This window comes from Pseudomonas sp. HMSC063H08, assembly GCF_001813645.1.
GTDB lineage: Bacteria > Pseudomonadota > Gammaproteobacteria > Pseudomonadales > Pseudomonadaceae > Pseudomonas > Pseudomonas aeruginosa.
Genome location: NZ_KV813372.1, coordinates 71,363 through 127,323, shown reverse-complemented (window position 1 = coordinate 127,323; position 55,961 = coordinate 71,363). Strand labels below are relative to the sequence as shown.

Below are 55,961 nucleotides of genomic sequence, written 5' to 3'. Positions count from 1 at the left end.
GGCTGCCGTCGCCGACGTTGCGGGCGAAGATCTCGCCATAGTTGCCGACCTGGCGCACCATCTGCACCACCCAGTCGCGCGGCAGTTGCAAGTCCTTGCCAGCGTCGCCCTCGCTGCCGAGCAGGCGGGCGACGTCCGGGTTGCGGCTGTCCCTGGCCTGGCGCTCGACGTTGCTCGAGGTGACCCCCAGCTCTTCCGCGTTGAGCAGGCCGTACAGGGTCCAGCGGACGATGTTGAACCAGGCTTCGTCGCCCTGCCGCACGGCCGGGCCGAGCGGCTCCTTGGAGATCACTTCCGGCAGCACCACGTACTGCTCCGGCTTGGCCAGCTTCAGGCGCTGGGCGTAGAGCTGCGACTGGTCGGAGCTGAGCACGTCGCACTGCCCCGCCTCCAGGGCACGGGCGCTCTTCTCGTAGCTGTCGTCGAGCACCGCCTTGTAGCGGATGCCGTGGGCCCGGAAGTAGTCCGCCACGTTCAGCTCGTTGGTGGTGCCGGACTGGATGCACACCGTCGTGTCCTTCAGTTCGCGGGCGCTGGACACGCCGAGCTTGCGATTGACCAGGAAGCCCTGGCCGTCGAAATAGGTGACGCCGGTGAAGTGGATGCCCAGCGCGGTATCCCGCGAGCTGGTCCATGAGGTGTTGCGCGACAGCAGGTCGACCGTGCCGGACTGCAACGCCGAAAACCGCTCGGTGGCGGACAGCGGGGTGAAGCGCACCTTCTCGGCGTCGCCGAACAGCGCGGCGGCCAGCGCCCGGCAGATGTCGACGTCGAGCCCCTTGAAACGGCCCTTGGCGTCGGCGTAGGAGAACCCCGGCAGGCCGTCGCTGACGCCGCACTGCACGTAGCCCTTGCGCTTCACCGCATCCAGCGTCGCACCGGCCTCGGCCGTGGCGCTGGCGCCGAGGCAGACGGCGGCCAGCAGCAGCCAGGTACCTTTCATTATTGTCATCTGTTCGCCACTCCCTTCGCCGCCCCTGGGTGAACCGCCGGCCCCGCGCCGGTCGCTTCCCGGGCCGGTCGCCGCACTGTAACCGCAAGCGCCGCGGCACCGGCAGGGGCAGCCGGCGGTGCGACGGCGGCGGGCGACGAACGGCGTGCCCGGCGCACTTCCCTTAGCAAAGCGCATCCGCGGGAAATTGGCGAATGCATGATCTGCGACAATCTGGCCGACTTGCGAGCGGGAAAGCGCCTGTTGTCGAATGGTCCTCCCATTCCGAACGCATATGCCCCCTGCCTGGAGCCGTTATGAGCGAACCCCTGATCCTCGATGCCCCGAATGCCGACGCCTGCATCATCTGGCTGCACGGCCTGGGCGCCGACCGTACCGACTTCAAGCCGGTGGCCGAAGCCCTGCAGGTGGTCCTGCCGAGCACCCGCTTCATCCTCCCCCAGGCGCCGAGCCAGGCGGTGACGGTCAATGGCGGCTGGGTCATGCCGAGCTGGTACGACATCCTTGCCTTCAGTCCGGCGCGGGCCATCGACGAAGACCAGTTGAACGCCTCCGCCGACCAGGTCATCGCCCTCATCGATGAACAGCGCGCCAAGGGCATCGCCGCCGAGCGGATCATCCTCGCCGGTTTCTCCCAGGGCGGCGCGGTGGTCCTGCATACCGCCTTCCGCCGCTACGCCCAGCCGCTCGGCGGGGTGCTGGCGCTATCCACCTACGCGCCGACCTTCGACGACCTGGCGCTGGACGAGCGCCACAAGCGGATTCCGGTCCTGCACCTGCATGGCAGCCAGGACGACGTGGTCGACCCGGCGCTCGGCCGCGCGGCCCATGACGCCTTGCAGGCGCAGGGTGTGGAGGTGGGCTGGCACGACTACCCGATGGGCCACGAGGTGTCCCTGGAGGAAATCCACGACATCGGCGCCTGGCTGCGCAAGCGCCTCTGACGCCCGGAGCTTCTCTCAGACAGCGTGCAGCCGGTAGTTCAGCGCGTAGCCGCCGAGCAGCTCTTCCAGCGCCGCCCGGCGTCTTTCGTCGAGCGCGGGAACGTGCAGGTGGGCGAGCTGGCCGTGGCGCTCGTCGGCGACCACCTCCACGCGGATATCCTCGGCGATCCTCCGGCTTTCCTCCTCCAGCACCCGGCGGATCGCGTCCAGGCGCAGCGCCGGCTTGAAGGTCTTGCCCACCGCGGTGACCGGCATGCTCTCGATCAGCCAGACATCCTTGGGCACCGCCGCGCGCTCCGGTACGTGGCGGCTGGCGTGTTCCAGCAGCTCTTCCTCGCTGGCGCTGGCGCCGGGCTTGAGCTGGATATACGCCACCGGCAGCTCGCCGGCCTTGGCGTCCGGCTTGCCCACCGCCGCCGCCAGGGCCACGGCCGGATGCCGGTGCAGCGCTTCTTCGATCATCTGTGGGTCGATGTTGTGGCCACCGCGAATGATCAGGTCCTTGCTGCGCCCGGTGAGCCAGATGTAGCCGTCCTCGTCGATACGACCGAGGTCGCCGGTATTGAACCAGCCATCGCCGATCCAGATATCGCGGTTCCGGTCCTGTTGCAGGTAGCCCTTGAACACCGTCGGGCCCTTCAGGCAGAGGTTGCCCACCTCGTTCGGCGCGGCATCGCGCAGGTAATTGCCCTCGCCGTCGAGCACCGCGACCTTCACCTGGCAGTACGGCAGGCGCAGGCCGATCGAACCGGGCCGGCGCTCGCCGCCACGCGGGTTGCAACTGGTGCCGCAGGTACCTTCGGTGAGGCCGTAGCCTTCGATCACCTTGAGCCCGGTACGCGCCTCGAACTGGCGGATCAGCTCCACCGGCATCGGCGCCGCGCCGCACAGGGCGAAACGCAGGCTGGACAGGTCGCGGCCATCGCTGGGGACCTGCAGCAACGCCGCGTAGATGGTCGGCACGCCACTGAAGCTGGTGACCCGGTAGCGCTCCACCAGCTTCCAGAAGTCCTGGATCAGGGTCGGATTGCGGTAGCCCTGGGGCCCGGCCAGGAGCACCTGGGCGCCGCGATGGAAGGGCGCCAGGCCGGTAACCATCACGCCGTTGACGTGGAACAGCGGCAGGCCACAGAGCAGCACGTCGTCCACCCCGTAGTCGGCGTTCAGGCCCATGATCTCGGCCATCGCCACCTCGTTGAAGTGGCTGTGCGGCGCCAGCTTCGGCGTGCCGGTGGTGCCGCCGGTGTGGAAATAGGAAGCGACGTCGTCCGGATGGATCGCCCGTCCGCTCTCCAGGCGGTCTGCCGGGCAGTCGGCGATCAGCGTATCGAAGTCCAGCACGCCCTCCGGCAGCGGCCCGCGCTGGGCCTTGAGCGCCTCGCGCTGCGGCGCCGGCAACAGGTTGGCCGGATCGACCACGACGATCGCGTACAGCTCCGGCAACTGGGCGCGCAGGCCGGCGACCTTCTGCCACAGGTCGGTGCCGGGGAACGGCGCCAGGGTCACCAGCACCCGGGTGTTGGAGGCGCGGATCAGCTCGGCGATGTGCTCCGGCTCCAGCAGCGGGTTGATCGCATTGACGATCCCGGCGGCCTCGCCGCCCCAGATCACGTAGTGGGTCTGCGGCAGGTTGGGCAGCAGGAAGGACACCGCCTGGTGGCTTTCCAGGCCCAGCCGGTGCAAGGCGTTGGCGGTCTGGGTGACGCGGGCGAACAGCTCGGCATAGCTGATCCGCAACGGTTCTTCGGCGGCGCTGCCATGCAGCAGGCAGCTCAGGGCGATACGCTGGCCGTGGCGCTGGGCCGAGCGTTGCAACAGTTCGTAGGTGCTGGACGGCAGGTCGCGCTGTTCCAGCGGCACGCGTTCCAGGGCTTCGATATCGCTCAGCCCGGCGATCGATGGGGACGGATTCATGGTTTTCTTGTTCTTCCGTTGGTGAGTGGGCGGACACTCGCCGGATCGCTCCGGCACCGTCCCGAAGATGCCACCCCCGTCGCCGCCCTACCGTTGTCTTTTTGTAGCGCGCCGCCGGTCGCGCGCACGAGCCCTCCCGGAGGCTGCCCCGGGAGCTTCGCGCAGCCCCCTCCAGGCCCCGTCCGGCCAGGCCTGGAAGGCGCCGGCCAAGCATGGATTTCTCCCCGCTGGCAACATGCTTTACACTGGCGCCCGTTCATTCCTTAACCACTACGAGATCGCCGTGCTCAAAGCACTCAAGAAAATCTTCGGCAAGGCCGACGGAACCCAGCCGCAGAGCGGTTCCTCCCCGGTCCCGCAAGGCCCTGCCGGCGCTACCGCGAAAGGTTCCGCCCCCACCGGCGAAAAGCCGACCGAGAAACGCCCACGCAAACCGCGCGCCCCGCGCGCCGACAACGAGTCCGGCGCCCCGCGCGCCGTTGAAAAGACCGAGAAAGGCGAAAAGCCCGCCAAACCCGCCGCCAAAGAAGGCCGGGACGCCAAGCCGCGCAGCGACAAGCCGCGCCGCGAACGCAAGCCGAAGCCGGTGGACAACTGGAAGCTGGAAGACTTCGTGGTCGAACCGCAGGAAGGCAAGACCCGCTTCCACGACTTCAACCTCGCCCCGAGCCTGATGCACGCCATCCATGACCTCGGCTTCCCCTACTGCACGCCGATCCAGGCGCAGGTACTGGGCTTCACCCTGCGCGGCCAGGACGCCATCGGCCGCGCCCAGACCGGTACCGGCAAGACCGCCGCGTTCCTCATCTCGATCATCACCCAGTTGCTGCAGACCCCGCCGCCGAAAGAGCGCTACATGGGCGAGCCGCGCGCGCTGATCATCGCCCCGACCCGCGAACTGGTGGTACAGATCGCCAAGGACGCCGCGGCGCTGACCAAGTACACCGGGCTGAACGTGATGACCTTCGTCGGCGGCATGGACTTCGACAAGCAACTCAAGCAGCTGGAAGCGCGCTTCTGCGACATCCTGGTAGCCACCCCCGGCCGTCTGCTGGACTTCAACCAGCGCGGCGAGGTGCACCTGGACATGGTCGAGGTGATGGTCCTCGACGAAGCCGACCGCATGCTCGACATGGGCTTCATCCCGCAGGTCCGGCAGATCATCCGGCAGACCCCGCACAAGGGCGAACGCCAGACCCTGCTGTTCTCGGCGACCTTCACCGACGACGTGATGAACCTCGCCAAGCAGTGGACCGTCGATCCGGCGATCGTCGAGATCGAGCCGGAGAACGTCGCCAGCGATACCGTCGAGCAGCATGTCTACGCCGTGGCCGGCAGCGACAAGTACAAGCTGCTGTACAACCTGGTGGCACAGAACAACTGGGAACGGGTGATGGTCTTCGCCAACCGCAAGGACGAAGTCCGCCGCATCGAGGAACGCCTGACCAAGGACGGCATCAGCGCCGCCCAGATGTCCGGCGACGTACCGCAGCACAAGCGCATCCGCACCCTGGAAGGCTTCCGCGAAGGCAAGATCCGCGTCCTGGTGGCAACCGACGTGGCCGGCCGCGGCATCCACATCGACGGCATCAGCCATGTGATCAACTTCACCCTGCCGGAGGACCCGGACGACTACGTGCACCGTATCGGTCGTACCGGCCGCGCCGGCGCCTCGGGCACCTCGATCAGCTTCGCCGGCGAGGACGATGCCTTCGCCCTGCCGCCGATCGAAGAACTGCTGGGCCGCAAGATCACCTGCGAGATGCCGCCGGCCGAACTGCTCAAGCCGGTACCGCGCAAGCACTGAACGCAGGCGTGGAGAAAAAAGGCGAAGCCATCCGGCTTCGCCTTTTTCGTTTCTGCGACACGCAGGTGCCGCCGTCGGTCATCGAGGCGGGTCGGCGCTTGCCCGGCAATACCTTAAAGTCCAGAATGGACAAATTGTTTACATCCATTCCGGAGATCGCATGAGCGCCGCCACTCCCCTGATCGTCCAGCAGGCCGAAGCCGAGCAACTGCTCGCCCGTATCGACGTCCTCCAGGCCATGCGCCAGCTGTTCCTCGACCTGGCCGCCGGCCAGGCGCTCCAGCCGGCCCAGCAACTGGTGGAGTTCCCCGCCGGTCGCGGCGACTTCATCAACTACCTCGGCGTGCTCGCCCAGGAACAGGTCTACGGAGTCAAGACTTCACCCTACATCGTTCGCGAACAGGGCCCGTTGGTCACCGCCTGGACCCTGCTGATGTCGATGCAGACCGGCCAGCCCTTGCTGCTCTGCGATGCCGCCCGGCTGACCACCGCGCGCACCGCCGCCACCACCGCCGTGGCGGTGGATGCCCTGGCTCCGGCCGAGGCCGGCCGCCTGGCGCTGATCGGCAGCGGACCGGTAGCCCATGCCCACCTGCAATACGTGAAGGGCCTGCGTGACTGGCAGGGCGTGCGAGTCCATTCGCCGTGCCTGGACGAGCGCCGCCTGCAAAGCCTGCGCGCCATCGACCCGCGCGCCGAAGCCGCCGGCAGCCTGGAGGAAGCGCTGGACGAAGCCGATGTGATCCTGCTCTGCACCTCCTCGGCCCGAGCAGTGATCGACCCGCGCCAACTCAAGCGCCCGGCGCTGGTCACCTCGATCAGCACCAACGCGCCCCGCGCCCATGAGGTACCGGCGGAAAGCCTGGCGGCCATGGACGTCTATTGCGACTACCGGCACACCACCCCAGGCTCCGCCGGCGAGATGCTGATCGCCGCCGAACAGCATGGCTGGAGCCCCGAGGCGATCCGCGGCGACCTCGCCGAACTGCTCAGCGGCCAGGCGCCACGTCCGGAATACCGGCGCCCGGCGTTCTTCCGCTCGATCGGCCTGGGCCTGGAAGACGTAGCCCTGGCCAACGCCCTCTACCGCCTGCGCCAGGCAGGCTGATCGCGCGATGCAGGAGAGCAGCATGATCGAAGCGGATTACCTCGTCATCGGTGCCGGCATCGCCGGCGCATCCACCGGCTACTGGCTGTCGGCCCACGGCCGGGTCGTGGTGCTGGAGCGCGAGGCGCAGCCCGGCTACCACTCCACCGGCCGCTCCGCCGCGCACTACACGGTGGCCTACGGCACACCCCAGGTGCGCGCGCTCACCGCCGCCAGCCGGGCCTTCTTCGACAACCCGCCGGCCGGCTTCTGCGAGCATCCGCTGCTCAGCCCGCGTCCGGAAATGGTGGTCGACTTCAGCGACGATCCGGAAGAACTCCGCCGTCAATACGAAAGCGGCAAGGCGCTGGTGCCGCAGATGCGCCTGCTGGACGCGGAACAGGCCTGCTCGATCGTGCCGGTGCTGCGTCGCGACAAGGTCTTCGGCGCCACCTACGACCCCACCGGCGCCGACATCGATACCGACGCCCTGCACCAGGGCTACCTGCGCGGCATCCGCCGCAACCAGGGGCAGGTCCTGTGCAACCACGAAGCGCTGGAGATCCGCCGGGTCGACGGCGCCTGGGAAGTCCGCTGCGACGCCGGCAGCTACCGCGCGGCGGTGCTGGTCAACGCCGCAGGCGCCTGGTGCGACGCCATCGCCGGGCTGGCCGGCGTCCGCCCGCTGGGCCTGCAGCCCAAGCGCCGCTCGGCCTTCATCTTCGCCCCGCCGCCGGGCATCGACTGCCACGACTGGCCGATGCTGGTCAGCCTCGACGAATCCTTCTACCTGAAGCCGGACGCCGGCATGTTGCTCGGCTCGCCGGCCAACGCCGATCCGGTCGAGGCCCACGACGTGCAGCCCGAGCAACTGGACATCGCCACCGGCATGTACCTGATCGAAGAAGCCACCACCCTCACCATTCGCCGTCCGGAACACACCTGGGCAGGGCTGCGCTCGTTCGTCGCCGACGGCGACCTGGTGGCCGGCTACGCCGCCGATGCGGAAGGCTTCTTCTGGGTCGCCGCCCAGGGCGGCTACGGTATCCAGACCTCGGCGGCGATGGGCGAGGCCAGCGCCGCGCTGATCCGCCACCAGCCGCTGCCGGCGCACCTGCGCGAGCACGGCCTGGACGAGGCGATGCTGTCGCCGCGCCGCCTGTCCCCCTGATGACCCGGCGGCGGGTTTGCGGCACACTCGCCTCGCCCGCCGTCCCACGAGAGTTCCTGCGCATGAGCCCGAGCCAAGACCCCAGCCTGGAGAACTACCGGGCGATCGCCGACGGCATCGCCACCCTGTTCTTCCCCCACGCCGAAGTGGTCCTGCACGACCTGCGCAGCCAGCGGGTCGACTACATCGCCAACAACCTGTCCAAGCGCGAGGTCGGCGACGACTCGGCGCTGGAAGACATGCTCGAAGGCGATAGCGACGAGCGCAACATCGGTCCCTACGAGAAGCTCAACTGGGACGGGCAGAAGATCCGCTCGGTCAGCACCGTGCTGCGCGACTCCGCCGGCCAGCCGCTGGCGGTGCTGTGCATCAACCTGAACATCAGCCTGTTCGAGAGCGCCAAGGCGGCACTCGACCTGTTCCTCTCGCCGAGCAAGCTGATCCCGCAACCGGACGCGCTGTTCCGCGACGACTGGCAGGAGCGCATCAACACCTTCCTGCACGGCTGGCTGCGGCAGCGCCAGCTCGGCTTGAACCTGCTGACCCGCGAGCACAAGCGCGAACTGGTCCTGGCCCTGCACGCCGAGGGCGCGTTCAAGGGCAAGAGCGCGGCCAACTATGTGGCCAACGTGCTGAACATGGGCCGGGCGACGGTCTACAAGCACCTCAAGGAGCTGAAGGAAGGCGGCGACTGACGGCAGCCGCCGCCGGCGAGCGGTCAGTCGCCGTAGATGTCACTCTTGAAGTACTTGCCCTCGATGCGCTTGTAGGTCCCGTCGGCACGAATCGCGTCGATCGCCGCGTTGAGCTTGCCGACCAGCTCGGCGTCCCCCTTGCGCACCGCGATCCCGGCGCCCTCGCCGAAGTATTTCGGGTCCTTGAACTCCGGCCCGACGAAAGCGTAGCCCTTGCCGCGCGGGGTATCGAGGAAGCCGGTCTGCAGCGGGATGGAGTCGGCGAAGGTGGCGTCGAGGCGGCCGGCCACCAGGTCCAGGTAGATCTCGTCCTGGCTGGTGTAGCGCACCACTTCGGCACCGGCCTTGGCCAGCACCGCGCTGGCGAAGCGGTCGGCGGTAGCGCCGCGCTGCACGCCGATGCGCTTGCCGGCCAACTGGCTGAAGCTGTCGTCGAGCTGGGCGCCTTCCTTCATCACCAGGCGGCCCGGCGTGAAGTAGTACTTGTGGGTGAAGTCCACCGAGCGCCGGCGCTCCTCGGTGATGGTGATGGAGGACAGCGCGGCGTCTATCTTGCGAACTTTCAGCGAGGGAATCAGGCCGTCGTACTCCTGCTCGATCCACTGGCACTTCACCTGCATCTGCGCGCACAGCGCGTTGCCGATGTCGTAGTCGAAGCCGGCCAGTTCGCCTTCGGCGGTCTTGAAGGAAAACGGCGGGTAGGCGGCCTCGATGCCGATCCGCAGGTTGCCATCGGCGGCGACGGCGGATCCGCTGGCGAGCACGCCGAGCAGCAGGCCTCCCAGCAGGTTCTTGGTGTTCAGCGACTTGATCATGGACGACTCCAGGGGTGACGAAGGTGCGCCCGCGGCCCGGGCAGGAAACAGACGGTGATCCGCCTTTATACTTTTCGTCCAATCTGGACCAAAAAGTATACATCGTCAATCGCCGTCCCTCCTCCGCTACCCCTCCTTACCTCCTTCGAGGAATAGGCCCGCCGGCCCGCGGGACTTAGTCTTGAGCCATACACAGCCACCCGCGAGGTGTTCCGCTACGCAGACATCACCCCCTTGCTCCATTTCAGCTATCACGGTTAAGGCTCTATTTACGCCTGGATCCCCGCGTCACGCTCATGCCGCGGGGATTTTTTCGTCCCGCCGCCGCCCTTCTGAATTCGCTATATAGATAAATAATTCCGAATTGCTCTTAATGGGTATTTACCCTGATGAATATTTCATAGATCGTTATGTAAAAAAATACATAACGAGATCGCCGCTACCATGCAAAACCTTCTTTCCAACCGGCTGGTCCCCAGCCTGGCACTGTCCCTGCTGGGCGCTGCCACTGCCCAGGCGGAGACGCCGATCGCGCTTCCCGACATGGAAGTCAGCACCTGGGGCAATTCCCTCAGCCCGCCGGACAGCGTCGCCCGCGAAGACTTCCAGCGCTTCGACCGCCGCGACGTCGGCGAGGCGCTGAACACCCTCCCCGGCGTCTACCTGCAAGGCGGCGGCAACCGCAACGAACGCCAGGTCAGCGTACGCGGCTTCGACTCGCGCCAGGTGCCGCTGTTCATCGACGGCGTGCCGGTCTACGTGCCCTACGACGGCAACATCGACCTCGGCCGCTTCCTCACCTCGGACCTGGCCGGCATCGAAGTGTCCAAGGGCTACGCCTCGCTGTTGCAGGGGCCGAACATGCTCGGCGGGGCGATCAACCTGGCGACCCGTCGCCCGACCCGCCCCTTCGAGGCCGGCTTCGGCCTCAGCCAGGGCTGGGCGCGCGACGCAGGGCGGGTCGGCCGGGCGGCGGATTTCTCCCTCGGCGGCAAGGGCCGCCAGGGCTTCTTCCAGGCCAGCGGCGCCTGGCTCGACCGCGACGCCCGCGCCCTCCCCGGCGGCCTGCGCGACAGCGACGACCTGGGTAGCCACGGCGAACGCGCCAACTCGGCCAGCCGCGACGCCCGCGGCACCCTGAAGCTGGGCCTGACGCCCAATGCCAGCGACGAATACGTGCTGACCTACTTCAAGCAGGACGGCGACAAGCAGTCGCCACCCTACGCCGGCAGCGATCCGTCGTTCCAGAGCCGCTACTGGCGCTGGCCGGACTGGAACAAGGAAGGCCTGTACTTCAACTCCAGCACCCAGCTCGGCGAACGCACGCGCCTGCGTACGCGCCTCTACCGCGACACCTTCCAGAACACCCTGGAGCAGTACAACAGTCGCGCCGACCTGGAGGCCCGCAAGGGCAGTCGCAGCCAGTACGACGACTGGTCCGACGGCGCCGGGGTGGAACTCAGCCAGGGCCTGCGCGAGGACGACAGCCTGGCCTTCGCCCTGCACTGGAAGCAGGACGTCCACCGCGAACGCCAGGACCGCGGGCCCTGGGGGCGCTTCGAAGACCGCACCTGGTCGCTCTCCAGCGAATACCAGTGGGCCCTCGACGCGGCCACGCGGATGATCTTCGGGGTCAGCTACGACTGGCGGGAAAGCCTGGAGGCACGGGAGTACAAGACCGACCGCCAGGGCCGGACCAGCGAGAAGGAATACCCGGACAACGACGCCGAGGCGTTCAACTGGCAATGGAGCCTGGTGCATCCGCTCGACGAAGCCAGCGAAGTCCAGCTGAACCTGGCCGACCGTAGCCGCTTCGCCACCCTCAAGGACCGCTACACCACCTTCCGCCCCGCCGTCGGCCAGACCGTGCTGGTCAACCCCGACCTCGACCCGGAGCGCGCGCGCCTGGTCGAACTGCGCTACCGCCGCGCCTTCGGCCAGGACACCACGCTGGACCTCGCGCTGTTCCACAACCGGGTGCGCGATGCCATCCAGGCCACCGACCTCGGGCCGAACCTGGCGCAGAACCGCAATGTCGGCGAGATCGTCTACCAGGGCCTCGACCTGGGCCTGCGCGGCAGGCCTGCGCAGCGCCTGGAGCTGGGCGCCAACTACAGCTGGATCGACAGCGACTGGCGCAGCAGCGAGGCCGGCGTGGTCACCGGCCTGCCGCGCCACAAACTGTTCGCCTGGGCCGACTGGCAAGCCCTGGAGCCGCTGCACCTGGTGCTCAGCGGCGAAGCCCGTTCCCGGACCTACAGCGATACCGGCGGCAGCCGGCGCGCCGCCGGCTTCGCGCTGCTCAACCTGCATGGCGAATACCAGGCCAGCCGCGAACTGGCCCTGAGCCTGGCGCTGAACAACCTGGCGGATCGCCGATACGCCTACAACGAAGGATTCATCGAAGAAGGACGCACCCTATGGCTCGGCATGAAATACCGCTATTGAAACGCCTCGCACTGGCCGCCCTGTGCACGGCCCTGCCCGCCCTCGGCGTCGCCGCGGACGCCTCGCTGCACGTGTACGGCGCGGTGCAGCGCGAGCTGCGCCTCGACCTCACCGCGCTACGCCAGCTACCGGCGCAAGACAGCGGCAAGCTGGCGATGGTCTGCCAGTCTGGCGCCCAGGTCGGCGCCGAGCGCGAGTACCGGGGGGTGCGCCTGAGCGACGTGCTGGACCAGGCCGGGCTGGACATGCCCGGCCACCAGGACGCGCGGCGCAGCTATGTGGTCGCGCGCAGTTCCAGGGACGGTTATGCCGTGGTGTTTTCCTGGGGCGAGCTGTACAACAGCGAGGCCGGCGACGAGATCCTGGTGGCCTACCAGAAGAACGGCCTCGCCCTGGATCCTGGCGAAGGCCCGCTGGCGCTGGTCTCGACAGGCGATCTGCGCAGCGGCCCGCGCCACGTCAAGTGGCTCGACGGCCTCGAGGTGGTGCGCCTGCCACGAGGCCCGCTGGCTACGCCCTGAGTCGCCTCAGCCGCCGCTCATGTTCATGAAGCGCAGCACCTGCACCTCGCCGGCGGCGCTGAATTCATGGCGCGCCGGCTTGCGCTGGAGCGCCTCGCCGATCGCTTCCAGCAACGGCCCGTCGTGCAGCGGGTGGCGGCGCAGCAGCGCGCGCAGGTCGAGCGAATGCTCGTGGCCGAGGCACAGCAGCAGGCGGCCCTCGACGGTCAGGCGCAGGCGGTTGCAGGTGGCGCAGAAGTTGTGCGAGTGCGGCGAGATGAAGCCGATGCGTGTCTGCGGATGCTCGACCAGGCGCACGTAGCGCGCCGGCCCGCCGCTCTGCTCGGCGCTGTCGAGCAAGGCGTGGCGCTGGGCGATCAGCGCGCGTACTTCGTCGCTGGAGCAGAAGCTCTCGCCACGTTCGCGGCCGACCTGGCCAAGCGGCATCTCCTCGATGAAGCTGATATCCAGGCCGCGGGCGATGGCGAAGTCCACCAGCGCCGGCACCTCATCGGCGTTGCGCCCCTTCATCACCACCGCGTTCAGCTTGATCCGGCGGAAACCGGCGGCCTGGGCGGCGTCGATGCCGGCCAGCACCTTGTCCAGCTCGCCGTTGCGGGTGATCGCCCGGAAGCGCAGCGGATCGAGGGTGTCGAGGCTGATGTTGAGACGCGACAGGCCGGCGTCGTACAACGGCCGGGCGTAGCGCACCAGTTGCGAGCCATTGCTGGTCATGCACAGTTCGCGCAGCCCCGGCAGTGCCGCCAGGCGCTCGCACAGGCCGACGATGCCGGGCCGCACCAGCGGCTCGCCGCCGGTCAGGCGCAGCTTGCGCACGCCGCCGGCGACGAACAGCCGGGCGACCCGCTCGATCTCCTCCAGGGTCAGCACCTGCTGGCGCGGCAGGAAGCGCATGTCCTCGGCCATGCAGTAGACACAGCGGAAGTCGCAACGGTCGGTGACCGACAGGCGCAGGTAGTCGATCTGTCGGCCTTGGCCATCGATCCAGTCGGTCATGTCCTGGGTACTCCGATTGATGTGCGGGAGGAAGAGGGAAACAACGGCGCCGAAACCTATTGCACCAGCGCCCCATCCGCGCCCTCGAAGGCGAAGCCCTCGATGCAGGCGTCTCCCGCCAGCACGCCGATGTACTGCCCCACGGCCCGCTGCAACACTTGCGCTTGCAGGTGCGCGGCGATTTGCGCGCGGGCCGCGTCGAAGTCGAGCGGCTCGCCGCCCTCGCGCGCCAGCAGTTCCACCACATGCAGGCCATAGCGGCTTTCCAGCGGATGCTCCAGCAGCCCGGGCGCGCGGCGCAGCAGGCGCTTCTCGAATTCGGGGACGGTCTGCCCCGGCTCGATCCAGCCGAGGTCGCCGCCCGCCTCCTTCGACGGACAGGCGGAGAAACGCCGGGCCAGGTCGACGAAGCGCTCGGGATGCCCGCGCAACTCGTCGAGCAGCTCCGCGGCCTGCTTGCGCGCCGTCTCGCGGCCTTCCAGGTCGTCCGGCGCGCAGGCCAGCAGCACATGGCGCAATTGCAGGCGCCAGGGGCCGAGCAGGCGTCCCGGATTGGCCGCGTACCAGGTCCGGCAGGCGTCTTCGTCGGCTTCCGGGACCTGCACCTCTTCCTCCAGCAATTGGCGGATGCGCGCTTCCTCCGGCGTCTCGCCGTCTTCGCAGCGGGCCTCGATGCCCAGCGCGTCGGCCCGTTGCAGGAGCAACTGGCGGACGATCAGCGCACGGCAGGCGGCCTCCAGCGCCAGCGCGTAGCTGTCCGCCGGGTGGTATTGCAGTTCGCGGGCCAGCAGGTCTTCGCCGATGGCCACGCCGTTGACCTTCAGTTGCGGCAGTTCGACCTTCTCGACGCGTTCTTCGTAGTGGGAGCAACTCATGATCGATCACCTCGGTTCGGCGGGCCGGCGCCGGATGCGCCGGCCGCCCAGGGTTCAGGCAGGACGTTTCTGGCGCACGATCTGGTAGCGCCGGCCCAGGTACCACACCGGCGCGCTGACGATGTGCACCAGGCGGGTGAAGGGGAACAGCACGAACAGGGTCAGGCCCAGGCCGACGTGCAGCTTGTAGACCAGGCCCACCGGCGCGATGGCTTCGGCCGCCGCCAGCGGACGCAGGGTGACGATGGCCTGGGCCCAGTCGGCGAGCATCACCATCACCGAGCCGTCCATGTGATGGGTCGAGGCGACGATGGTGGAGAGGCCGAGGATCAGCTGGGCGTAGAGCACCAGCAGGATCATCAGGTCGGAGGCGTTGCCGGTGGCGCGCACCCGCGCGTCGGTCAGGCGGCGCAGGATCAGTCCGCTCAGGCCGATGAAGCAGAGCACGCCGAAGAAGCCGCCGGAGACCATCGCCAGCAGTTGCTTGTTCTCGGTGCTGATCAGGTGGTGGTAGACCGAGGCCGGGGTCAGCAGGCCGACGAAGTGGCCGGCGAGGATGAACAGCACGCCGACGTGGAACAGGTTGCTGTATACCCGCATGCCCTTCTTGCTGAGCATCTGGCTGGAACCGGCCTTCCAGGTGTACTGCGAGAGGTCGAAGCGCGCCCAGCTGCCGACCAGGCAGATCAGCAGCGCGACATAGGGATAGATCCCGAAGAACAGAAGATTGGTCGACATGCTCAGACTCCTTCGCGGGCCGCTCGATACTGCATCTGCGGTACCGGCTGGGCGACCCATTGCAATGGTTGTTCGGTGGACGCCGTCGGACGGCGGCCGCTGCTCGACGGGCAACCGCCGGCAGGGTCGGTGAAGCTCACCGGGGTTTCCTCCCAGGCCCGGTCGATGGCCTCCAGGCTGTCGTCGCGCTGTTCCTGGGCCTGGTCGCGACGCAACGCGCCGAGGTCCGGGCGCTCGCCGCCGAGTTCCAGCAACGCCTCGAAAATCGCCGCGTAGGCGCTGCCACGTTCCTCCAGGCGCAGCGCCAGCAGGCCGAGGATGTGCGCCACTTCGGCGAGCCCTTCGCTGGCCGCCGCGAACGGCAGCAGCGACAGGTATTCGAGGTACAGCGGCAGGTAGTCCGGCAGCTCCGGTACGTCGATCTGCAGGCCAGCCCCGGTATAGCGGTCGAGCAGGTCGACCATCGCCTGGCCACGGTCGCGGCTCTCGCCGTGGACGTGCTCGAAGAGCAGCAGCGAGACCGAGCGGCCGCGCTCGAAGAGACCGTCGTAGCGCGCCTGGACGTCCAGCAGGTCGCCCTGGCAGAGCTCGTTGAGCAGCGCCGCGAGGCCGTCGCGCAGCGCTTCCGGCAGTTCGCAGGTGCGGATCAGCGCATGCAGGCCGAGGCTCTCCTCGCGCAGCTCGGCGCGCGGGTAGTCCAGTAGCAGGGCGAGCAGGCGGAACAGTTGGCTGTGATCGTTCATGGCGCTCACTCCTGGATCTGCACGACCTGGATCACGTCGCGGCGGTTGGTCGGCTTGCCGCCGAACAGGTTGACGGCGGAGTTGCTGCCGCCGGAACAGCCGTTGCCGAAGCTGAAGCCGCAGCCGGAACGCTCGGCGAAGGCATCGGAAAGCGCTTCCTCGCGGTGCGCGCTGGGGATCACGAAGCGATCCTCGTAGTTGGCGATGGCCAGGTAGCGGTACATCTCCTCCACCTGCTCCACGCTCAACCCGACCTTGGCCAGTACCTCCAGGTCCTGGCGACCTTCGACGTGCTCGGCGCGCTTGTAGGCGCGCATCGCCAGCAGGCGCTTGAGCGCCAGCAGCACCGGCGCGGTGTCGCCGGCGGTGAGCAGGTTGGCCAGGTACTGCACGGGGATGCGCAGCGACTCCACGTCCGGGATCACCCCGTCGCTGCCGATGTGCCCCTCGGCGGCGGCGTTCTGGATCGGCGACAGCGGCGGCACGTACCAGACCATCGGCAGCGTGCGGTATTCCGGGTGCAGCGGCAGGGCCAGCTTCCAGTCCATCGCCAGCTTGTACACCGGCGACTTCTGCGCCGCCTCGATGACGCTGTCGGCCACCCCGTCCTTGCGCGCCTGGGCGATCACCGCCGGGTCGAACGGATCGAGGAAGATCTCCAGTTGCTTCTCGTACAGCTCGCGCTCGTTCTCGCAACTGGCCACTTCGTGGATGCGGTCGGCGTCGTAGAGCAGCACGCCGAGGTAGCGGATGCGCCCGACGCAGGTCTCCGAGCAGACGGTGGGCTGGCCGGCCTCGATGCGCGGGTAGCAGAAGATGCACTTCTCGGACTTGCCGCTCTTCCAGTTGAAGTAGATCTTCTTGTACGGACAACCGGAGATGCACATCCGCCAGCCGCGGCACTTGTCCTGGTCGATCAGGACGATGCCGTCCTCCTCGCGTTTGTAGATCGCCCCGCTCGGGCAGGACGCCACGCACGCCGGGTTCAGGCAGTGCTCGCAGAGGCGCGGCAGGTACATCATGAAGGTGTTCTCGTACTCACCGTAGATGTCCGCCTGGACCTGGTCGAAGTTCTTGTCCTTGCGCCGCTTGGCGAACTCGGTGCCGAGGATCTCCTCCCAGTTCGGGCCCCACTCGATCTTCTCCATGCGCTGCCCGGAGACCAGCGAGCGCGGGCGCGCCACCGGCTGGTGCTCGGCCTTGGGCGCGGTATGCAGGTGCTGGTAGTCGAAGTCGAACGGTTCGTAGTAGTCGTCGATCTCGGGCAGGTCCGGGTTGGCGAAGATGTTCGCCAGCACGCGGAACTTGCCGCCGATGCGCGGGCGGATCGAACCGTCCGCCGCGCGCACCCAGCCGCCCTTCCACTTCTCCTGGTTTTCCCATTCCTTCGGGTAGCCGATCCCGGGCTTGGTCTCGACGTTGTTGAACCAGGCGTACTCCATGCCTTCGCGGCTGGTCCAGACGTTCTTGCAGGTGATCGAGCAGGTGTGGCAACCGATGCATTTATCGAGGTTCAGCACCATGCCGACTTGCGAACGAATTTTCATGGCGTCTCTCCTCAAATGTCCTGGGGCAGCGGTTGCGGCAGGGCGTCGCCGCCGAGTCCGCCGTGGCGGGGTTCGTCCAGCCAGTCGACCTTGCTCATCTTGCGCACCACGACGAACTCGTCGCGGTTGCAGCCGACCGTGCCGTAGTAGTTGAAGCCCCAGGCCTGCTGGGCGTAGCCGCCGATCATGTGGGTCGGCTTGAGCACCACGCGGGTCACCGAGTTGTGGTGGCCGCCACGGGTGCCGGTGGTCTCGCTGCCGGGTACGTTCACGATGCGTTCCTGGGCGTGGTACATCATCACCATGCCGTCCTTGACCCGTTGGCTGACCACCGCGCGGCAGGTCGCCGCGCCGTTGGCGTTGAACACCTCGACCCAGTCGTTATCGACGATCCCGGCCTTGGCCGCGTCGTGCTCGCTGAGCCAGATGATCGGACCGCCGCGCGACAGGGTGAGCATCAGCAGGTTGTCGCTGTAGGTGGAGTGGATGCCCCATTTCTGGTGCGGGGTGATCCAGTTCAGGGTGATCTCCGGGTTGCCGTTGGGCTTCCTGTTCAACAGCTTCTCGGTGGTCCGGGTGTTGACCGGCGGCCGGTAGCTGACGAAGCCTTCGCCGAACGCCTGCATCCACGGGTGGTCCTGGTAGAACTGCTGGCGACCGGTGATGGTGCGCCACGGGATCAGCTCGTGGACGTTGGTGTAGCCGGCGTTGTAGCTGACGTGCTCGTCCTCGAGGCCGGACCAGGTCGGGCTGGAGATGATCTTGCGCGGCTGCACCTGGATGTCGCGGAAGCGGATCTTCTCGTCTTCCTTGGGCAGCGCCAGGTGGGCGTGCTCGCGGCCGGTGATCTTCGACAGCGCTTCCCAGGCCTTGACCGCGACCTGGCCGTTGGTTTCCGGAGCCAGGGCGAGGACCACCTCGGCGGCGTCGATGGCGCTGTCGATGCGCGGCCGGCCCTGGCTGACGCCGCTCTCGACGACGCGATGGTTGAGGTCGCCGACCAGCTTCACTTCCTTCTCGGTGTTCCAGCCGATGCCCTTGCCGCCGTTGCCCAGCTTGTCCAGCAGCGGACCGAGCGAGGTGAACTTGCGGTAGACGTTCGGGTAGTCGCGCTCGATCAGGTGCAGCGTCGGCAGGTTGCGTCCCGGCATCGGCTCGCACTCGCCCTTCTTCCAGTCATGGCCGTCGCCGCCGAACGGCTGCGCCAGCTCGGTGGGGGTGTCGTGCAGCAGCGGCACCGTGACCAGGTCCTGCTCCACGCCGAGGTGGCCTTCGGCGACGGCGGAGAACTTCTTGGCGATGGCCTTGTAGATCTCCCAGTCGCTCTTGGCTTCCCAGGCCGGATCGGTGGCCGCCGACAGCGGATGGATGAAGGGGTGCATGTCGGAGGTGTTGAGGTCGTCCTTCTCGTACCAGGTAGCGGTCGGCAGGACGATGTCCGAGTACATGCAGGTGGAGGACATGCGGAAGTCCAGGGTGGTGACCAGGTCGAGCTTGCCCTCGGCACCGTCGTCGACCCAGTCGACCTCGGTGGGACGCGGACCGCCGGCCTTGCCGAGGTCATCGTTCATCACCCCGTTCTTCGCCCCGAGCAGGTACTTGAGCATGTACTCGTGGCCCTTGCCGGAGGAGCCCAGCAGGTTGGAGCGCCAGATGAACATGTTGCGCGGGAAGTTCTGCGGATCGTCCGGCGATTCGCTGGCGAAGCGCAGGCCGCCGCTCTTCAGTTCGCGCACCACGTAGTCGGCGACCGGCAGGCCGGCGGCCTCGGCCTCGGCGGCGATGCGCAGCGGATTGCGGTTCAGTTGCGGCGCCGACGGCAGCCAGCCGAGGCGTTCGGCCTGGATGTTGTAGTCCAGGGCGTGTTCGGCGAAGCGGCTGGCGTCGGCCAGCGGCGACAGCACCTCGTGCATCGACAGCTTCTCGTGGCGCCATTGCGAGCTGTGCAGGTAGAAGAAGCTGGTGCCGTTCATCTGCCGCGGCGGCCGGCTCCAGTCCAGGCCGAAGGCCAGCGGCGCCCAGCCGGTCTGCGGGCGCAGCTTCTCCTGGCCGACATAGTGCGCCCAGCCGCCGCCGCTTTGGCCGATGCAGCCGCACATCATCAGCATGTTGATGACCGCGCGGTAGTTCATGTCCATGTGGTACCAGTGGTTCATCGCCGCGCCGATGATCACCATCGCCTTGCCGCGGGTCTTGTCGGCGCTGTCGGCGAACTCGCGGGCGACCTGCGTCGCGCGCGCCGCCGGAACGCCGGTGATGCGCTCCTGCCAGGCCGGGGTATAGGGCGTGTCGGCGTCCTCGTAGGAGGTCGCCACGTTGTCGCCGCCCAGGCCGCGGTCGATGCTGTAGTTGGCCATCTGCAGGTCGTAGACGGTGGCCACCCGCAGGCGCTTGCCGTCCGCCGCGACGATCTCGCGGAACGGCACCCGGCGCAGCAGTACCTCGTCGTTGGCGACGCCCTTGAAGTGCGGGTGCTCCTGCCCGGCGAAATACGGGAAGGCCACCTCGCAGGCATGTTCCGGGCCATCGAGCAGCGACAGTTGCAGGCGCGTCTGGTCACCGCTCCTGCCGTCCAGCTCGGCGATGTTCCACTTGCCTGACTCGCCCCAGCGATAGCCGATGGCGCCGGTGGGCGAGACCAGCCCGCCGCTGCGCTCGTCGTAGGCGATGGTCTTCCACTCGGGGTTGTTGTCCTGGCCGAGGTTGTCCGCCAGGTCGGCGGCGCGCAGGTAGCGGGTCGGCTTGAACGCGCCGCCGGCGTGTTCTTCCAGCAACACCAGCATCGGCATGTCGGTGTACTGGCGGCAGTAGTCGACGAAGTAGGCGCTCGGCCGGTCGAGGTGGAATTCCTTCAGGATCACGTGACCGAAGGCCATGCCCAGCGCGGCGTCGGTGCCCTGCTTGGGGTTGAGCCAGAGGTCGGTGAGCTTGGCCACCTCGGAATAGTCCGGGGTGATGGAGACGGTCTTGGTGCCCTTGTAGCGCACCTCGGTGAAGAAGTGCGCGTCCGGGGTCCGCGTCTGCGGCACGTTGGAGCCCCAGGCGATGATGTAGCTGGAGTTGTACCAGTCGGCCGACTCCGGCACGTCGGTCTGCTCGCCCCAGATCTGCGGGCTGGCCGGCGGCAGGTCGCAGTACCAGTCGTAGAAGCTCAGGCAGACCCCGCCGATCAGCGACAGGTAGCGGGCGCCGGCGGCGTAGCTGACCATCGACATGGCCGGGATCGGCGAGAAGCCGATCACCCGGTCCGGACCGTAGGTCTTGGCGGTGTAGACGTTGGCCGCGGCGATGATCTCGGTGACCTCGTCCCAGCTGGAACGGACGAAGCCGCCCAGGCCGCGCTGGCTCTTGTAGCTCTTCGCCTTGGCGGCGTCCTCGACGATGCTGGCCCAGGCGTTCACCGGGTCGCCGTGCTGCGCCCGCGCCTCGCGCCAGAGCTTGAGCAACGGCTTGCGCACCTTCGGGTACTTCAGGCGGTTGGCGCTGTAGATGTACCAGGAATAGCTGGCCCCGCGCGGGCAGCCGCGCGGCTCGTGGTTGGGCAGGTCCGGACGGGTGCGTGGGTAGTCGGTCTGCTGGGTTTCCCAGGTGATCAGGCCGTTCTTCACGTAGATCTTCCAGGAGCAGGAGCCGGTGCAGTTCACCCCGTGGGTGGAGCGCACGATCTTGTCGTGCTGCCAGCGCTGCCGGTAGGCACCTTCCCAGGCGCGGCTCTCGTTGCTGGTCTCGCCGTGGCCATCGGCGAATTCGCCCTGCTTCTTCTTGAAGAACTGCAGGCGGTCGAGCAGGTGACTCATCTTGATCTCCTCACCCGGTCTGTGCCGGGCGTTACAACGCTAATCAGGGGTTGCCGCGGGCTGCTGCCGACGGACTCAACAGGGACTCTCCGCACCCTTGCGCGCGTACCACCACCAGGTGGCGACGATGCAGCTCAGGTAGTAGGCGATGAACACGTAGAGGGCGCCCTCGGCGCTGCCGGTCATGTGCAGCGAGGTGCCGAACGCCTTCGGGATGAAGAACCCGCCGAAGGCGCCGATGGCGGCGGAGAAGCCGATCACCGCGGCCGACTCCATGCTCGCGTTGCGCGCCGCGCCGGCTTCGTCGGCCTGGCCGTCGCGCACCCGCCGGGCCCACTCGTTGCGGAAGATCACCGGGATCATGCGGAAGGTTGAGCCGTTGCCGATGCCGGCGAAGAAGAACAGCAGGATGAAGGCGCCAAGGAAGCCGAAGAAGTTGCCCTGGCCGCCGTCGCCCGGCAGGAAGGCGATCACCGTGAGCACCCCGCCGATCATCAGTGCGTAGTTCCACAGGGTGATCCGCGCGCCGCCGAACTTGTCCGCCAGCCAGCCGCCCAGGGGCCGGCTGAGGGCGCCCACCAGCGGACCGAGGAAGGCGTATTGCAGCGGGTTGATGTCGGGGAACTGGGTCTTGCTGAGCATCGCGAAGCCGGCCGAGAAGCCGATGAACGAGCCGAAGGTGGCCACGTACAGCCAGCACATCAGCCAGTTGTGCTTGCGCTTGAAGATCACCGCCTGGTCGCGGAACGAGGCCTTGGCGTCGGCGATGTCGTTCATCCCGAACCAGGCCGCGACCGATACCACGGCGATGAACGGCACCCAGATCCAGCCGGCGTTCTGCAGCCACAGGCGACCGCCGTCGCCGAGCTGCTGCGGCTCGCCACCGAAGGCGCCGAACAGGCCGCCGGCCACCGCCAGCGGCACGGCGAACTGCATCACCGAGACGCCGAGGTTGCCGAGCCCGGCATTCAGGCCGAGGGCGGTGCCCTGCTGGCTCTTCGGATAGAAGAAGCTGATGTTGGACATGCTCGAGGCGAAGTTGCCGCCGCCGAAGCCGCAGAGCAGCGCGATCAGGGCGAACACCCAGTACGGGGTGCTCGGGTCCTGCACGGCGAAGCCCAGCCAGATGCACGGGATCAGCATCGAGGCGGTGCTCAGGGCGGTCCAGCGACGGCCGCCGAAGATCGGCACCATGAACGAATAGAACACCCGCAGGGTGGCGCCGGAGATCGACGGCAGCGCCGCGAGCAGGAACAGCTGGTCGTTGCTGAAGGCGAAGCCGGCGCTGTTCAGGCGCACGGTCACCGTGCTCCAGATCATCCACACGGCGAAGGCGAGCAGCAGCGCGGGAATCGAGATCCACAGGTTGCGGCTGGCGATGCGCTTGCCGTTGCGCGCCCAGAACTCGGGGTCCTCGGGGCGCCAGTCGAGCAGCAGCGGTCCCCGTGCGGCTTTCAGTTGGGTATTGGCGATCATGCCCATGACGGCATTACCTCAGGAGTGGGTGGGAAGGGTGGGAGGAAGGTCGACGTCGGCCGAGGCGGCCTGGCCGTCGATGCGGCGTTGCTGCTTGATCGCGTAGTGCATCCAGACCATGCAGACCACGGTCAGGCCGAACAGCAACATGAAGCAGGAGGAGCGCACGCCGATGTGGTCGGCGGCGTAGCCGAACAGGATCGGCAGGCAGAAGCCGCCGAGGCCGCCGATCACCCCGACCATGCCGCCGACGGTGCCCATGTTGCTCGGGTAGTAGTCGTGGATGATCCGGTACACGCTGGCCTTGCCGAAGCCCTGGGCGATGCCGACGACGAACACCAGGAAGGTGAACAGCCAGACGTTCAGGCCGATGCCCAGGCTGAGGTCGCCCTGGATGCCGTGGATGGTCATGGTGGTCTGCGGGTAGGAGAGGAAGAACAGGCACACCAGGCAGACCCAGAACACGCCCCAGTTCACCGAGCGCGCGCCGTAGTGGTCGCTGAACCAGCCGCCGAGGGCGCGGATCAGGCCGGACGGCAAGGTGAACAGCATGGTGATGAAGGATGCGGTCTTCAGGTCCAGGCCGTATTCGGCGATGTAGTACTTCGGCAGCCACAGGGCCAGGGCGACGAAGCCGCCGAAGACGAAGAAGTAGTACAGGCCGAAGCGCCAGACGCGCAGCTCGGCGAGCGGCGCCAGTTGCTTGGCCAGGCTCGGCCGCTGGCTGGCCTCGGCGGCACCCTTGAGGTGCGCCGGATCGGTCCAGGTGAACAGCCAGAACAGCACGGCGGTGACCAGCATGGCCACCGAGTAGACCTGCGGCACCATGCGCCAGCCGAAGGCGACCACGATCATCGGCGCCACCAGGTTGGTGATCGCCGCGCCGGCGTTGCCGGCGCCGAAGATGCCCATCGCGGTGCCCTGGCGCTCCTTCTCGAACCAGGCCGAGGTGTAGGCGATGCCGACCGCGAAGGAGCCGCCGGCCAGGCCGACGAACAGGCCGAGCACCAGGTAGTGCCAGTACTGGCTGGCGAAGGCCAGGCCGTAGATCGGGATGGCCACCAGCAGCATGTGGATGAAGAACACGATGCGGCCGCCGAAGCGGTCGGTGATCAGGCCCAGCGGCAGGCGCACCAGGGAGCCGGTGAGGATCGGCAGGGCGACCATCAGGCCGAACTGGGATTCGCTCAGGCCAAGCTCGTCCTTGATACGGATGCCGATGATCGAAAACATCGTCCACACGGCGAAATTCACCGCGAAGGACAAGGTACTCATACCGAGGACGGAGTACTGTTTCTGACGTAGGGAAGCCATGGCTAAACTCTCTGCACGGACAGCGTTCAGCGAGAGCCTAGGGAAGGTGTTCCTATGCAAATTTGATAGGAATCAATGAAATACCGGCCGTTCCGTGCCTAGATGCGCGCCCCTACCTCGAAAGAGGTATGGTCTGAATTATTGCGCAACCCACTGTTTTAAAAGGCTTTTCACATGAACAAGGCGACCGCGCCGGACGCTGACCAGCGGGACAGATTCTTTGGAGGTAGTGACAGGGCCGGAAAGCCGATCCTGCGCCGCTCCCTGGTAGTCCGCTTCGGCTGCTACCTCACCCTGCTGGTATCGCTGGCGCTGATCGGGATGTTCAGCGCCCTGCTCTTCGCCGACTACACGCACCAGGACGCCGCGGTGATCAACCACGCCGGCTCGTTGCGCATGCTCACCTACCGGGTCGCCCTGGAGCCCAGCCTGGAAGGCCGCCAGGCGCTGCTCGGGACCCTCGGCGAACGCCTCGACAGCGGCGACATCCGCCGCCTGCTGCAACGCCAGGATGCCGACGACCCGATCCGCCAGTTGCACCAGGAACTGCGCGAGGGCCTCGCGCGCCTGGACCCGCGCGCGCTGCCCGGACGCGCCGTGCTGGACGCCTACGTCGGCGACATCGACCGTTTCGTCGGCATCCTCCAGGCCAAGGCCGAGCGCCGCTCGCAACTGCTCAGCACGGTGCAGGGCCTGTGCCTGTTCCTCAGCCTGCTGATGGTGTTCGTCACCCTCTACGACCTCAGCTATCACGTCATCGGCCCGCTGCGCGAACTCACCAGCACCGCCCGCCGCCTGGGCCGCGGCGAGCTGGACGCGCGGGTCACCTACAGCGGCGAGGACGAACTGGCGCAACTGGGCGAGCGCTTCAACCAGATGGCCGGCGAGCTGAAGAGCATCTACGGCGACCTGGAAGAGCGCGTGGAGGACAAGACCCGCGCCCTCTCGCAGAGCCACCAGCGCCTCGAACTGCTCTACGCCAGCGCCCGCCGGCTGGGCGAGAACCCCTACGACAGCCGCACCCTGCAACCGCTGCTGAACCAGTTGGAGAAAGTGCTAGACGCCGGCCGCGTGACCCTCTGCCTGAACAAGGACGGGGTCGAGCGCGCCTACAGTTCGCTGACCACCACCGAGCGCCCGGCGGACTTCTGCCTGCAGGGCGACTGCGGTAGCTGCCGCGAGCAGGCCAGCGCCTGCGACCAACCCTCGTCCCTGGCCCAGCCATTGCTGATGCAGCCCCTGTCCATCGCCGGCCACCGTTTCGGCGAACTGTTCATCGAAAGCCGCAGCGGCCGCCTGGAGAACTGGCAGCAGCAACTGATCGAGACCTTCTGCGACAACATCGCCCGCACCTTCGCCCTGTCCCTGCAACAGGAACAGGAAAGCCGCCTGGCCCTGTTCGCCGAGCGCGGCACCATCGCCCGTGAACTGCACGACTCGCTGGCACAGTCGCTGTCCTACCTGAAGATCCAGGTCAGCCGCCTGGGCACCCTGCTCAAGCGCGAGGCGCCGGCGGAGAAGATCGAGGACACCCTCGACGAACTGCGCGAAGGCCTCAACGGCGCCTACCGGCAACTGCGCGAACTGCTCACCACCTTCCGCCTCAGCCTCGACGAGCCGAGCCTGGAAGCCGCGCTGGGGAACGCCGTGGCCGAGTTCGGCGAGCGCGGCGAGGTGGCGATCGAACTGGACAACCGCCTGCAACACGTGCCGCTGAGCCCCAACGAGGAAATCCACGTCCTGCAGATCGTCCGCGAGGCGCTCTCCAACGTGGTTCGCCATTCGCAGGCGCAACGGGCCTGGGTGCGCCTGAGCAGCCAGGCCGACGGCCAGGTGAGCATCGCCGTCGAGGACGATGGCGTCGGCTTTGATCCGCAGCAGAACCGCAGCGGCCACTATGGGCTTACCATCATGCAGGAGCGCGGCCAGACCCTCGGCAGCCAGTTGCGCTTCGAAGCGCGCGCGCCCCACGGCACGCGAGTGCTCTTCAGCTTCGTGCCGACCGCCCTGCAACCCTCCGCCGCCAAGGAGCCGACCCCATGACGGACATGCCAGCCACCGCCGACGAACCGGTTCGCCTGCTGCTGGTGGACGACCATCCGATGATGCGCAAGGGCGTCGCCCAGTTGCTCGAACTGGAAGACGACCTCAGCGTGGTCGGCGAGGCCGGCAGCGGCGAGGAAGCCCTGCGCCTGGCCGCCGAGCTGGACCCGGACATGATCCTGCTGGACCTGAACATGAAGGGCATGAACGGCCTGGACACCCTGCGCGCGTTGCGCGAGGCCGGAGTCGACGCGCGCATCGTGGTGTTCACCGTGTCCGACGACAAGGGCGACGTGGTCAACGTCCTGCGCGCCGGCGCCGACGGCTACCTGCTCAAGGACATGGAGCCGGAGCGCCTGCTCGAGCACATCCGCCAGGCCGCCACCGGACAGATGACCCTGAGCCCGCAGTTGACCCAGATCCTCGCCCAGGCCCTGCGGGGCGACGACCGCTCGAAGAGCCTCGACGAGCTGACCGAGCGCGAACGGCAGATCCTCCGCCAGATCGCCCACGGCTACAGCAACAAGATGATCGCGCGAAAGCTGGACATCACCGAAGGCACGGTGAAGGTCCATGTCAAGCGGGTGCTGCACAAGCTCGGCATGCGTTCGCGGGTCGAGGCCGCGGTGTGGGCGGTGGAGAACGACCTGGTGTAAGCCGCGCGCGGGCTTGATTCCGGTCAAGAAATCCACCGCGGCGCTGCGTCGATACTGGCGGCTTCCTTCCACGAGGCGCCCGTCATGATGTTCGAACGCAGCCCCGACGATCCCCTTCCCCTGGTCTACGCCTGCTCCGGCTGCTCCAACGTGGCGCAACTGGCCAACGATCTCGCGCTGCGCCTGGATCGCGCCCGGCTGGCGGAGATGTCCTGCATCGCCGGAGTCGGCGGCGACGTCCCGCTGCTGGTCCGCCGGGCCCGCTCCGGGCGACCGATCCTGGCCCTCGACGGTTGCCCGCTGCATTGCGTGAAAGGCTGCCTGGCGCGCCACGAGGTAGTCCCGACCCTGCACCTGACCCTCAGCGAACACGGCCTGAAGAAGCGCTACGGCGAGGACTGCGAGGCGCAGGACGCCGAGCGCCTGTTCGTCGAGCTGGAGCGTCTGCTGACGCCGGGCGGCAAGCGCCGCTGCGAATGACGGCGCGGCCGGGGGCGGCGACTATCCCCAGCCTGCCGCCCGCCTTTCGGCCTCCCTCGCGCATATCGCGGCGCCTCCGCCGCGTAAGCGTGCCCGTACCGCCTGCGATACGCAGCAGTGCGCTAGGATGTCCCCTCGGCTTCGAAGAAAGGACATTTCAATGCTGATCGGTGCGCTGCTGGTTCTCACCTGGGTCATCCTCCTCGTCCGATACCCGGCCAAGGCCCTGCCGGTCTCCCTGGCGGCTCTCGCCGGGCTGGGCCTGGTGGCGGCCTGGGTGATCTGGCAGGACAACGACGAAAGCCGCCACCTGCAACGCCAGGAACTGCGCCTGAGCTATGCGCCGGAACGCTGTCCGGTGGACCGGCCGCTGGCGGTCGAACTGAAGAACGGCAGCGACCGTCCGTTGCTGGAGCTACGCTGGAGGATCGCCGCCTACCGCCCCGGCGACAGTGTCAACCTGGCCGACACCAGCTTCGACAGCCCGCGCTACCGGGCGCCGAACGCCCTGCTCGGCGGCGACAGCTGGCACGATTGCCTGCCGCTGCCGCCGCTGCGTCCGGGCTATCGCGCCAGCACCCTGGAATTCCGCGCCGAACGCCTGGACGGGCGTTTCGGCAACTGACCGAGGGAGGACCCGATGGAAATCCGCCGTCTGTTCGACCAGGGCTCCGCTGCCTACGCCAGCGCCCGCCCGCGTTATCCCGATGCGCTCTACCGCCATCTCGCCGGGCTCTGCGGCCAGCGCCGGCGCGCCTGGGACTGCGCCACCGGTACCGGCCAGGCCGCGCTCGGCCTGGCGCAGTACTTCGGCGAAGTCCTCGCCAGCGACACCAGCGCGCAGCAGATCGAACACGCCGTTGTCCATCCGGGTATCCGCTACAGCGTGCAGGACGCCGAAGCCACCGACTATCCCGACGCCGCCTTCGACCTGGTCTGCGTAGCCCAGGCCTGGCACTGGTTCGACCACTCGCGCTTCAACCGCGAGCTGCTGCGCGTGCTGCGTCCCGGCGGCGTGTTCGCCGCCTGGGGCTACGGCTGGTTCAGCATCGACGCGCAGATCGATGCCGCCATCGACGAGGAATACCTGCGCCCGATCGGCCCGTACTGGGCGCAACAGAACCGCCTGCTGTGGAACGCCTACCGGGATGTCGAGCTGCCGCTGGGCGAACTCCCCGCGCCGGCCTTCGTCATCGAGCAACAATGGAGCCTGGCCCGGTTGTTCGACTACATGGCCACCTGGTCGGCCAGCCGCCTGTGCCGCGAGGCGCAGGGCAACGCTTTCGTGCGCCAGGCCCTGCAACGGGTCGCCGCGCTCTGGGGCGAGCCGACCTCGACACGCAGGGTTCGCATGCCGCTGGCGCTGCGGATCGCGCGCAAGGACGCCTGACCGAGCCTTCGGGCGGTTTTCCGCGGCCGGCGAATCCAGTACGGTAGGCCGCCCTCCTTCCAACTCCCAGCCAAGGAACGCCGCCCATGAGCCAACCCGTCGCCTTCGTCACCGGCTGCTCCAGCGGCATCGGCCGCGCCCTCGCCGACGCCTTCCAGCGCGCCGGCTACCGGGTCTGGGCCAGCGCACGCAAGGAAGACGACGTGCGCGCCCTGGCCGAGGCCGGCTTCCAGGCGGTGCAACTGGACGTCAACGACGCCGCCGCGCTGGCCCGTCTGGCCGAGGAGCTGGAAGTCGAAGCCGCCGGCCTCGACGTCCTGGTCAACAACGCCGGCTACGGCGCCATGGGTCCGCTGCTGGACGGCGGCGTCGAAGCCATGCGCCGGCAGTTCGAGACCAACGTGTTCGCCGTGGTCGGCGTGACCCGCGCGCTGTTCCCGCTGCTGAGGCGCAAGTCCGGCCTGGTGGTGAACGTCGGCAGCGTCTCCGGCGTGCTGGTCACGCCCTTCGCCGGCGCCTACTGCGCCTCCAAGGCCGCGGTACATGCGCTGAGCGATGCCCTGCGCCTGGAGCTGGCTCCGTTCGGCGTCGAGGTGCTGGAAGTGCAGCCGGGCGCCATCGCCTCGAACTTCGGCGCCAGCGCCAGCCGCGAGATGGACAGCGTGGTCGACGAACGCTCGCCCTGGTGGCCGTTGCGCCGGCAGATCCAGGCGCGCGCCGCGGCATCCCAGGACAATCCCACGCCCGCCGAAGACTTCGCCCGCCAGTTGCTCGCCGCCGTGCAGCGCCGTCCGCGCCCGCCGCTGGTGCGCATCGGCAATGGCAGCCGGGCCCTGCCGGCGCTGGCCCGCTGGATGCCGCGCGGCCTGCTGGAGCGGCTGCTGAAGAAGCGCTTCGGCCTCGACACGCGCCTCTGAAACCGCCAGGAGATACCGCCATGGGCGACCGCCTTGCCATACCCATCCGTTACTACGCCCTGGCCGGGATCGCCGCGGCGATCCTGCTCAACGTGCTGCTGCGCGGGGTGGTCCGCTTCGGCGGCCTGCCGGCCAGCCTGCTGATCGCCGCGCTGGTCGCCGGCGGCCTGGCCTGGTGGTTCGCCCGCGCGCAGCGGCGCTGGCCGACCTGGGGCGAGCGCTTGCGCCTGGTCGCCCTGTATGGCGGAGTGCTCGGGGTCCTTTACCTGCTACTGGTCGGCCTCGCCTCGCTGAAAGGCGATCCCAGCCCGGCGGCACTGCTCATCGTGGTGCTGCACTACCTGTGCTATCCGGCGCTGTTGCTGGTGTTCTTCTCCGGCAGGGTCTATGGATTCTTCCTGCGCTGACGGGTGAAGCTGCCTCAACGAATTCTTCACATTCTCTTCAGCTCGGCTTGACCCGCCCTCGCCTAGTGTTGGCCACCCACCGCACGAGGCCGACATGCACCGTTCACCGCTCGCCTGGCTCCGCCTGCTCCTCGCCGCCGTGCTCGGCGCCTTCCTGCTCGGCGGCCCGCTGCATGCCGCCGAGACTGCCGCCCCGCGTTCGCCAGCCTGGGCGCAAGCGGTCGACCCGTCGATCAACCTCTACCGCATGAGCCCCACCCTCTATCGCAGCGCGCTGCCCAACGCACAGAGCGTCGCGCTGCTGCAACGCCTGCAGGTGAAGACGGTGGTCAGCTTCATCAAGGACGACGACCGCGCCTGGCTGGGCCAGGCTCCGGTGCGGGTGGTCAGCCTGCCGACCCACGCCGACCGGGTCGACGACGCCGAGGTGCTCAGCGTCCTCCGCCAGTTGCAGGCCGCCGAGCGCGAAGGCCCGGTACTGATGCACTGCAAGCACGGCAACAACCGCACCGGACTGTTCGCCGCCATGTACCGCATCGTCGTGCAGGGCTGGGACAAGCAGGCCGCGCTGGAGGAAATGCAGCGCGGCGGGTTCGGCGACGAGGACGACATGCGCGACGCCAGCGCCTATGTGCGCGGCGCCGACGTCGACGGCCTGCGCCTGGCGATGGCCAACGGCGAATGCAGCCCATCGCGCTTCGCCCTCTGCCATGTGCGCGAGTGGATGGCCCAGGCGCTCGACCGGCCGTAAACACGCGCAGGGCCGAAAGGCTTGGTCCCGTCACGCAAGTTTGGCACCCTTGGGGCTCGCCGCCGCACGCGGCGGCCCACTTCGACAGCCGCGACGAGACTCCCATGAGCGATGCCCCGACCTCCCCGCGCTTCAGCGCCGCCACCAGCACCCGCCTGCTCGACCATGCGCAACTGGAAGCGCTCTGCGCCGACTATGACGGCTTCCTTCTCGATCTCTGGGGCGTAGTGATGGACGGCGCCGAGGCGTTCCCCGGCGCCCTCGCCTGGCTCGCCCGGCGGCACGCCGAAGGCCGCCCGGTCTGGTTCCTCAGCAACTCGTCCAGCAGCGTGGTGGAAATGAGCGCCGGGCTCGAGCGCCTGGGCATCCAGCGCGACTGGTTCGCCGGCATCACCACCTCCGGCCAGTTGACCATCGACGCCCTGCTGCAAACCGCCGAATACCGGCGTGGCGGCATCTACCTGGCCGGCGTCGGCCTGGCCCAGCAGAGCTGGCCGGCGGAAATCCGCGAGCGCTTCGTCGAGGACATCGCCCAGGCGGCGCTGATCGTCGGCGTCGGCAGCTTTCCCCAGGAAGAACTGGAACAGCGCTTCGCGCCCCTGCGCGGCGCCACCGACCTGCCGTTCCTCTGCGCCAACCCGGACCGCGTGGTGGTTTCCGGCGGCCGCACGGTATACGGCGCGGGCATGCTCGCCGAGCTGTTCAGCGAGGAAGGCGGCCAGGTCAGTTGGTACGGCAAGCCCGACCCGGCGGCCTTCCGCATCGCCCAGCGGCAACTGGAAGCGCGCGGCGCGCGGCACATCCTGTTCGTCGGCGACTCGCTGGTGACCGACGTCCCCGGCGCCCTCGCCGCGCGCATCGATACCCTCTGGCTGGGCGCCACCGGCATCCACCGCGAAGCCCTGGGCGCCGAGTTCAACGGAGCACTCGACGAGGAGCGGGTCAGGTCGCTGCTGCACGGCTATCCGATCCGACCGCACTTTGCCGCGCCAGGGCTGGTCTGACCCTCAAAGGTCGGAAAAAGGATGTACGCATGCACTGGCTGGACTACCTGCAATGGCCCGCCATGCTGGTCACGGTGGTGGCCGCCTGGCTGGTGGCGTCGGCGCATCGGCGAAGACGCAAGGTCGGCTTCTGGGTGTTCCTCGCCAGCAACCTGCTGTGGATCGCCTGGGGCCTGTACGCCCAGGCCTATGCGCTGATCCTGCTGCAGGTCTGCCTGGCGGCGATGAACCTGCGCGGCACCCATCGCAACGAAGCGCCACAGGACAGCGCCTGATGGCCGCCAACGAAAACGCCCGCCATGACGGCGGGCGCTCGCCTTGCGAAGGCCGCGCTCAGTGCGCCCCCTCGCTTTTCTCCAGCGGCTGGCCGGCGTAGATACGACGCACCAGCGGGCCGATGGAAAGCCCCTGGAGCAGGATCGATACCAGCACCACGATGTAGGTCAGGCTGAGGATCAGGTCGCGCTCCGGCCCCAGCGGCAGGGACAGCGCCAGCGCCACCGAGACGCCGCCGCGCAGCCCGCCCCAGACCAGGATGCGGATGGTGCCCGCCGGTACCTGCCGGTTGGCGCCACGGAAACGGCGCAGGATCAGGATCGCCGGACCCACCGTGAGCAGGCGCGAGACCAGCACCGCGCCGCCGAGGGCGAAGGCCGCCGCCACGTGCAGCCAGGAGAACGGCAACAGCAGCAGCTCCAGGCCGATCAGGGCGAACAGCAGGGCGTTGAGGATCTCGTCGATCAGCTCCCAGAACTTGTCCACGTAGCGCCGGGTCTCGTCCGACATCGCGTAGTGGCGTCCGTGGTTGCCGATGATCAGCCCGGCCACCACCATCGTGATCGGCGCCGATACGTGCAGGCGCGCGGCCAGCGCGGCGCCGCCGATGACCAGGGCGAGGGTCAGCATGACCTCCACCTGGTACTGGTCGATGCCGCGCATCATCACGAACACGCCGTAGCCGAGCACCGCGCCGAAAAGCACGCCGCCGATGGCTTCCTGGACGAAGAGGATCGCCGTGGCACTGACCGTGGGCGCCTCGCCGAGCTGGAGGATGCCGAGGATGATGGCGAACACCACCACCGCGGTGCCGTCGTTGAACAGCGACTCGCCGACGATGGTGGTCGCCAGCGGTTTCGGCGCGCCGGCGGACTTGAGGATGCCGAGCACGGCGATGGGGTCGGTCGGCGAGATCAGCGCGCCGAACAGCAGGCAGTAGATGAAATCCACCTGCCAGCCGAACAGCGGGAAGGTGTAGTAGGCCAGGCCACCGATGACGAAGGTGGCGATCAGCACCCCGGCGGTGGCCAGCAGGCCGATCGGCCACTTGTAGCTGCGCAGGTCGGAGAGGTCGACGTGCAGTGCGCCGGCGAACAGCAGCGCGGGCAGGAACCAGGTCATCAGCACTTCGGAGAAGTCGATGCGGCGGATGATTTCCTGCATCTCCACCTCAAGGATCGGATAACCCAGTTCCGAAAGCCCCTGGACGATCAGCGAGAACACCAGCGCCGTGGCCATCACGCCGATGGTCGGCGGCAGGCGGATGAAGCGGTAGTTGACGTAGGTGAGCAAGGTGGTCAAGGCAATGAATGCCGCGACGAGATCGAGCATGACGCGGGGTACTCCCTTAGCAGAAGGTAAAACACCTACCCCAAAAGGCCGATCCGTGAACCGTGGGGTGCGAATGTCTGGAAAAGCCCGAGAAAATTTCGGAACCCGCATCATAACCGCAGAAAAGCCCTGGGCGTCGAGCGCACCGATACGGTGCATGGCGCGCCGCCGACGCGGCAACGCCCTTCTCGCCCGCTCCCCCGGGAAAATTTCTTCGTTCGCCGCCAGCCCAGGCGAGACGGCGGCTGCGGCCGCTTGCCCAGGCCCGGTCATGGCACAAGCATGGCCGTTTCGTTGAACCTCCGCGAACGACGAACGGTCAACCCTTTCAGGGTCGGCAATTCGGTGCCCATCCGAAGCCTTTGATTTCCGGCCTGTTTCCGCGCTTCGACGAAGCGCCCGACAGCGTAGCCAACGCTCATTCCGAAGGGAGTCCCGACCATGGTGAAAACCTGTGGCAAGGCCCTGCTCGGCCTCTGCGCCGCAGCCGCCGTACTGGCCTTGCTGATCCACTGGATCACCCCCGCGACCATCCTCCACTACCGCGAGGACCTGCTGTTCTACTTGCAGGCCCACCTGGTGCTGGTCTTCAGTTCGATGGCGGCCGCCCTGCTGGTCGGCGTGCCGGCCGGCATCCTGCTCAGCCGTCCCGGCATGCAGGCCCAGGCCGAACGCCTGATGCAGGTCTTCAACGTCGGCAACACCATCCCGCCGCTGGCGGTGCTGGCCATCGCCCTGGCGATCATCGGCATCGGCAACGGCCCGGCGATCCTCGCCTTGTTCCTCGCCTCGCTGCTGCCGATCGTGCGCAACACCTACGAGGGCCTGCGCAATGTTTCGCCGGCGCTGAAGGAAGCCGCCACCGGCATCGGCATGACGCCCAACCAGGTGCTGCTGCGGGTGGAACTGCCGAACGCGGTGCCGATCATCGTCGGCGGCGTGCGCGTGGCCCTGGCGCTGAACGTCGGCTCCGCGCCGCTGGCGTTCCTGATCGGCGCCAACAGCCTGGGCAGCCTGATTTTCCCCGGCATCTACCTGAACAACCACCAGCAACTGCTGCTCGGCGCCGCCTGCACGGCGCTCCTCGCCCTGCTGCTGGACGCCCTGGTGGTGCTGTTCAGCCGCATGTTCCTGGAACGCGGCCTGACCGCCAAGGAGGCCTGATGAACCGACTGATCCGCTCACTCTGCCTGGCCTGCGCCGGCCTGCTCGCCGCCGGCCTGGCGCAGGCGGAAACCCTGCGCATCGGCGGCAAGACCTTCACCGAGCAACGCATCCTCACCGCCATCACCGCGCAGTTCCTGCAGAAGCGCGGCTACGACGTGACGGTCACCACCGGCCTGGGCAGCACCCTGGCCCGCGCCGCCCAGGAAAGCGGCCAACTGGATATCGTCTGGGAGTACACCGGCTCGTCGCTGATCGTCTACAACCACATCGACGAGAAGCTCGACGCCGCGGCTTCCTACCGCCGGGTCAAGCAACTCGACGAAGCCCAGGGCCTGGTCTGGCTGAAGCCGACCCGCTTCAACAACACCTATGCCCTGGCCATGCCCGAGGAACAGGCCGAGCGCCTGGGCATCCAGAGCGTCAGCGATCTCGCGCGGGTGCTCGCCGAACAGCAGGAGGCCGAGCCCGGGAGCACCCACCTGTTCGCCATGGACCCGGAGTTCGCCGGCCGCCCCGACGGCCTCGGCCCCATGAGCGAGCTGTACGGCCTGCACTTCACCCGCAACGACATCCGCCAGATGGACGCCGGGCTGGTCTACACCGCGCTGAAGAACCGCCAGGTGTTCCTCGGCCTCGTCTACACCACCGACGGCCGCCTGAAGGATTTCAAGCTGCGCGTGCTGAAGGACGACAAGCAGTACTTCCCCTTCTACAACGCCGCCCCGGTGGTGCGTAAGGAGGTCATGCAACGCCATCCGGAGTTCGCCACGCTGTTCGATCCGATCATCGAGCGGCTCGACGACGCCACCATGCAGGCGCTCAACGCGCGGGTCGATATCGAGCAGCAGACGCCACAGAAGGTCGCCGCCGACTTCCTCCGCGAACACCGCCTGCTCGACGACGGCCAGGCCGGCCAGGGAGGTAGCCAGTAATGGACTTCTTCAGCGTGCTTTCCCATCTCGACTGGTCCCAGGTCGGCCAGCTCACCCTCCAGCACCTGCTGCTGGTACTGGTCGCCGTGGGCCTGGCGATCCTCGTCGGCGTGCCGCTGGGCGTGCTGATGACCCGCTTCACGTGGCTGGCCGGCCCGTTGCAGGGCGCCGCCACGGTGATGCTGACCATCCCCTCGATCGCCCTGTTCGGCCTGCTGATGCCGGTCTACTCGGTATTCGGCCAGGGCCTCGGGCCGCTGCCGGCGATCACCGCGGTGTTCCTCTATTCGCTGCTGCCGATCCTGCGCAACACCTACCTCGCCCTGACCGGCGTCGAAGCGGGCATCCGCGAGGCCGGCAAGGGCATCGGCATGACCTTCTGGCAACGCCTGCGGATGGTCGACATTCCCCTCGCGGTGCCGGTGATCCTCGCCGGCGTACGCACCGCCGTGGTGATGAACATCGGCGTGATGACCATCGCCGCGGTGATCGGCGCCGGCGGCCTGGGCGTGCTGATCCTCACTTCCATCAGCCAGAGCAACATGCCGATGCTGGTGGTCGGCGCGGTACTGGTCAGCCTCCTGGCCATCGTCGCCGACCTGCTGCTGCAATGGCTGCAACGCATCCTCACCCCCAAGGGACTGCGCGCCAGCGCGCACTGACAGGAGCCGAACATGATCGAACTGGACAAGCTCAGCAAGACCTTCACCCAGAAGAACGGCAAGGAGTTCCGCGCCGTCGATTCCGTCAGCCTGACCGTGGAGAAAGGCGAGATCTGCGTCTTCCTCGGCCCCTCCGGCTGCGGCAAGACCACCACCCTGAAGATGATCAACCGGATCATCCCGCCGACCTCCGGCCGCGTGCTGATCGACGGCCAGGACACCGCGGACCTCGACGAAGTCACCCTGCGCCGCCACATCGGCTACGTGATCCAGCAGATCGGCCTGTTCCCGAACATGACCATCGAGGAAAACATCATGGTCGTGCCGCGCCTGCTCGGCTGGGACAAGGCGCGCTGCAAGGAGAAGGCCCGCGAGCTGATGAGCATGGTCAAGCTGGAGCCCAAGCAGTACCTGCAACGCTACCCGCGCGAACTCTCCGGCGGCCAGCAGCAGCGCGTCGGGGTGATCCGCGCGCTGGCGGCGGACGCGCCGCTGCTGCTGATGGACGAGCCGTTCGGCGCGGTCGATCCGATCAACCGCGAGTCGATCCAGAACGAGTTCTTCGAGATGCAGCGCAAGCTCGGCATGACCGTGATCATGGTCAGCCACGACATCGACGAAGCCATCAAGCTGGGCGACAAGGTGGCGGTGTTCAAGAGCGGCCGGCTGCTCCAGTACGACCACCCGGATACCCTGCTGGCGCACCCGGCGGACGAGTTCGTCAGCGCCTTCACCGGCCAGGACAGCACGCTCAAGCGCCTGCTCCTGGTGCGCGCCGAGGACGCCGCCGACAGCAGCCTGGTCACCGCCCGGCCGCAGACCCCGGTGGCCGAGGCGCTGGAACTGATGGACGAGAACGACCGGCGCTACCTGATCGTGGTGGATGACCAGGGCAAGGGCCTGGGCTACGTGCGACGCAAGGACCTGCGCCGCCAGGAAGGCACCTGCGAACCGTTCGTCACCCCGTTCCGGGTCACCGCCAGCCACGACGAGCACCTGCGCATCCTGTTGTCGCGGATGTACGAGTTCAACAGCTCCTGGCTGCCGGTGCTCGACCCCGACCAGCAGTTCCTCGGCGAGGTCACCCAGGAGTCCATCGCCGACTACCTCAGCTCCGGCCGCTCGCGCGGCGGCAGGGGCCTGATCGTGTCGCCGGCCGAACAGGTCGGAGCCTAGGCCGCCGGGTGGATATTCACCGCCGGCAGCCGCCAACCGCAGCGTATTCCTGGCGAGTGGCGCCCTCTTCCGCCCCGCCGAAACGAAAAAGCCCGGCATCCGCCGGGCTTCTCCATGCCTCTTTCACTCAACCGGCCCGCCCCGGCGCGTGCGCCGCCGAGGCCTGGTCGTCGCGCCCTTGCGGCTTGACGATCACCGTGCAGGTGATCCCCGCCGAGAGCAGCACGCCGTCCGGCACTTCGTCGATGTGTACCCGCACCGGCACGCGCTGGGCCAGGCGCACCCAGTTGAAAGTGGGGTTGACGTCGGCGGTCAGCTCGCGGCTTTCCGGGTTGTCGCGGTCGTAGATGCCTCGGGCGATGCTTTCCACGTGGCCCTTGAGGTGTTCGCCGCTCATCAGTTGCATGTCCACCGGGTCGCCTTCGCGGATGTACGGCAGCTTGGTTTCCTCGAAGTAGCCGTAGACCCAGTAGGAGTTCTTGTCGATCACCGCCATCTTCGCCTCGCCGACCCGCGCGTAGTCGCCACGGTGCACGTTGAGGTTGGTGACGTAGCCGTCGACCTGCGCCACCACCCGGGTGCGCTCCAGGTTCAGGCGCGCGGCGTCGAGCTGGGCCTTGGCCTGCTCGTAGTCGGCCATCGCCGCGGAGGCGGTGTTGTGGGCGTCGTCGCGGCTTTCTCGGGAGACCACCATCTCATCCATTTCCGCGCGCCGCCGGGCGTTCAGCTGGCGCATCTCCAGGGTCGCCTTGCGCGAGGCGACCAGCGACTCGGCCTGCTTCACCGCGATGCGGTAGTGGTCGGGGTCGATCTGCATCAGCAGGTCGCCTTTCTTCACCAACTGGTTGTCGCGCACCGGGACGTCGACGACGATCCCGGAAACGTCGGCGGCGACATTGATCACGTCGGCGCGCACGCGACCGTCGCGGGTCCAGGGGGTGTCCATGTAGTTGACCCACAGGGTCCGCCCGATGAATACGGCGACCAACAGGATCAGCAGGGTCGCCAGCAGGCTGATTACGGATTTCAAGGTCATGGTCGGCTCACGATAACGAAGAGGTGCGCTACCGCCTCAGCGGTAGATGGTCAGGGACAGGCCGCCGTACAGGCAGGCGAACAGGCTGACCCGGAACAGCGCCGGGTGCCAGGTGAAGCGATACAGGCCAACCGAGGCGAAGATCCGGTCGAGGCCCCAGGTGAGCGCCGCGGCGATCACGAACAACAGCGTCAGGGTCGGCATGTAGACCCCATGGATGGCGATTTCACGAGGCATGGACGGTACCTTGGCCGCTCGTCCGACCGGCCAGTTCGGTCAGCGGCGAGGTCGGCGCGAGCAAGGAAGAACGGATGAAGTGCAGGTAGCTGCGCACCCGCCGTAGCGGCGAGCTGTCGAAGTGCGGCGCGCAGGGTTCGTCGGTGTGCCTGGCCGCGTGGATGGCCTGGTCGACGGCCGCCAGGGCGCGCTCCAGGTTCTCCGCGCCGGGGCGCACGAACAGCCGGATCAGGGCCCGCCCCATGGCGCGGATCGCCTGGCGCCAGGGCATGGCCTCGGCGTAGCAGGGTTCGTCCGGCAGGCGCTCCTGCTCGCGACGCAGCTCGATGATCGCGTGGCCGACCTCGAGCACCAGGAACATCCAGCGCAGCAGGCCGCGCTGCACGTCCGGGCGCCCGGCGGCGACGCCATAGGCCTGGTTCAGCAGGTCGCGGGTACCGCTTTCGAAGGCCGAGCCAAGCCCCCTGCTCCTGCCGCTGATGGCGAACACCACGCGCATCCGCAGGTCGCGCTCGAGGCGCTTCCACAGCCAGGCGCTGTTGGGCGGCAGAATGACCGCGGCGGCCGCGGCCGAGAGCAGCATCGAGAGGATCAGGGCGATGTACTCGTTGATCACGTGGGCCGGGTCGTAGACGGTCAGGTTCGCCGGCACCGAACCGAAGCAGAAGAACACCAGCAGGCCGAGACCGTAGCCGGCCCACTGCGGCCGCGAGGAGATGAACGCGCCGAGGGCGAACACCGGCGCCAGCACCAGGCACAGCAGCGGGAAACCGTCGATGTGCGGGTAGACGAAGAACATCTCGCTGAAGCCGAGCAGCGCCGCCGCCATGGTGCCGAGGGCCATCTGCATGGCGACCTTCTTCGGGTTCGGCGCCGCCGAGGCCAACGCCGAGACCGCCACCGCGTTGAGGGCGAAGGTGCCGCCGCTGGGCCAGGTGCTGTAGATCCAGAAACAGCCGAACAGCAGGATCATCAACCCGGTGCGCATCCCCGCCACTGCCGCCGCCACCGCGTTGGCCTTGGCGGTGAAGGCGTCCTTCCACTGCTCGCGCTCGTGGCGGTGGGCGGCCAGCGAGGCATGGGTCAGGGCGTAGTCGTGCATCTCCTCGGCGAAACGGTAGAGCAGCTCGGCGGCGGTATTGAAGTCCAGCCGCGCCTCTTCGCCCGGCTCCCGCGCCAGCAGTTCTCCGCGCGCCTGGCGGATGCGCGCCATCAGGCGTTCGCGGCAGTCGGCGAGGCGCTGGGCGAAGCGCTCGGCGTCATGGTCGGTGACGGCGCGGCCACGGATCTCCTCGAGCAGCCCGGTGATTTCCTCCAGGCACGGTTCGAACGCTTCCAGCACCTGGGTGGAGCCCTGCGCGCGCAGGCGTTCGAGCAGTTGGTGGAGGGCGTGGAAACGGGTATTCATGGCCATGAACTCGCTGCTCAGGCGAATCAGCCGGCCATTGCGCAGGCGCATGTGCGGATCCTCGAAGGCGCTCGCCGCGCGCATCGTCTCCAGGCCCACGGCCTGGGCGGCGAAGGCCACGTTGCTGCTTTCGAAGCGCTCGCGCCCGCCGACCCCGCGCAGGCTGTCGAGGACGAACGCAGCGAACAGGCCGAAGCGCACGTACAGCGCATTGCGCATCGCCGCGCTGGTGGTCTGCGGCATGATCACCGCGCTGACCACCCCCGAGCAGAGAATCGCCAGGCTGATTTCCAGGACCCGCCAGATCGCCTGCATGAAGGCGCCTTCCGGATGGCTGGTGGCGGGGATGCCGATCAGCGTCGCGGTGTAGCCGGCGAGCACGCAGGCGTAGGAGCGGAAGTCACGGTAGCGGGCGGCCCCGGCGGTGCAGAGACCGATCCAGATCGCCGAGCTGAGCAGGAACAGCACCCGCTCCTGGGCGAACAGGGCGATCAGGGTGACCATCACGCTGAGGCCGACCAGGGTGCCGAGGATGCGGTAGAAGCTCTTGGCGAACACCTGGCCGCTCTGCGGCTGCATGACGATGAACACGGTGATGGTCGCCGTGCTCGGTTGCGGCAACTCCAGGCGCATCGCCAGCCAGAGGGTCAGGAAGGCCGCGCAGAGCACCTTGAACACGTAGATCCAGGTCGCCCCGTCGCTGCGCGCCCACTCGGCCAGCGCGCGCCGCCACTCGTCGCGGCTGGGCAGGGCGAAACCAGCGGAGCGGCCACTCATCGCGAAGATACCGCTCTGACCGGGACGTTCTCCGGCGCCAGCTTCCGCTGCGCCGGCGTATCGGCGCCGGCCCCGACGCCGCCGCCGAGGGCGGTGAGCAGGCTGGCATGGGCGGCCAGCCGGGCGGCCTGCACCTGCTCCTGGACCAGTTGCTGCTGGAACAGCCGGGTCTGCGCGTTGAGCACGTTGAGGTAATCGGTGAGGCCACGCTGGTAGGCCAGGGTGGCGATATCGTAGGTCTTCTGCGCGGAAGCCACCGATTGCGCGGCGAAGTCCTTCTGGATGTCCACCGAATGCAGGCGGATCAACTGGTCGGAAATGTTCTTCAGCGCATCCACCAGGGTCTGGTTGTATTGCTCCACCGCCGCGTCGTAGCCGGCCGCCGCCTCGCCCAACTGCGAACGCAGGCGGCCGCCGTCGAAGATCGGCAGGGTCACCGCCGGGCCGGCGCTGTAGGTGTACTTGGCGCTGCGGAAGAACTCCAGCATGCCGCCGCCGACGGCACTGAAGCCGACCGAGGCCATCAGGTCGACGTTGGGGTAGAAGTCGGCGCGCGCCACGTCCACGCCCTTGGCCAGGGCGGCGACCTGCCAGCGGCGGGCGACCACATCCGGGCGGCGACCGAGCAGTTCGGCCGGCAAGGCGCTGGGCAGGCTCGGCTGCGCCGCCAGGTTCAGGCTTGGCCGGCGGATCGTGCGGCCCTCGCCCGGGCCCTTGCCGGCCAGGGCGGCGAGCAGGTTGCGGGTGAGCTGGATTTCTTCGTCGATCACCTCGATGCGGCGCTCGGTCTCGGGCAGCGGCACTTCCGCCTGGCTGACCTCGAAATGCGTGCCGATGCCGCCGCGCAGGCGACGCTGGGCCAGGGCGAGGATGTCGCGCTGCTGTTGCAGCATGGCCTTGGCGATGTCCATCTCGGCGTACTGCAACGAGAGCTGGACGTAGGCGCGGACGATGTTGCCCTCCAGCTCGAGCTGCGCCTGGCGCGCCTCGGCGGCGGCCATGTGGGCCAGGTCGACGGCGCGCTCGCTGTCGCTGCGGTCGCGCCCCCAGAGATCGAGCTTGTAGTTCAGGCCGATCTCGGTGGAGTTGTTCCAGGAAGTGGTCCGCGCCAGGTCGCCGGGGCCGTAGAAATAGTCGTCCGGCCAGCGGTGGCGGACCAGCGAGCCCTTGCCCTCGATCTGCGGCGACTCGATGGACTCCACCAGCCCGGCCATGGACTTCGCCTGGCGTACCCGCGCATGGGCTACCGCCAGGCCTGGATTGCCGTCCAGCGCCTTCTCGATCCAGGCGTCCAGCTGCGGATCGGCATACACCTTCCACCACTGCGCCTGCGGCCAGCCGGCCTCGCGGGCGGCAGCCTGGATCGCATGGTCGGTGGCCAGGGCGTTGGCGTCGAGCGTGGCGGCCTCGGGGGCGATATCGCCTGTACTGACACAACCGGATATTGCGGAGAAAACGACGAGAAAACCGACGAAGGAGCCGACCAAGGTCAGTTCCTTCCTGAGAGCACGCGGCACGTTGTCTGATCCTGGAGGGGCGAAGCACGGAATTTGAACGGTACGGGCGCCGTTCAACCCGCTCGAGCGTTCGTGCGCTCGGGGGCCGATGAATTTTAAGAGGCTGGCGGCTGCTGATAAGCTGGCTCAAGTGCGATTGTTTATTGCGTAATGTGAAATAATCCGCCCTCGCAACAATCTGACACACTTCTGCGCGTGCCTAGGAGGCCCCGTCGATGGACACCCTGCAAAACATGCGAGCCTTCGTCTGCGTGGCGGAAACCGGAAGCTTCACCGCGGCGTCCCAGCAGCTCAACACCACCACCGCCTATGTTTCGCGGGCGGTGGCCAACCTCGAGACGCACCTGCGCACCCGCCTGCTCAACCGTACCACTCGTCGCATCGCCCTCACCGAAGCCGGCCAGCGCTACCTGCTGCGCTGCGAGCAGATCCTCGCCTACGTCGAGGAAGCCGAGGCCGAAGCCAGCGACGCCCATGCCCGTCCCGCCGGCAAGCTGAAGCTGCATTCGATGACCGGCATCGGCCAGCACTACGTGATCCGCGCCATCGCCGGCTACCGCCAGCAGTACCGCGACGTGACCTTCGACCTGACCATGGCCAACCGCGTGCCGGACCTGCTCGACGAGGGCTTCGACGTGGCCATCGTGGTGGCCTCCGAGCTGCCCGATTCCGGCTTCATTTCCCAGCGCATCGGCGAGACCTACAGCATTCTTTGCGCCTCGCCGGAGTACCTGCGCCTGAACGGCACGCCGAGCGAGCCTTCGGAGCTGGCCAGCCACGATTGCCTGCGCCTGGTCAGCCCGGTGGTGCCGCTGGATCGCTGGCTGTTCGACGGTCCCAACGGCCAGGAAATGGTCTCCATCGGCGCCTCGCCGTTCCAGGTCAATGTCGGCGACGCCATGACCGAGGCAATCCGCTCCGGGCTGGGCATCGGCATCCTGCCGGTGTATTCGGCCATCGAGGACCTGGGCAAGGGCACCCTGGTGCGGGTCCTGCCGCAACACCGCCTGCAACAGCTCAACGTCTATGCGCTGTACCCTTCGCGGCAGTATCTCGACGCGAAGATCAAGACCTGGGTGGAATACCTCAAGGAAAGCCTGCCCGGCCTGCTCCAGCGCGACGAAGCGGCGCTGGTGGAGCTGGGCCTGGAACTCGGAAGACCCTCCTGAGCCGATAATCGCCCGCCCAGTGGCGGGCCCCTGCCCGCCGCTTCGATGGCGGTGGTATGGTCGGCGCTTTCGCTCCCGCTTGCAGAGTCCCGTCATGAAAAAGAACGTCTTCGTCTTCAGTCGCCTCGCCCCCGAGCATCTCGAACGCCTGCAACGCCAGTTCAACGTCCGCGTGCTCGAACCGAAACAGGGCGACATCGACGCCCAGTACGCCGCCGCCCTGCCCGATACCCACGGCATGATCGGCGTCGGCCGGCCGCTCGGCGCCAGGCAACTGGAACAGGCGAAGCAACTGGAAGTCATCTCCAGCGTCTCGGTCGGCTACGACAACTATGACCTGGACTACCTGAACCGCCGCGGCATCGCCCTCACCAACACGCCCGACGTCCTCACCGAGACCACCGCCGACCTCGGCTTCGCCCTGCTGATCAGCGCCGCGCGACGGGTCGCCGAGCTGGACGCCTGGGTCAAGGCCGGGAACTGGAAGCGCACCGTCGACGCCCCGCAGTTCGGCACCGACGTGCATGGCAAGAAACTCGGCATCCTCGGCCTCGGCCGGATCGGCGCGGCCATCGCCCGGCGCGGCCGTTTCGGCTTCGGCATGCAGGTGCTCTACCACGGCAACAACCGCAAGCCGGAACTGGAACAGGAACTCGGCGCGCGCTTCCTCGGCTTCGACGAACTGCTCGGCGAGGCCGACTTCGTCTGCGTGGTGGTGCCGCTGGGAGCGCAGACCCGGCAGTTGATCGGCGCGCGCGAACTGGGCCTGATGAAGCCCTCGGCGATCCTGGTCAACGTCGCCCGCGGCCAGGTGGTCGACGAGGCCGCGCTGGTCGCCGCCCTGCGGGAGAAACGCATCCTCGGCGCCGGCCTGGATGTCTACGAGAAGGAACCGCTGGCCGAATCGCCGCTGTTCGCCCTGGACAACGTGGTGACCCTGCCGCACATCGGCTCGGCCACCCACGAGACCCGCCGGGCCATGGCCGAGCGGGCGCTGCAGAACTTCGAGGCGGCCCTGCGCGGCGAGCGGCCGCTGGACCTGGTCAATCCACAGGTGTGGCGACGCGGCTGAGCGCGCCACCTCTCCGCTAGGTCGAACGCGCCGGCCCGGCCAGCGCCGGCGCCTTCGGCTTGCGGAACACCAAGACGTTGCCGAGCATCACCAGGACCAGCCCGGCCAGCGCCGGTGCGGTCCAGCGGTAGCCCTCGGCGAAGGCCGAGATGTTCAACGCCACCACCGGGAACAGCACGGTGCAGTAGGCGGCGCGATCCGGGCCCATGCGCCCGACCAGGGTCAGGTAGGCGGTGAAGCCGATCACCGAGCCGGGGATCGCCAGGTACAGCAGCGAGCCGACGTAGCGCGCGCTCCAGTCGAAATTCAGCGGCACGCCCTGGAACAGGCACAGCGCCAGGAGGATCAGGGTGCCATAGAGCATGCTCCAGGCATTGCCGGTGAGCGGGCGGATGCCGGCCTTCTGTTGCAGGCTGGAAAGCATGTTGCCGGTGGAGAAGCACAGCGTGCCGAGCAGGGCCAGGCCGAGGCCGTAGAAGGTTTCCGGGGTGGCCTGGTGACCCACCAGTTCCGGCCAGAACAGCAGCCCCAGGCCGATCAGGCCGAGACCGCCACCGGCCATCACGTTCGACGCGATGCGCTGGCCGAACCACAGGCGGGCGTTCAGCGCATTCCACAGGGTGGCGGTGGAGAACACCACGGCCACCAGGCCGCTGGGAATCCACTGGCTGGCGGTATAGAAGCAGATGAAATTCAGGCAGAACAGGCATACGCCCTGGGCCATGCACAGGCGTTGGCCCCGCGCGTCCAGCCTTTGCAGGCGGCGGCCGAGCAGCAGCACGGCGAACAGCACCAGCGCCGCCAGGGCGAAGCGGTAGGCGATCGACAGGGTGATCGCCACCGGACCCATCTGCAGCTTGATGGCGATCCAGGTGGTGCCCCAGATGAGCACGGTGAGCAGGTACAGCGAAAGATTCATGGCGACTCCGCAACGACAGGATGCCGTCAGTCTGCGGGCGAAGCCGGGCGCGACCATTGTCCATTCTTGCGCTTTTCATCCGCCGCCTCTCGCGGCAGCGTCCGGGCGCGGGTAGCATGGCCGGCATGCACCAACCCAGCGATTTCCAGGTATTCCGCACCCTCGACCGGACCTCCAATGCGCGCCTGCTGCGCAGCAGCACGCTCAGCGACGGCCTGGCGCTCGCCCATTGGTACCGCGACGAAGCGGAGATCCTCGGCTACAGCGACCCCGGCCATCACACCCTGTCGCTCTACCTGCAGGGCGGCTGGCAGACCTTCCGCCGCGATCGTCCCGGGCTCTATGGCGGCCCCGACCGCTTCTGCGTGATGCCGGCCGAACACCACTCCGACTGGGCGGTGACACGCGGCCTGGGCTTCATGCACCTGTACATCAGCCCGGAACGCCTGGCCGGCGCGGCGGTACGCACCCTCGATTGCGAACCACGCAGCCTGCAACTGGAGGAGCGCACCTACATCCAGGACGAGCCGCTGGCCGCCCTGTGCCGGACCCTGGAACGACAGGACTGGAACGAACCCGGCGAGCGCCTGCTATGCACCAGCCTCGCCCACCAGGCGGTGGACCACCTGCTGCTCACCGGGTGCGGCAGGCGTACCGACGTACGCTGGCAGGGCGGGCTGGCCGCGCACGTGCGGCGGCGCCTGGCCGACTACATCGAAAGCCACCTGGAGCAGCCGCTGGAACTGGGGTCGCTGGCGGAGCTGGCGGCGCTCTCCGAGTACCACTTCGCGCGCATGTTCCGCGTCTCCTTCGGCCTGCCGCCGCACCGCTACGTGCTGGAACGACGCCTGGCGCGGGCCCGCGACCTGCTGGCGTACTCCGCGCAGTCGCTCCAGGAGGTCTCGCTGGCCTGCGGCTTCGCCAGTCCGAGCCATTTCAACCGGCGCTTCCGCGAAGCCCATGGCGCCACCCCGGGGCAGTACCGCGCCGCCCTGAAAGCCTCCTGAAAGCCAGGCGCCGACAGCCTGCGGTTGTAGGCAGGCATTCCCGCAGCATAAAATGATAACTATTATCATTCGTTAATCCTTCTGCTCCGGGAATGTCCAGGTGTCGAGCGCCGACCTCGCCCACGCGGCCGCGTTGCATACCCTCTACAGCGACCACCACCACTGGCTCACGGGCTGGCTGCGGCGCCGCCTCGGCTGCCCGCAGAACGCCGCCGACCTGGCCCAGGACACCTTCGTCAAGGTCCTGGTTTCGCGCCAGGCCGCGCGCATCGACGAACCGCGCGCCTTCCTCACCACCATCGCCCGCCGCGTGCTGTGCAACCACTACCGCCGCCAGGACGTCGAGCGCGCCTACCTGGAAGCCCTGGCCAGCCTGCCCGAGCGGGAAGTCCCCAGCGAAGAGACCCGCGCCATCGTCCTGGAGACCCTGGTCGAGCTGGACCGCCTGCTCGACGGCCTACCGCCGCTGGCCAAGGAGACCTTCCTGCTGGCCCAGCTCGACGGCCTGGGCTACGCCGAGATCGCCACGCAGCTGGGCATCTCCCTGAGCAGCGTCAAGCGCTACATGCTCAAGGCTGCGCAACGCTGCTACTTCGCCGAGCTGCCATGAGCCTGCCCGCCGCACCCAAGGTGCCGCCGCAGGTGGCCGAACAGGCCGTGCGCTGGCTGGTCGAGCTGCAGGGCGGCGCCGACGACGAACGCCTGCGCCAGGCCTGGCAGCGCTGGCGCCAGGCGGCCCCGGAACACGAGCAGGCCTGGCGCCACATCGAGGCGGTCAACCAGCGCCTGGCCGGGATAGGCACGCCACTGGCCCTGGCCGCCATCAACGCACCGCATTCGCCGCAACGCCGGCGCGCGCTGAAGACCCTGCTGCTGGTCCTGGCCGCCGGCGGCAGCGCCTGGGGCCTGCGCGAGAGCGGCAGCCTGCAGCGCTGGAGCGCCGACTATGCCACCGGCGTCGGCGAACGCCGGCGCCTGGCCCTGGCCGACGGCAGTCGCCTCGAGCTGAACAGCGACACGGCGGTGGATGTCCGCTTCGATGCCGGCGAACGGCGCCTGCTCCTGCTGCGCGGGGAAATCCAGCTCAGCACCGGCCAGGACCCGCGCCCGCTGCACGTGTACAGCGCGGAAGGCCGGCTGCGACCGGTGGGCACCCGGTTCGACGTGCGCCAGTTCGCCGGACGCACCCGCGTCGCCGTCCACGAAGGCGCGGTGCAGGTGGAGAACCACGCCGGCCAGGGCCTGCTGCTGCCCAGCGGCCGGCAGCTGGACTTCGACCGCGAGCGACTCGGCGCTCCGCAGCCGCTGCCGGTCGGCAGCGGCGCCTGGACCGACGGCATGCTGGTGGCCGCCGGCATGCGCCTGGACGAATTCCTCGCCGAAGTCGCGCGCTACCGCCCCGGCCGGCTGGGCTGCGACCCGCGCATCGGCGGCCTGCGGATTTCCGGCAGCTATCCGCTGGACGATAGCGAGCGGATCCTCGCCACCCTGCCGGCGGTGCTGCCCGTGGAGGTACGGCGCGTCACCCGCTACTGGGTCGGCGTGCACCCGCGCGAATGAGCGGAAAGATATTTCCGCGCACCTGAGCCTTTTTCCCCACCTCGCGTGACAGAGGAGGAAAGCCAACCTCGAAAGATCCACTGGAGTGTCCCTCATGTCCCCGTCACGCGCCCTGTCGCCGCTCAGCCGCGCCCTGCTCCTCGCCTGCCTCGGCGGTCCCGTCCTGGTTTCCGCCGGCAGCGCCTGCGCCGCCGAGATCCGCACCGATGCCCGCCAGTACTACCGGCTGCCCGCCGAGCCGCTGGAGCAGGCGCTGAACCACCTAGGCCGCCAGGCCGGCGTGCTGATCGCCTTCAGCCCGGAACAGACCGCCGCGCGGCGCAGCCAGGCGCTGGACGGCGAGTACACCCTGGAGGAAGCCCTGGCCGCCCTGCTCGCCGGCTCCGGCCTGGAGGCGCGCGCCCGCGGCGACGGCGCCTATACCCTGGAGGCGCTGCCGGTGGAAGACCCGGCCAACCTGCCGGCGCTCACCGTGGTCGGCGACTGGCTGGCCGACGCCAGCGCCGCCGACGTCTTCGAGCATCCCGGTGCGCGCGACGTGGTCCGCCGCGAGCAGTTCCAGGCCCAAGGCGCGGCCAGCACCCGCGAAGTGCTGGAGCGCATTCCCGGGGTCAGCGCGCCGCTCAACAACGGCACCGGCAGCCACGACCTGGCATTGAACTTCGGCATTCGCGGCCTCAACCCGCGCCTGGCGTCGCGCTCGACGGTGCTGATGGACGGCATCCCGGTGCCCTTCGCTCCCTACGGCCAGCCACAGTTGTCGCTGGCGCCGGTGTCCATCGGCAACATGGACGCGGTGGACGTGGTCCGCGGCGGCGGCGCGGTGCGCTACGGGCCGCAGAACGTCGGCGGCATCGTCAACTTCGTGACCCGGGCGATCCCCGAGGACTTCGCCACCAAGCTCGACGTGCACAGCGAACTCAGCCCCAGCTCCAGCCAGGACGGCCTGAAGACCACCCACAACGTGCTGATCGGCGGCACCGGCGCCAACGGCCTCGGCGGCGCCCTGCTCTACTCCGGCACCCGCGGCGGCGATTGGCGCGAGCACAGCGATACGCGGATCGACGACCTGATTCTCAAGGGCCGCTTCCAGCCCAGCGACGAACACGCGTTTTCGGCGATGACCCAGTACTACGACGGCGAGGCCGACATGCCCGGCGGCCTCAGCGCCGCGGCCTACCGCGACGATCCGTACCAGTCGACCCGTCCCTACGACAAGTTCTGGGGCCGCCGTACCCTGGCCAGCGCCAGCTACGAATACACCCCCAACGCCAGCCAGAAGCTCAACGTCACCGGCTTCTTCACCAAGACCCTGCGCAGCGGCTACCTCGACCAGGGCCGCAACCTCACCCTGTCGCCGCGCGAATACTGGGTGCGAGGCCTGGAAACCCGCTTCAGCCAGGGCTTCGAGCTGGGCGAAAGTCGCCACGAAGTGGGCATCGGCCACCGCTACGTCAACGAAGCCAGCCACGAGCTGCGCTACTGGACCCGCGCCGACAGCGGCCAGCTACCCAGCACCGGCAGCCGCAACGACCGCGACACCCGCGGCAGCACCGAAGCCAACGCGTTCTACATCGACGATCGCATCGACATCGGCAACTGGACCATCACCCCTGGCATCCGCTACGAGAAGATCGACTCCGAACAGAAGAACCTGCTGAAGAACAGCAAGGACAGCGGCCGCTACAACGCCTCGCTGCCGGCGCTCAACGTGATCTACCACCTCACGCCGAGCTGGAACCTCTACGCCAACACCGAGGGCTCGTTCGGCACCGTGCAGTACAGCCAGATGGGCAAGGCAGTGCAGAGCGGCGACATCGAGCCGGAGAAGGCCCGCACCTGGGAACTCGGCAGCCGCTACGACGACGGCATCCTGCGCGCCGAACTGGGCGCCTTCCTGATCAACTTCGACAACCAGTACGAGAGCAACCAGCAGACCGACAGCGTGACCGCCCGCGGCAAGACCCGGCACAAGGGCATCGAGGCGGCGATCGCCTACGACCTGGCCGATCTCGACCCGCTGCTCTCCGGCTTCGACGTCTATGCCAGCTACGCCTACGTCGACGCGAGCATTCGCGAGGACGGGCCGAACAAGGGCAACCAGGTGCCGTTCTCCTCGAAGCACAAGGGCACCCTTGGCGCCAACTACCGCACCGGCGCCTGGAGCTACAACCTCGACGGCAGCTTCCAGACCAGCCAGTACGCCGACAACGCCAACACCGAGAGCGAAAGCGTCGACGGCAGCACCGGGCGGATCGCCGGCTGGATGGTCTGGAGCGCGCGCGGCACCTACGACTTCGGCCCGCAACTGAACGACCTCAAGCTCGGCCTGGGGGTGAAGAACCTGTTCGATCGCCGCTACTACACCCGCTCGTTCGACGACAACAACAAGGGCCTCTACGTCGGCCAGCCGCGCACCCTGTACGTACAGGCCTCGGTCGGTTTCTGAAGGAAGACCGCGGGAGCGCATGGCGCAACGGCGGACGATCGCCAGCGATCATCCGCCCTCCCCGCCGCCGGGCCTGGTCCCTCTCAGGCCCGGCGTCACTTCCAGTTCGGATCGCTCTCCAACTGTTTCATCAGCAGCTCGCGGACCTGCCTGGAGGGTTCGCCGTACCAGCGATAGGTGGCGTACTTGCTCGGCGTCTGCATGACTTCGGCGGGCTCGTCCGGCAGGCTCACCTGCAGCCCGTAGGCGGCACTCTTGTCGCCACGGAACGCCACCAGCAGGCGGTTGTTGCCGCAATCGTGGGGTTTGCAACTGTTGGCCAGGACGTAGGGCTGGCCCTCCAGGCTCAGGCTGGTGGACGGGGAACTCGGGCCGCTGGCGTCGGAAACCCATTTCGGCACGTCGCTCTCGCCCTTGAACATGGCATGCCAGGTGGCCTTGTAGCCGGGCTGGCCGAGCAGTTCGAACAGCCGCGGCTGCTCCTCGGCCTGCGCCGGCGCCCAGTGCAGCGCCGCGCCCAGCAACGCCAGGGAGAGCAGTCTGGATACTCCGTTCATGGTGATTTCCTTCGATCGGGTGAAATGAAAGCAGCCTATCCGGCGGTGGCCGCCGCTGGCTGCTTGGAACGGCACGACTGCGACAAGTTCGCTGTCCACCGGCAATTCCATCGATCGCCGGATGACAGGCATCCCGACGCGCCGCGTTTTACCGCTATAATCCCGCGTTTTTCCGGGCCGTCCCGCGCCCACGCCAACGGATTCCAGCAGGCACGCATCCATGACCACTCAGGCCGCCGAAGTCGCGAAGCGCCGTACCTTCGCGATCATTTCCCACCCCGACGCCGGTAAGACCACCATCACCGAGAAGCTCCTGCTGATGGGCAAGGCGATCGCCGTCGCCGGTACCGTGAAGTCGCGCAAGTCCGACCGCCACGCCACGTCCGACTGGATGGAGATGGAAAAGCAGCGCGGCATCTCCATCACCACCTCGGTGATGCAGTTCCCCTACCGCGAGCACATGATCAACCTGCTCGACACCCCCGGCCACGAAGACTTCTCCGAAGACACCTACCGCACCCTGACCGCGGTGGACTCGGCGCTGATGGTGCTCGACGGCGGCAAGGGCGTCGAACCGCGGACCATCGCCCTGATGGAAGTCTGCCGGCTGCGTGACACGCCCATCGTCAGCTTCATCAACAAGCTCGACCGCGACATCCGCGACCCCATCGAGCTGCTCGACGAGATCGAGGCGGTGCTGAAGATCAAGGCCGCGCCGATCACCTGGCCGATCGGCTGCTACAAGGACTTCAAGGGCGTCTACCACCTGGCCGACGACAGGATCATCGTCTACGTCCCGGGCCACGGCCACGAGCGCATCGAGACCAAGGTCATCGAAAAGCTCGACTCCGACGAAGCCCGCGCCCACCTCGGCGATCTCTACGACAATTTCGTCGAGGAGCTGGAGCTGGTGCAGGGCGCCTGCCACGAATTCGACAAGGACGCCTTCCTCAAGGGCGAGATGACCCCGGTGTTCTTCGGCACCGCGCTGGGCAACTTCGGCGTCGACCAGGTCCTCGACTGCATCGTCGACTGGGCGCCGCAGCCGCTGTCGCGCGCCACCCACGAACGCAGCGTGGAGCCGACCGAGGAGAAGTTCTCCGGCTTCGTGTTCAAGATCCAGGCGAACATGGATCCCAAGCACCGCGACCGCATCGCCTTCATGCGCATCTGCTCGGGCAAGTACGAGAAAGGCATGAAGATGCGCCACGTGCGCCTGGGCAAGGACGTGAAGATCGCCGACGCGCTGACCTTCTTCTCCTCCGAGCGCGAGCAACTGGAAGAGGCCTATGCCGGCGACATCATCGGCCTGCACAACCACGGCACCATCCAGATCGGCGACACCTTCAGCGAAGGCGAGAACTTCGGTTTCACCGGCATCCCGCACTTCGCCCCGGAACTGTTCCGCCGCGTGCGCCTGAAAGACCCGCTGAAGTCCAAGCAGTTGCGCCAGGGCCTGCAGGAACTGGCCGAGGAAGGTGCGACCCAGGTGTTCTTCCCCGAGCGCAACAACGACATCATCCTCGGTGCGGTGGGCGTGCTGCAGTTCGACGTGGTCGCCAGCCGCCTGAAGGAGGAATACAAGGTCGAGTGCGCCTACGAGGCGATCAACGTCTGGTCGGCACGCTGGATCGAGTGCGACGACGAGAAGAAGCTCAAGGAGTTCAAGGACAAGGCCTTCGAGAACCTCTCCGTGGACGGCGGCGGGCACCTCACCTACCTGGCGCCGACCCGCGTCAACCTCAGCCTGATGGAAGAACGCTGGCCGGACATCCGCTTCCGCGCGACGCGCGAGCATCACTGATCGCACGGGAGGAGCCAGGGACAGCCTCCCTGGCTCCTCCCTCGGCGGTCTCGGCGCAGGGCGGATAACCCTATCGCGGCTATCCGTCGCTCCAGCGCGGTATCGGCGGACAGCCCCTGCGCAGGCAAAGCGAACGCGACGCTGCGCGAAACGCCTCCTTCCCTCCTCCCAGGCTCCCCTCCCCATCGCGCCATCGCTCCGTACGCCTGCGCCTTTCGCAGGCGGGTGACGAGACTTCCAGGTAGGAAATCCCTTCAAGCGCAACCAGGCAAGGACGCGGTTGCCCAAGCCGTTTCCGAAGGTGCCTCCTGAGCAGTTCAGATAGGTTGTCCGCCCCCGAGTGGCACGGCAGAGTGCCAGGGTTTATCTCATAGGGACTTGAGCATGAGCGGCAAACCCGCTGCGCGCCTGGGCGATCCGACCGCGTGTCCGCTGCCGGGCCACGGCAGCAACCCGATCGTCGGCGGCTCGCCCGACGTCTTCTTCGACCATCGGTCCGCCGCCCGCCAGGGCGACGCCACCGCCTGCGGCGCCACCCTCAGCGCCAACGTCATCGCCAACGTACTGATCAACGGCAAGCCCGCCACCGTGGTAGGTAGCGTCGGCACCCACGGCAACCTAGTGGTCGGCGGCGCGGGCACGGTGCTGATCGGCAACAGCGGCGGCGGCGCACCCGCTCTCGCCCTCGCCCCACCGAAGCTGTGCCTGCAATGCCTGCTGCTGGCGGCACGCCGCAACCAGGCCCTGGTGCCCCTGGAAAGCCTCGGCGGCGCACCGTGAGCCGGCTCCAGCCGGCGCTCGCGGCGCCTACGCCGGACAGCCGCCTGTTCGCCCTGGCGGACGGCGCCCGCTACCTGACCCTGGACACCCGCCTGGAAAAGGCCGCGGGGGAAATCAGCTCGCGCTGGCTGCTGGCCGGGAGCGAGCTGGACGAAATCGCCCATGCCGGGCCGGTCCTGATCGAATTCATGGACAGCGCCCCGCTTTCGTCATCGGGCGAGTTCCTCGGCTGGCTGCGCGACTGGGACCGCCGCTCGCCCATGGCCTCCTGGCTGTGGAGCCGGGCGTCCTTCGAAAACCTCGCGAAACACTTCGCCGGGCTGCTCTTCACCCGCATGCCCGACGGCCGCCGGGCGCTGTTGCGCTACTACAGCCCGGAAGTGCGCCGGGCGCTGGAACAGGTCATGACCGCGCGGCAATGGACGCAAGTGATGGCGCCGCTGGAGCGTTGGCAGGTCTGGCAGCCCCTGCAGGGCGGCTATCTCGTCTATGACCGGGAAACGGAGCGGACCGCCGATGCTTGAACTGGATGCCGGCCAACTGGATCGCCTGCAACGGGTCCGCGACGACGAAGTCATCGAGCGGGTCCTGCTGGAGGTACGCCGGGAGGCTCCCGCCTGGCTCGAACGACGCGGCCTGCTGCCCGCCATCCGGCAACTCGGCGAGCTGCGCGCGACGGCGCTGGAACTGGGTATCGAAGAGCCCGGGACGATCGAACGCTTTCTCCTGCACGGCCTGGCCTTCCCCGGCTTCCAGGACACGCCGGCGTTTCTCGCGCACATGCGCCGGCCGCTGGCTGACAGCCCGGAACAACGCTTCCAGGACTACGAACGGATCGTCGAGTTTCGCCTGGCCAGCCAGAAATGGCGCGCGTACGAAACCTCGGGGAGACCGGCATGAGCGGCATAGGCGCGCTTTTCCGACCGCTGCCCCGCATGGGTCCGCGGCTGCCCTTCGAACTACCCGCGCCGCCCCGGCCGCACTTGCCGATGCCGGCGCCGCGCCCGCTGCCGCGACCGGCCCCCGGCGCGCTGCCCAGGCCGGTACCGCGTCCGATGCCGGTTCCGCAGCCCCTGCCCAGGACCGAGACCGGCACGCTGAGCCGCGACCGGACCCGGGAAGCCGAGCGCGATTGCAGCAAGAGCCAGGGCCGCGACAAGGACTGCGTGGAGTGCCCGCCGTCCCGGGGCGAAATGGCCATCGCCAATAACGGCAAGGGCCACAGCATGTCGGACCTGTCCGCGCGCTACCAGCAGTGGGTGACCAATTTCCCGTTTCCCCACGAATGGTTCTGGAGCGGCACCTGGTGGGACGGCTTCGACGAGCCGCGCTGCACCCTGCTGGAGGCGAAGGCCAACTACGCCTTCCTGTTCGTCCCGCTGCTCGGCGTGCCCAGGCCCTGGGCGCGGGCCAAGGTGAAGTCGGACCTGCTGCAGAAGGCCGAGGTCCACAGCGACAAGGCCCGACCGACCCCGCCGGTGTTCGTCGAATGGCACTTCCTGCAGCGGATCGTCTACGAGTACTGCGCCGCGGAGTACCTGCGCATGGGACTGGCCAACCTGAAGGCATTCTGGAATCCGATGCCGGGAACGGACGAGCACGACGACTACCAGGAAACCCGCGCGAAGGAACAGGAAGAGATGAAAAGGTTTTGCGAAGAGAACCCGGGGTATTGCGCATGACGGACGCCAAGGCTTTCAGGCGCTACATATTCGAGCTGTACTTCGATCCGGCACGGCTCCTCGAACTGGACGACGACCAGCACCTGCAACGGATAGAGCGCTTCCTCGATGCCCTCGCGCCCCTCCATCCGGTGCTGGAGAACTGGTACCTGTGCGGCGACTCCCTGCGCGATGCCCTCAGCCACAACGTCACCGAGCACCGCCAGGATCTCGCCAAGGCCCTGTCGCGTGACCGACGCACCCGGGCGGTGGAACTGGTGCTATGGAACGGCGAGGAGGATCCGCTCAAGGGCGGGTTGTCGCTGGACTACGAGGCCAGCGGCAGGGCCGTCTCGTCCAGGCTCCAGTTGGAAGATGCCGGCAGCCTGCTGCAGGTGTTCGACGCACCGGCTTCCTCCTTCGTCGCGATCTTCCTCGCGGCGCTGGAAATCTGGCCCGAAACGACCTGGGGCATGCTCGCTCCGCATACGTATTTCGTACACCAGCGGACCTTCCCGGACCGCCGCAGCATCGGCTGGATCGGCTTCTGCCCGCATCCGCTAAGGGCCACGGACTTCCCGGCGGCTACGGAGCTGGTCGACATTCCCGGCCGTGGCACCCTGCTGCTGAACGGCCGCGAACCGATGGACGAAACCCGTCGCGAACATTTCGAGCGCGTCGGCGAAGCGGACATCAAGCTGATGGAACTGGGCTACCTGCCGCCGCTGCGCGGTTGACGACGTACGAAGCAAAAGCCGCCTGCGTTCCGTAGGGCGAATACGCCACCGGCGTTATCCGCCGGCATCCGCCGCAACGGCGGATAACCGCAGGCGGTTATTCGCCCTACCAGGCCCACGTGCCACACTGGAAGGCCACCCTGGAGGGGCCTCCGTTCCGTGGGGCGAATACGCCACCGGCGTTATCCGCCGGTATCCCGCCGCAACGGCGGATAACCGCAAGCGGTTATTCGCCCTA

General features: G+C 67.9%; 51 protein-coding genes (1 of these 51 cut by a window edge). 33 read left to right on the top strand and 18 right to left on the bottom strand.

What is annotated here, in order from left to right:
- A protein-coding gene (locus tag HMPREF2924_RS07455; protein ID WP_003129572.1) for an amino acid ABC transporter substrate-binding protein crosses the window boundary here: on the bottom strand, nt 1–952 show its 5' portion. Its footprint begins 74 nt before the window's first position; 952 of the gene's 1,026 nt are visible here — the first part of the coding sequence; it begins with the start codon at nt 950–952; the stop codon falls past the left edge of the window.
- A 296-nt stretch (nt 953–1,248) separates the two neighbouring features.
- Here HMPREF2924_RS07455 and HMPREF2924_RS07450 point away from each other — a divergent pair, with 296 nt between their 5' ends.
- Nucleotides 1,249–1,896, top strand: a complete 648-nt coding sequence (locus HMPREF2924_RS07450; RefSeq protein ID WP_003129570.1) for an alpha/beta hydrolase — start codon at nt 1,249–1,251, stop codon at nt 1,894–1,896.
- Nucleotides 1,897–1,911: 15 nt separating this feature from the next.
- On the opposite strand, the gene HMPREF2924_RS07445 is transcribed toward HMPREF2924_RS07450, so the two are convergent.
- Complete coding sequence (locus tag HMPREF2924_RS07445; protein WP_003129568.1) at nt 1,912–3,810, bottom strand: acyl-CoA synthetase; 1,899 nt, start codon at nt 3,808–3,810, stop codon at nt 1,912–1,914.
- Between the two features lie 283 nt (nt 3,811–4,093).
- Between HMPREF2924_RS07445 and rhlB the strand changes: the two genes are divergently transcribed.
- The 4 genes from rhlB (at nt 4,094) to dauR (ending at nt 8,570) form a co-directional block, all read left to right on the top strand.
- Complete coding sequence (rhlB, locus tag HMPREF2924_RS07440) at nt 4,094–5,617, top strand: ATP-dependent RNA helicase RhlB (protein WP_031690612.1); 1,524 nt, start codon at nt 4,094–4,096, stop codon at nt 5,615–5,617.
- A gap of 160 nt (nt 5,618–5,777) precedes the next feature.
- Nucleotides 5,778–6,725, top strand: a complete 948-nt coding sequence (gene dauB, locus HMPREF2924_RS07435; RefSeq protein ID WP_003119268.1) for an NAD(P)H-dependent anabolic L-arginine dehydrogenase DauB — start codon at nt 5,778–5,780, stop codon at nt 6,723–6,725.
- 22 nt (nt 6,726–6,747) lie between these two features.
- Entirely contained in the window at nt 6,748–7,875 is a 1,128-nt protein-coding gene (gene dauA / locus HMPREF2924_RS07430) for an FAD-dependent catabolic D-arginine dehydrogenase DauA (protein ID WP_003122058.1), read from the top strand.
- Between the two features lie 62 nt (nt 7,876–7,937).
- Complete coding sequence (dauR, locus tag HMPREF2924_RS07425) at nt 7,938–8,570, top strand: transcriptional regulator DauR (RefSeq protein WP_003113779.1); 633 nt, start codon at nt 7,938–7,940, stop codon at nt 8,568–8,570.
- A 23-nt stretch (nt 8,571–8,593) separates the two neighbouring features.
- Here the strand turns inward: dauR and HMPREF2924_RS07420 are convergent, their stop codons facing one another.
- A complete protein-coding gene (locus tag HMPREF2924_RS07420) occupies nt 8,594–9,385 on the bottom strand; it encodes an ABC transporter substrate-binding protein (RefSeq protein ID WP_003118292.1) in 792 nt (263 codons plus the stop codon).
- A gap of 444 nt (nt 9,386–9,829) precedes the next feature.
- On the opposite strand from HMPREF2924_RS07420, the gene HMPREF2924_RS07415 reads away from it, so the two are divergent.
- Both HMPREF2924_RS07415 and HMPREF2924_RS07410 read left to right on the top strand, forming a co-directional pair.
- On the top strand, nt 9,830–11,833 hold the full coding sequence (locus tag HMPREF2924_RS07415; RefSeq protein ID WP_003129557.1) for a TonB-dependent receptor plug domain-containing protein: 2,004 nt from the start codon (nt 9,830–9,832) through the stop codon (nt 11,831–11,833).
- The gene (locus HMPREF2924_RS07410; RefSeq protein ID WP_009313429.1) at nt 11,806–12,354 is read left to right on the top strand and encodes a molybdopterin-dependent oxidoreductase; all 549 of its coding nucleotides are present in this window, start codon (nt 11,806–11,808) and stop codon (nt 12,352–12,354) included. The genes HMPREF2924_RS07415 and HMPREF2924_RS07410 overlap by 28 nt, the downstream gene beginning before the upstream one ends.
- A gap of 6 nt (nt 12,355–12,360) precedes the next feature.
- Here the strand turns inward: HMPREF2924_RS07410 and moaA are convergent, their stop codons facing one another.
- The 8 genes from moaA to HMPREF2924_RS07370 form a co-directional block, all read right to left on the bottom strand.
- Nucleotides 12,361–13,350 carry a GTP 3',8-cyclase MoaA gene (gene moaA, locus HMPREF2924_RS07405; protein ID WP_003092949.1) on the bottom strand — a complete coding sequence of 330 codons (990 nt, stop codon included), beginning with the start codon at nt 13,348–13,350 and terminating at the stop codon, nt 12,361–12,363.
- Nucleotides 13,351–13,406: 56 nt separating this feature from the next.
- Nucleotides 13,407–14,225 carry a peptidylprolyl isomerase gene (locus tag HMPREF2924_RS07400; RefSeq protein ID WP_003092951.1) on the bottom strand — a complete coding sequence of 273 codons (819 nt, stop codon included), beginning with the start codon at nt 14,223–14,225 and terminating at the stop codon, nt 13,407–13,409.
- A gap of 54 nt (nt 14,226–14,279) precedes the next feature.
- Nucleotides 14,280–14,963, bottom strand: a complete 684-nt coding sequence (gene narI, locus HMPREF2924_RS07395; RefSeq protein ID WP_003092953.1) for a respiratory nitrate reductase subunit gamma — start codon at nt 14,961–14,963, stop codon at nt 14,280–14,282.
- 2 nt (nt 14,964–14,965) lie between these two features.
- The gene (gene narJ, locus HMPREF2924_RS07390; RefSeq protein ID WP_003092956.1) at nt 14,966–15,706 is read right to left on the bottom strand and encodes a nitrate reductase molybdenum cofactor assembly chaperone; all 741 of its coding nucleotides are present in this window, start codon (nt 15,704–15,706) and stop codon (nt 14,966–14,968) included.
- A 5-nt stretch (nt 15,707–15,711) separates the two neighbouring features.
- Entirely contained in the window at nt 15,712–17,253 is a 1,542-nt protein-coding gene (gene narH / locus HMPREF2924_RS07385) for a nitrate reductase subunit beta (protein ID WP_003092958.1), read from the bottom strand.
- Nucleotides 17,254–17,264: 11 nt separating this feature from the next.
- The gene (locus HMPREF2924_RS07380; protein WP_015502409.1) at nt 17,265–21,050 is read right to left on the bottom strand and encodes a nitrate reductase subunit alpha; all 3,786 of its coding nucleotides are present in this window, start codon (nt 21,048–21,050) and stop codon (nt 17,265–17,267) included.
- A gap of 75 nt (nt 21,051–21,125) precedes the next feature.
- On the bottom strand, nt 21,126–22,532 hold the full coding sequence (gene narK2 / locus HMPREF2924_RS07375) for a nitrate/nitrite transporter NarK2 (RefSeq protein ID WP_015502408.1): 1,407 nt from the start codon (nt 22,530–22,532) through the stop codon (nt 21,126–21,128).
- 12 nt (nt 22,533–22,544) lie between these two features.
- A complete protein-coding gene (locus tag HMPREF2924_RS07370; RefSeq protein WP_003129535.1) occupies nt 22,545–23,840 on the bottom strand; it encodes a nitrate/nitrite transporter in 1,296 nt (431 codons plus the stop codon).
- Nucleotides 23,841–24,014: 174 nt separating this feature from the next.
- Here HMPREF2924_RS07370 and narX point away from each other — a divergent pair, with 174 nt between their 5' ends.
- The 10 genes from narX to HMPREF2924_RS07320 all read left to right on the top strand — a co-directional run bounded on the left by narX (nt 24,015) and on the right by HMPREF2924_RS07320 (nt 31,763).
- Nucleotides 24,015–25,883, top strand: a complete 1,869-nt coding sequence (narX, locus tag HMPREF2924_RS07365) for a two-component system sensor histidine kinase NarX (protein WP_070700434.1) — start codon at nt 24,015–24,017, stop codon at nt 25,881–25,883.
- Nucleotides 25,880–26,539 carry a two-component system response regulator NarL gene (gene narL, locus HMPREF2924_RS07360; protein ID WP_003092968.1) on the top strand — a complete coding sequence of 220 codons (660 nt, stop codon included), beginning with the start codon at nt 25,880–25,882 and terminating at the stop codon, nt 26,537–26,539. The genes narX and narL overlap by 4 nt, the downstream gene beginning before the upstream one ends.
- Nucleotides 26,540–26,623: 84 nt before the next feature.
- Complete coding sequence (gene anvM / locus HMPREF2924_RS07355) at nt 26,624–27,019, top strand: anaerobic/virulence modulator AnvM (RefSeq protein ID WP_003092971.1); 396 nt, start codon at nt 26,624–26,626, stop codon at nt 27,017–27,019.
- Nucleotides 27,020–27,179: 160 nt separating this feature from the next.
- On the top strand, nt 27,180–27,644 hold the full coding sequence (locus tag HMPREF2924_RS07350; protein ID WP_003092973.1) for a hypothetical protein: 465 nt from the start codon (nt 27,180–27,182) through the stop codon (nt 27,642–27,644).
- Between the two features lie 15 nt (nt 27,645–27,659).
- On the top strand, nt 27,660–28,409 hold the full coding sequence (locus HMPREF2924_RS07345; protein ID WP_003129532.1) for a class I SAM-dependent methyltransferase: 750 nt from the start codon (nt 27,660–27,662) through the stop codon (nt 28,407–28,409).
- Between the two features lie 86 nt (nt 28,410–28,495).
- Nucleotides 28,496–29,326: an SDR family oxidoreductase gene (locus tag HMPREF2924_RS07340; protein WP_003129529.1), complete on the top strand. Its 831-nt coding sequence runs from the start codon at nt 28,496–28,498 to the stop codon at nt 29,324–29,326.
- Nucleotides 29,327–29,346: 20 nt separating this feature from the next.
- A complete protein-coding gene (locus HMPREF2924_RS07335) occupies nt 29,347–29,733 on the top strand; it encodes a hypothetical protein (RefSeq protein ID WP_003129527.1) in 387 nt (128 codons plus the stop codon).
- Nucleotides 29,734–29,827: 94 nt separating this feature from the next.
- Nucleotides 29,828–30,484, top strand: a complete 657-nt coding sequence (gene tpbA, locus HMPREF2924_RS07330) for a tyrosine phosphatase TpbA (protein ID WP_003111594.1) — start codon at nt 29,828–29,830, stop codon at nt 30,482–30,484.
- A gap of 104 nt (nt 30,485–30,588) precedes the next feature.
- Nucleotides 30,589–31,488, top strand: coding sequence for a TIGR01459 family HAD-type hydrolase (locus HMPREF2924_RS07325; RefSeq protein ID WP_003111593.1), 900 nt, complete (start codon nt 30,589–30,591; stop codon nt 31,486–31,488).
- Nucleotides 31,489–31,517: 29 nt separating this feature from the next.
- Nucleotides 31,518–31,763, top strand: a complete 246-nt coding sequence (locus tag HMPREF2924_RS07320; RefSeq protein WP_003092978.1) for a YgjV family protein — start codon at nt 31,518–31,520, stop codon at nt 31,761–31,763.
- A 58-nt stretch (nt 31,764–31,821) separates the two neighbouring features.
- Here HMPREF2924_RS07320 and HMPREF2924_RS07315 read toward each other — a convergent pair whose 3' ends face one another.
- Nucleotides 31,822–33,096 carry a cation:proton antiporter gene (locus HMPREF2924_RS07315; RefSeq protein ID WP_070700431.1) on the bottom strand — a complete coding sequence of 425 codons (1,275 nt, stop codon included), beginning with the start codon at nt 33,094–33,096 and terminating at the stop codon, nt 31,822–31,824.
- 441 nt (nt 33,097–33,537) lie between these two features.
- On the opposite strand from HMPREF2924_RS07315, the gene HMPREF2924_RS07310 reads away from it, so the two are divergent.
- Genes HMPREF2924_RS07310 through HMPREF2924_RS07295 form a run of 4 tightly spaced genes read left to right on the top strand, consistent with a single transcriptional unit; the run spans nt 33,538 to nt 37,033 of the window.
- Complete coding sequence (locus HMPREF2924_RS07310; protein WP_003092982.1) at nt 33,538–34,260, top strand: ABC transporter permease; 723 nt, start codon at nt 33,538–33,540, stop codon at nt 34,258–34,260.
- The gene (locus HMPREF2924_RS07305) at nt 34,260–35,195 is read left to right on the top strand and encodes a glycine betaine ABC transporter substrate-binding protein (RefSeq protein ID WP_003092983.1); all 936 of its coding nucleotides are present in this window, start codon (nt 34,260–34,262) and stop codon (nt 35,193–35,195) included. The genes HMPREF2924_RS07310 and HMPREF2924_RS07305 overlap by 1 nt, the downstream gene beginning before the upstream one ends.
- Nucleotides 35,195–35,857: an ABC transporter permease gene (locus tag HMPREF2924_RS07300; protein ID WP_003092985.1), complete on the top strand. Its 663-nt coding sequence runs from the start codon at nt 35,195–35,197 to the stop codon at nt 35,855–35,857. Before HMPREF2924_RS07305 ends, HMPREF2924_RS07300 begins: the two co-directional genes overlap by 1 nt.
- A gap of 12 nt (nt 35,858–35,869) precedes the next feature.
- Complete coding sequence (locus HMPREF2924_RS07295) at nt 35,870–37,033, top strand: ABC transporter ATP-binding protein (RefSeq protein WP_003092987.1); 1,164 nt, start codon at nt 35,870–35,872, stop codon at nt 37,031–37,033.
- Nucleotides 37,034–37,160: 127 nt separating this feature from the next.
- Here HMPREF2924_RS07295 and HMPREF2924_RS07290 read toward each other — a convergent pair whose 3' ends face one another.
- Genes HMPREF2924_RS07290 through HMPREF2924_RS07275 form a run of 4 tightly spaced genes read right to left on the bottom strand, consistent with a single transcriptional unit; the run spans nt 37,161 to nt 41,978 of the window.
- Entirely contained in the window at nt 37,161–38,069 is a 909-nt protein-coding gene (locus tag HMPREF2924_RS07290) for an efflux RND transporter periplasmic adaptor subunit (RefSeq protein WP_003132632.1), read from the bottom strand.
- Nucleotides 38,070–38,105: 36 nt separating this feature from the next.
- Nucleotides 38,106–38,306 (bottom strand): DUF1656 domain-containing protein, encoded by a 201-nt coding sequence (locus HMPREF2924_RS07285; RefSeq protein ID WP_003082823.1) that lies wholly within the window; start codon nt 38,304–38,306, stop codon nt 38,106–38,108.
- The gene (locus tag HMPREF2924_RS07280) at nt 38,296–40,491 is read right to left on the bottom strand and encodes an FUSC family protein (RefSeq protein ID WP_003132630.1); all 2,196 of its coding nucleotides are present in this window, start codon (nt 40,489–40,491) and stop codon (nt 38,296–38,298) included. Before HMPREF2924_RS07280 ends, HMPREF2924_RS07285 begins: the two co-directional genes overlap by 11 nt.
- Nucleotides 40,488–41,978 (bottom strand): efflux transporter outer membrane subunit, encoded by a 1,491-nt coding sequence (locus HMPREF2924_RS07275; protein ID WP_003105655.1) that lies wholly within the window; start codon nt 41,976–41,978, stop codon nt 40,488–40,490. The genes HMPREF2924_RS07280 and HMPREF2924_RS07275 overlap by 4 nt, the downstream gene beginning before the upstream one ends.
- A 245-nt stretch (nt 41,979–42,223) precedes the next feature.
- Between HMPREF2924_RS07275 and HMPREF2924_RS07270 the strand changes: the two genes are divergently transcribed.
- Both HMPREF2924_RS07270 and HMPREF2924_RS07265 read left to right on the top strand, forming a co-directional pair.
- A complete protein-coding gene (locus HMPREF2924_RS07270; protein WP_003092994.1) occupies nt 42,224–43,177 on the top strand; it encodes a LysR family transcriptional regulator in 954 nt (317 codons plus the stop codon).
- 94 nt (nt 43,178–43,271) lie between these two features.
- A complete protein-coding gene (locus HMPREF2924_RS07265; protein ID WP_003092995.1) occupies nt 43,272–44,249 on the top strand; it encodes a 2-hydroxyacid dehydrogenase in 978 nt (325 codons plus the stop codon).
- Nucleotides 44,250–44,265: 16 nt separating this feature from the next.
- Here HMPREF2924_RS07265 and HMPREF2924_RS07260 read toward each other — a convergent pair whose 3' ends face one another.
- Nucleotides 44,266–45,168 carry a DMT family transporter gene (locus tag HMPREF2924_RS07260; RefSeq protein ID WP_003132629.1) on the bottom strand — a complete coding sequence of 301 codons (903 nt, stop codon included), beginning with the start codon at nt 45,166–45,168 and terminating at the stop codon, nt 44,266–44,268.
- A 125-nt stretch (nt 45,169–45,293) separates the two neighbouring features.
- Between HMPREF2924_RS07260 and mdrR1 the strand changes: the two genes are divergently transcribed.
- From mdrR1 to fecA, 4 genes are all read left to right on the top strand, one after another.
- Complete coding sequence (mdrR1, locus tag HMPREF2924_RS07255) at nt 45,294–46,175, top strand: efflux pump transcriptional regulator MdrR1 (RefSeq protein ID WP_003132628.1); 882 nt, start codon at nt 45,294–45,296, stop codon at nt 46,173–46,175.
- A 100-nt stretch (nt 46,176–46,275) separates the two neighbouring features.
- Nucleotides 46,276–46,785, top strand: coding sequence for a sigma-70 family RNA polymerase sigma factor (locus HMPREF2924_RS07250; protein WP_003092999.1), 510 nt, complete (start codon nt 46,276–46,278; stop codon nt 46,783–46,785).
- Nucleotides 46,782–47,735 carry a FecR domain-containing protein gene (locus HMPREF2924_RS07245; protein WP_003119249.1) on the top strand — a complete coding sequence of 318 codons (954 nt, stop codon included), beginning with the start codon at nt 46,782–46,784 and terminating at the stop codon, nt 47,733–47,735. The genes HMPREF2924_RS07250 and HMPREF2924_RS07245 overlap by 4 nt, the downstream gene beginning before the upstream one ends.
- A 94-nt stretch (nt 47,736–47,829) precedes the next feature.
- Nucleotides 47,830–50,184, top strand: coding sequence for a TonB-dependent Fe(3+) dicitrate receptor FecA (gene fecA, locus HMPREF2924_RS07240; protein ID WP_003132627.1), 2,355 nt, complete (start codon nt 47,830–47,832; stop codon nt 50,182–50,184).
- Nucleotides 50,185–50,279: 95 nt separating this feature from the next.
- Here fecA and ivy read toward each other — a convergent pair whose 3' ends face one another.
- Nucleotides 50,280–50,741 carry a lysozyme inhibitor Ivy gene (gene ivy / locus HMPREF2924_RS07235; protein WP_003093002.1) on the bottom strand — a complete coding sequence of 154 codons (462 nt, stop codon included), beginning with the start codon at nt 50,739–50,741 and terminating at the stop codon, nt 50,280–50,282.
- A gap of 220 nt (nt 50,742–50,961) precedes the next feature.
- Between ivy and HMPREF2924_RS07230 the strand changes: the two genes are divergently transcribed.
- The 6 genes from HMPREF2924_RS07230 to tsiT all read left to right on the top strand — a co-directional run bounded on the left by HMPREF2924_RS07230 (nt 50,962) and on the right by tsiT (nt 55,723).
- Nucleotides 50,962–52,545: a peptide chain release factor 3 gene (locus HMPREF2924_RS07230; protein WP_003093004.1), complete on the top strand. Its 1,584-nt coding sequence runs from the start codon at nt 50,962–50,964 to the stop codon at nt 52,543–52,545.
- Between the two features lie 384 nt (nt 52,546–52,929).
- Nucleotides 52,930–53,325 (top strand): PAAR domain-containing protein, encoded by a 396-nt coding sequence (locus HMPREF2924_RS07225; protein WP_003093006.1) that lies wholly within the window; start codon nt 52,930–52,932, stop codon nt 53,323–53,325.
- Complete coding sequence (locus HMPREF2924_RS07220) at nt 53,322–53,849, top strand: DUF4123 domain-containing protein (protein WP_003110911.1); 528 nt, start codon at nt 53,322–53,324, stop codon at nt 53,847–53,849. The genes HMPREF2924_RS07225 and HMPREF2924_RS07220 overlap by 4 nt, the downstream gene beginning before the upstream one ends.
- Nucleotides 53,842–54,225 carry a hypothetical protein gene (locus HMPREF2924_RS07215; RefSeq protein ID WP_003132626.1) on the top strand — a complete coding sequence of 128 codons (384 nt, stop codon included), beginning with the start codon at nt 53,842–53,844 and terminating at the stop codon, nt 54,223–54,225. Before HMPREF2924_RS07220 ends, HMPREF2924_RS07215 begins: the two co-directional genes overlap by 8 nt.
- The gene (gene tseT / locus HMPREF2924_RS34065) at nt 54,222–55,007 is read left to right on the top strand and encodes a type VI secretion system effector protein TseT (protein WP_003119247.1); all 786 of its coding nucleotides are present in this window, start codon (nt 54,222–54,224) and stop codon (nt 55,005–55,007) included. Before HMPREF2924_RS07215 ends, tseT begins: the two co-directional genes overlap by 4 nt.
- Nucleotides 55,004–55,723 carry a type VI secretion system immunity protein TsiT gene (tsiT, locus tag HMPREF2924_RS07205; protein WP_003110913.1) on the top strand — a complete coding sequence of 240 codons (720 nt, stop codon included), beginning with the start codon at nt 55,004–55,006 and terminating at the stop codon, nt 55,721–55,723. Before tseT ends, tsiT begins: the two co-directional genes overlap by 4 nt.
- Nucleotides 55,724–55,961: the final 238 nt, after the last annotated feature.

Coding starts and splice junctions, on each gene's coding strand:
- HMPREF2924_RS07450 (WP_003129570.1), top strand. CDS start 1,249: ATGAGCGAACCCCTGATCCTCGATGCCCCGAATGCCGACGCCTGCATC.
- HMPREF2924_RS07445 (WP_003129568.1), bottom strand. CDS start 3,810: ATGAATCCGTCCCCATCGATCGCCGGGCTGAGCGATATCGAAGCCCTG.
- dauB (WP_003119268.1), top strand. CDS start 5,778: ATGAGCGCCGCCACTCCCCTGATCGTCCAGCAGGCCGAAGCCGAGCAA.
- dauA (WP_003122058.1), top strand. CDS start 6,748: ATGATCGAAGCGGATTACCTCGTCATCGGTGCCGGCATCGCCGGCGCA.
- dauR (WP_003113779.1), top strand. CDS start 7,938: ATGAGCCCGAGCCAAGACCCCAGCCTGGAGAACTACCGGGCGATCGCC.
- HMPREF2924_RS07420 (WP_003118292.1), bottom strand. CDS start 9,385: ATGATCAAGTCGCTGAACACCAAGAACCTGCTGGGAGGCCTGCTGCTC.
- HMPREF2924_RS07415 (WP_003129557.1), top strand. CDS start 9,830: ATGCAAAACCTTCTTTCCAACCGGCTGGTCCCCAGCCTGGCACTGTCC.
- HMPREF2924_RS07410 (WP_009313429.1), top strand. CDS start 11,806: ATGGCTCGGCATGAAATACCGCTATTGAAACGCCTCGCACTGGCCGCC.
- moaA (WP_003092949.1), bottom strand. CDS start 13,350: ATGACCGACTGGATCGATGGCCAAGGCCGACAGATCGACTACCTGCGC.
- HMPREF2924_RS07400 (WP_003092951.1), bottom strand. CDS start 14,225: ATGAGTTGCTCCCACTACGAAGAACGCGTCGAGAAGGTCGAACTGCCG.
- narI (WP_003092953.1), bottom strand. CDS start 14,963: ATGTCGACCAATCTTCTGTTCTTCGGGATCTATCCCTATGTCGCGCTG.
- narJ (WP_003092956.1), bottom strand. CDS start 15,706: ATGAACGATCACAGCCAACTGTTCCGCCTGCTCGCCCTGCTACTGGAC.
- narH (WP_003092958.1), bottom strand. CDS start 17,253: ATGAAAATTCGTTCGCAAGTCGGCATGGTGCTGAACCTCGATAAATGC.
- HMPREF2924_RS07380 (WP_015502409.1), bottom strand. CDS start 21,050: ATGAGTCACCTGCTCGACCGCCTGCAGTTCTTCAAGAAGAAGCAGGGC.
- narK2 (WP_015502408.1), bottom strand. CDS start 22,532: ATGGGCATGATCGCCAATACCCAACTGAAAGCCGCACGGGGACCGCTG.
- HMPREF2924_RS07370 (WP_003129535.1), bottom strand. CDS start 23,840: ATGGCTTCCCTACGTCAGAAACAGTACTCCGTCCTCGGTATGAGTACC.
- narX (WP_070700434.1), top strand. CDS start 24,015: ATGAACAAGGCGACCGCGCCGGACGCTGACCAGCGGGACAGATTCTTT.
- narL (WP_003092968.1), top strand. CDS start 25,880: ATGACGGACATGCCAGCCACCGCCGACGAACCGGTTCGCCTGCTGCTG.
- anvM (WP_003092971.1), top strand. CDS start 26,624: ATGATGTTCGAACGCAGCCCCGACGATCCCCTTCCCCTGGTCTACGCC.
- HMPREF2924_RS07350 (WP_003092973.1), top strand. CDS start 27,180: ATGCTGATCGGTGCGCTGCTGGTTCTCACCTGGGTCATCCTCCTCGTC.
- HMPREF2924_RS07345 (WP_003129532.1), top strand. CDS start 27,660: ATGGAAATCCGCCGTCTGTTCGACCAGGGCTCCGCTGCCTACGCCAGC.
- HMPREF2924_RS07340 (WP_003129529.1), top strand. CDS start 28,496: ATGAGCCAACCCGTCGCCTTCGTCACCGGCTGCTCCAGCGGCATCGGC.
- HMPREF2924_RS07335 (WP_003129527.1), top strand. CDS start 29,347: ATGGGCGACCGCCTTGCCATACCCATCCGTTACTACGCCCTGGCCGGG.
- tpbA (WP_003111594.1), top strand. CDS start 29,828: ATGCACCGTTCACCGCTCGCCTGGCTCCGCCTGCTCCTCGCCGCCGTG.
- HMPREF2924_RS07325 (WP_003111593.1), top strand. CDS start 30,589: ATGAGCGATGCCCCGACCTCCCCGCGCTTCAGCGCCGCCACCAGCACC.
- HMPREF2924_RS07320 (WP_003092978.1), top strand. CDS start 31,518: ATGCACTGGCTGGACTACCTGCAATGGCCCGCCATGCTGGTCACGGTG.
- HMPREF2924_RS07315 (WP_070700431.1), bottom strand. CDS start 33,096: ATGCTCGATCTCGTCGCGGCATTCATTGCCTTGACCACCTTGCTCACC.
- HMPREF2924_RS07310 (WP_003092982.1), top strand. CDS start 33,538: ATGGTGAAAACCTGTGGCAAGGCCCTGCTCGGCCTCTGCGCCGCAGCC.
- HMPREF2924_RS07305 (WP_003092983.1), top strand. CDS start 34,260: ATGAACCGACTGATCCGCTCACTCTGCCTGGCCTGCGCCGGCCTGCTC.
- HMPREF2924_RS07300 (WP_003092985.1), top strand. CDS start 35,195: ATGGACTTCTTCAGCGTGCTTTCCCATCTCGACTGGTCCCAGGTCGGC.
- HMPREF2924_RS07295 (WP_003092987.1), top strand. CDS start 35,870: ATGATCGAACTGGACAAGCTCAGCAAGACCTTCACCCAGAAGAACGGC.
- HMPREF2924_RS07290 (WP_003132632.1), bottom strand. CDS start 38,069: ATGACCTTGAAATCCGTAATCAGCCTGCTGGCGACCCTGCTGATCCTG.
- HMPREF2924_RS07285 (WP_003082823.1), bottom strand. CDS start 38,306: ATGCCTCGTGAAATCGCCATCCATGGGGTCTACATGCCGACCCTGACG.
- HMPREF2924_RS07280 (WP_003132630.1), bottom strand. CDS start 40,491: ATGAGTGGCCGCTCCGCTGGTTTCGCCCTGCCCAGCCGCGACGAGTGG.
- HMPREF2924_RS07270 (WP_003092994.1), top strand. CDS start 42,224: ATGGACACCCTGCAAAACATGCGAGCCTTCGTCTGCGTGGCGGAAACC.
- HMPREF2924_RS07265 (WP_003092995.1), top strand. CDS start 43,272: ATGAAAAAGAACGTCTTCGTCTTCAGTCGCCTCGCCCCCGAGCATCTC.
- HMPREF2924_RS07260 (WP_003132629.1), bottom strand. CDS start 45,168: ATGAATCTTTCGCTGTACCTGCTCACCGTGCTCATCTGGGGCACCACC.
- mdrR1 (WP_003132628.1), top strand. CDS start 45,294: ATGCACCAACCCAGCGATTTCCAGGTATTCCGCACCCTCGACCGGACC.
- HMPREF2924_RS07245 (WP_003119249.1), top strand. CDS start 46,782: ATGAGCCTGCCCGCCGCACCCAAGGTGCCGCCGCAGGTGGCCGAACAG.
- fecA (WP_003132627.1), top strand. CDS start 47,830: ATGTCCCCGTCACGCGCCCTGTCGCCGCTCAGCCGCGCCCTGCTCCTC.
- ivy (WP_003093002.1), bottom strand. CDS start 50,741: ATGAACGGAGTATCCAGACTGCTCTCCCTGGCGTTGCTGGGCGCGGCG.
- HMPREF2924_RS07230 (WP_003093004.1), top strand. CDS start 50,962: ATGACCACTCAGGCCGCCGAAGTCGCGAAGCGCCGTACCTTCGCGATC.
- HMPREF2924_RS07225 (WP_003093006.1), top strand. CDS start 52,930: ATGAGCGGCAAACCCGCTGCGCGCCTGGGCGATCCGACCGCGTGTCCG.
- HMPREF2924_RS07215 (WP_003132626.1), top strand. CDS start 53,842: ATGCTTGAACTGGATGCCGGCCAACTGGATCGCCTGCAACGGGTCCGC.
- tseT (WP_003119247.1), top strand. CDS start 54,222: ATGAGCGGCATAGGCGCGCTTTTCCGACCGCTGCCCCGCATGGGTCCG.
- tsiT (WP_003110913.1), top strand. CDS start 55,004: ATGACGGACGCCAAGGCTTTCAGGCGCTACATATTCGAGCTGTACTTC.